At 58.9% G+C, this 57,671-nt stretch carries 47 protein-coding genes, 1 tRNA gene and 1 pseudogene (1 of these 49 running past the window's edge); 35 read left to right on the top strand and 14 right to left on the bottom strand.

Annotated features, from left to right (window positions below; genetic code table 11):
- The 9 genes from eno to rpoS all read left to right on the top strand — a co-directional run.
- Positions 1-1,228, top strand: partial view of a phosphopyruvate hydratase gene (gene eno, locus ABEA58_RS11195; protein ID WP_345551548.1) — the 3' portion only. 59 nt of this gene lie to the left of the window's left edge; the window shows 1,228 of its 1,287 coding nt (coding positions 60-1,287); its start codon lies beyond the left edge, outside the window; the stop codon is at positions 1,226-1,228.
- 95 nt (positions 1,229-1,323) lie between these two features.
- Positions 1,324-1,614 (top strand): septum formation initiator family protein, encoded by a 291-nt coding sequence (locus ABEA58_RS11190; RefSeq protein ID WP_345551546.1) that lies wholly within the window; start codon positions 1,324-1,326, stop codon positions 1,612-1,614.
- Complete coding sequence (ispD, locus tag ABEA58_RS11185) at positions 1,611-2,330, top strand: 2-C-methyl-D-erythritol 4-phosphate cytidylyltransferase (RefSeq protein ID WP_345551544.1); 720 nt, start codon at positions 1,611-1,613, stop codon at positions 2,328-2,330. Before ABEA58_RS11190 ends, ispD begins: the two co-directional genes overlap by 4 nt.
- Entirely contained in the window at positions 2,330-2,827 is a 498-nt protein-coding gene (gene ispF, locus ABEA58_RS11180; RefSeq protein WP_345551542.1) for a 2-C-methyl-D-erythritol 2,4-cyclodiphosphate synthase, read from the top strand. The genes ispD and ispF overlap by 1 nt, the downstream gene beginning before the upstream one ends.
- Positions 2,824-3,807, top strand: coding sequence for a tRNA pseudouridine(13) synthase TruD (gene truD, locus ABEA58_RS11175; protein WP_345551540.1), 984 nt, complete (start codon positions 2,824-2,826; stop codon positions 3,805-3,807). Before ispF ends, truD begins: the two co-directional genes overlap by 4 nt.
- 74 nt (positions 3,808-3,881) lie before the next feature.
- Positions 3,882-4,553, top strand: a complete 672-nt coding sequence (locus ABEA58_RS11170; protein WP_345551538.1) for a protein-L-isoaspartate(D-aspartate) O-methyltransferase — start codon at positions 3,882-3,884, stop codon at positions 4,551-4,553.
- Positions 4,550-5,491: a DUF368 domain-containing protein gene (locus ABEA58_RS11165; protein WP_345551536.1), complete on the top strand. Its 942-nt coding sequence runs from the start codon at positions 4,550-4,552 to the stop codon at positions 5,489-5,491. The genes ABEA58_RS11170 and ABEA58_RS11165 overlap by 4 nt, the downstream gene beginning before the upstream one ends.
- 134 nt (positions 5,492-5,625) lie before the next feature.
- Entirely contained in the window at positions 5,626-6,480 is an 855-nt protein-coding gene (locus tag ABEA58_RS11160; protein ID WP_345551534.1) for a peptidoglycan DD-metalloendopeptidase family protein, read from the top strand.
- Positions 6,481-6,769: 289 nt separating this feature from the next.
- On the top strand, positions 6,770-7,828 hold the full coding sequence (rpoS, locus tag ABEA58_RS11155) for an RNA polymerase sigma factor RpoS (RefSeq protein ID WP_345551532.1): 1,059 nt from the start codon (positions 6,770-6,772) through the stop codon (positions 7,826-7,828).
- A 380-nt stretch (positions 7,829-8,208) separates the two neighbouring features.
- On the opposite strand, the gene ABEA58_RS11150 is transcribed toward rpoS, so the two are convergent.
- The 3 genes from ABEA58_RS11150 to ABEA58_RS11140 form a co-directional block, all read right to left on the bottom strand.
- On the bottom strand, positions 8,209-8,538 hold the full coding sequence (locus tag ABEA58_RS11150) for a YdbL family probable chaperone protein (RefSeq protein WP_345551530.1): 330 nt from the start codon (positions 8,536-8,538) through the stop codon (positions 8,209-8,211).
- A gap of 9 nt (positions 8,539-8,547) precedes the next feature.
- Positions 8,548-8,742 carry a YnbE family lipoprotein gene (locus tag ABEA58_RS11145; RefSeq protein ID WP_345551529.1) on the bottom strand — a complete coding sequence of 65 codons (195 nt, stop codon included), beginning with the start codon at positions 8,740-8,742 and terminating at the stop codon, positions 8,548-8,550.
- 78 nt (positions 8,743-8,820) lie between these two features.
- Positions 8,821-11,901 (bottom strand): intermembrane phospholipid transport protein YdbH family protein, encoded by a 3,081-nt coding sequence (locus ABEA58_RS11140; RefSeq protein WP_345551527.1) that lies wholly within the window; start codon positions 11,899-11,901, stop codon positions 8,821-8,823.
- Between the two features lie 722 nt (positions 11,902-12,623).
- Between ABEA58_RS11140 and pepN the strand changes: the two genes are divergently transcribed.
- Positions 12,624-15,275, top strand: coding sequence for an aminopeptidase N (gene pepN, locus ABEA58_RS11135; RefSeq protein ID WP_345551525.1), 2,652 nt, complete (start codon positions 12,624-12,626; stop codon positions 15,273-15,275).
- A gap of 16 nt (positions 15,276-15,291) precedes the next feature.
- Here pepN and ABEA58_RS11130 read toward each other — a convergent pair whose 3' ends face one another.
- The gene (locus ABEA58_RS11130) at positions 15,292-15,840 is read right to left on the bottom strand and encodes a histidine phosphatase family protein (protein ID WP_345551523.1); all 549 of its coding nucleotides are present in this window, start codon (positions 15,838-15,840) and stop codon (positions 15,292-15,294) included.
- A 681-nt stretch (positions 15,841-16,521) separates the two neighbouring features.
- Here ABEA58_RS11130 and ABEA58_RS14410 point away from each other — a divergent pair.
- From ABEA58_RS14410 to ABEA58_RS11105, 6 genes and pseudogenes are all read left to right on the top strand, one after another.
- Positions 16,522-16,839, top strand: a pseudogene (locus ABEA58_RS14410) (BapA/Bap/LapF family prefix-like domain-containing protein); the annotation flags it as partial.
- A gap of 136 nt (positions 16,840-16,975) precedes the next feature.
- Positions 16,976-17,161, top strand: coding sequence for a hypothetical protein (locus ABEA58_RS11125; RefSeq protein WP_345551521.1), 186 nt, complete (start codon positions 16,976-16,978; stop codon positions 17,159-17,161).
- A 26-nt stretch (positions 17,162-17,187) separates the two neighbouring features.
- Complete coding sequence (locus ABEA58_RS11120) at positions 17,188-19,257, top strand: hypothetical protein (protein ID WP_345551519.1); 2,070 nt, start codon at positions 17,188-17,190, stop codon at positions 19,255-19,257.
- Positions 19,258-19,691: 434 nt separating this feature from the next.
- Positions 19,692-21,140, top strand: coding sequence for a TolC family outer membrane protein (locus ABEA58_RS11115; RefSeq protein ID WP_345551582.1), 1,449 nt, complete (start codon positions 19,692-19,694; stop codon positions 21,138-21,140).
- Complete coding sequence (locus ABEA58_RS11110) at positions 21,137-23,350, top strand: type I secretion system permease/ATPase (RefSeq protein ID WP_345551517.1); 2,214 nt, start codon at positions 21,137-21,139, stop codon at positions 23,348-23,350. The genes ABEA58_RS11115 and ABEA58_RS11110 overlap by 4 nt, the downstream gene beginning before the upstream one ends.
- A gap of 134 nt (positions 23,351-23,484) precedes the next feature.
- Positions 23,485-24,663 carry an HlyD family type I secretion periplasmic adaptor subunit gene (locus ABEA58_RS11105; protein WP_345551515.1) on the top strand — a complete coding sequence of 393 codons (1,179 nt, stop codon included), beginning with the start codon at positions 23,485-23,487 and terminating at the stop codon, positions 24,661-24,663.
- Positions 24,664-24,704: 41 nt separating this feature from the next.
- Here ABEA58_RS11105 and ABEA58_RS11100 read toward each other — a convergent pair whose 3' ends face one another.
- The 3 genes from ABEA58_RS11100 to ABEA58_RS11090 all read right to left on the bottom strand — a co-directional run bounded on the left by ABEA58_RS11100 (position 24,705) and on the right by ABEA58_RS11090 (position 31,555).
- Positions 24,705-28,040: a Mur ligase family protein gene (locus tag ABEA58_RS11100; protein ID WP_345551513.1), complete on the bottom strand. Its 3,336-nt coding sequence runs from the start codon at positions 28,038-28,040 to the stop codon at positions 24,705-24,707.
- A gap of 427 nt (positions 28,041-28,467) precedes the next feature.
- Positions 28,468-30,498: an NADPH-dependent 2,4-dienoyl-CoA reductase gene (locus ABEA58_RS11095; RefSeq protein ID WP_345551511.1), complete on the bottom strand. Its 2,031-nt coding sequence runs from the start codon at positions 30,496-30,498 to the stop codon at positions 28,468-28,470.
- A gap of 154 nt (positions 30,499-30,652) precedes the next feature.
- Positions 30,653-31,555 carry a LysR family transcriptional regulator gene (locus ABEA58_RS11090; RefSeq protein WP_345551509.1) on the bottom strand — a complete coding sequence of 301 codons (903 nt, stop codon included), beginning with the start codon at positions 31,553-31,555 and terminating at the stop codon, positions 30,653-30,655.
- 298 nt (positions 31,556-31,853) lie between these two features.
- On the opposite strand from ABEA58_RS11090, the gene ABEA58_RS11085 reads away from it, so the two are divergent.
- From ABEA58_RS11085 to ABEA58_RS11060, 6 genes are all read left to right on the top strand, one after another.
- Entirely contained in the window at positions 31,854-32,525 is a 672-nt protein-coding gene (locus ABEA58_RS11085) for a histidine phosphatase family protein (protein ID WP_345551507.1), read from the top strand.
- Between the two features lie 167 nt (positions 32,526-32,692).
- On the top strand, positions 32,693-33,901 hold the full coding sequence (locus ABEA58_RS11080; RefSeq protein ID WP_345551504.1) for an acyl-CoA dehydrogenase family protein: 1,209 nt from the start codon (positions 32,693-32,695) through the stop codon (positions 33,899-33,901).
- 80 nt (positions 33,902-33,981) lie between these two features.
- Positions 33,982-35,040 carry a phosphotransferase gene (locus ABEA58_RS11075; protein ID WP_345551502.1) on the top strand — a complete coding sequence of 353 codons (1,059 nt, stop codon included), beginning with the start codon at positions 33,982-33,984 and terminating at the stop codon, positions 35,038-35,040.
- Positions 35,041-35,094: 54 nt separating this feature from the next.
- Complete coding sequence (locus ABEA58_RS11070) at positions 35,095-35,871, top strand: SDR family oxidoreductase (protein WP_345551500.1); 777 nt, start codon at positions 35,095-35,097, stop codon at positions 35,869-35,871.
- Between the two features lies 1 nt (position 35,872).
- Positions 35,873-36,658, top strand: coding sequence for an SDR family NAD(P)-dependent oxidoreductase (locus tag ABEA58_RS11065; RefSeq protein ID WP_345551498.1), 786 nt, complete (start codon positions 35,873-35,875; stop codon positions 36,656-36,658).
- A gap of 122 nt (positions 36,659-36,780) precedes the next feature.
- The gene (locus ABEA58_RS11060) at positions 36,781-37,239 is read left to right on the top strand and encodes a MaoC family dehydratase (protein ID WP_345551496.1); all 459 of its coding nucleotides are present in this window, start codon (positions 36,781-36,783) and stop codon (positions 37,237-37,239) included.
- Positions 37,240-37,386: 147 nt separating this feature from the next.
- On the opposite strand, the gene ABEA58_RS11055 is transcribed toward ABEA58_RS11060, so the two are convergent.
- The 5 genes from ABEA58_RS11055 to dinB all read right to left on the bottom strand — a co-directional run bounded on the left by ABEA58_RS11055 (position 37,387) and on the right by dinB (position 41,546).
- On the bottom strand, positions 37,387-37,845 hold the full coding sequence (locus ABEA58_RS11055; RefSeq protein WP_345551494.1) for a hypothetical protein: 459 nt from the start codon (positions 37,843-37,845) through the stop codon (positions 37,387-37,389).
- Entirely contained in the window at positions 37,838-38,521 is a 684-nt protein-coding gene (locus ABEA58_RS11050) for a sigma-70 family RNA polymerase sigma factor (RefSeq protein ID WP_345551492.1), read from the bottom strand. The genes ABEA58_RS11055 and ABEA58_RS11050 overlap by 8 nt, the downstream gene beginning before the upstream one ends.
- Positions 38,522-38,852: 331 nt before the next feature.
- The gene (locus ABEA58_RS11045) at positions 38,853-39,098 is read right to left on the bottom strand and encodes a DUF6116 family protein (RefSeq protein ID WP_345551490.1); all 246 of its coding nucleotides are present in this window, start codon (positions 39,096-39,098) and stop codon (positions 38,853-38,855) included.
- 322 nt (positions 39,099-39,420) lie between these two features.
- Complete coding sequence (locus ABEA58_RS11040; protein ID WP_345551488.1) at positions 39,421-40,110, bottom strand: CDGSH iron-sulfur domain-containing protein; 690 nt, start codon at positions 40,108-40,110, stop codon at positions 39,421-39,423.
- 281 nt (positions 40,111-40,391) lie between these two features.
- The gene (dinB, locus tag ABEA58_RS11035) at positions 40,392-41,546 is read right to left on the bottom strand and encodes a DNA polymerase IV (protein ID WP_345551486.1); all 1,155 of its coding nucleotides are present in this window, start codon (positions 41,544-41,546) and stop codon (positions 40,392-40,394) included.
- An 82-nt stretch (positions 41,547-41,628) separates the two neighbouring features.
- Here dinB and ABEA58_RS11030 point away from each other — a divergent pair, with 82 nt between their 5' ends.
- Positions 41,629-42,153, top strand: a complete 525-nt coding sequence (locus ABEA58_RS11030; protein WP_345551484.1) for a carboxymuconolactone decarboxylase family protein — start codon at positions 41,629-41,631, stop codon at positions 42,151-42,153.
- Between the two features lie 194 nt (positions 42,154-42,347).
- On the opposite strand, the gene fdxA is transcribed toward ABEA58_RS11030, so the two are convergent.
- Together fdxA and mutS are read right to left on the bottom strand one after the other, a co-directional pair.
- The gene (gene fdxA / locus ABEA58_RS11025; protein WP_345551482.1) at positions 42,348-42,671 is read right to left on the bottom strand and encodes a ferredoxin FdxA; all 324 of its coding nucleotides are present in this window, start codon (positions 42,669-42,671) and stop codon (positions 42,348-42,350) included.
- Positions 42,672-42,796: 125 nt separating this feature from the next.
- A complete protein-coding gene (gene mutS, locus ABEA58_RS11020) occupies positions 42,797-45,493 on the bottom strand; it encodes a DNA mismatch repair protein MutS (protein WP_345551480.1) in 2,697 nt (898 codons plus the stop codon).
- A gap of 89 nt (positions 45,494-45,582) precedes the next feature.
- On the opposite strand from mutS, the gene ABEA58_RS11015 reads away from it, so the two are divergent.
- The 12 genes from ABEA58_RS11015 to ABEA58_RS10960 all read left to right on the top strand — a co-directional run bounded on the left by ABEA58_RS11015 (position 45,583) and on the right by ABEA58_RS10960 (position 57,017).
- Entirely contained in the window at positions 45,583-46,110 is a 528-nt protein-coding gene (locus ABEA58_RS11015; RefSeq protein WP_345551478.1) for a CinA family protein, read from the top strand.
- A 116-nt stretch (positions 46,111-46,226) separates the two neighbouring features.
- Positions 46,227-47,261, top strand: coding sequence for a recombinase RecA (gene recA / locus ABEA58_RS11010; RefSeq protein WP_345551476.1), 1,035 nt, complete (start codon positions 46,227-46,229; stop codon positions 47,259-47,261).
- Positions 47,262-47,756 (top strand): regulatory protein RecX, encoded by a 495-nt coding sequence (locus ABEA58_RS11005; RefSeq protein WP_345551474.1) that lies wholly within the window; start codon positions 47,262-47,264, stop codon positions 47,754-47,756.
- A 144-nt stretch (positions 47,757-47,900) separates the two neighbouring features.
- The gene (gene glpK, locus ABEA58_RS11000; protein ID WP_345551473.1) at positions 47,901-49,379 is read left to right on the top strand and encodes a glycerol kinase GlpK; all 1,479 of its coding nucleotides are present in this window, start codon (positions 47,901-47,903) and stop codon (positions 49,377-49,379) included.
- A 46-nt stretch (positions 49,380-49,425) separates the two neighbouring features.
- Positions 49,426-50,484: a class I fructose-bisphosphate aldolase gene (locus ABEA58_RS10995; RefSeq protein ID WP_345551471.1), complete on the top strand. Its 1,059-nt coding sequence runs from the start codon at positions 49,426-49,428 to the stop codon at positions 50,482-50,484.
- 84 nt (positions 50,485-50,568) lie between these two features.
- Positions 50,569-51,417: an alpha/beta hydrolase gene (locus ABEA58_RS10990; RefSeq protein ID WP_345551469.1), complete on the top strand. Its 849-nt coding sequence runs from the start codon at positions 50,569-50,571 to the stop codon at positions 51,415-51,417.
- Positions 51,418-51,515: 98 nt separating this feature from the next.
- Complete coding sequence (locus ABEA58_RS10985; protein WP_345551467.1) at positions 51,516-51,701, top strand: Trm112 family protein; 186 nt, start codon at positions 51,516-51,518, stop codon at positions 51,699-51,701.
- Between the two features lie 3 nt (positions 51,702-51,704).
- Positions 51,705-52,064 (top strand): histidine triad nucleotide-binding protein, encoded by a 360-nt coding sequence (locus tag ABEA58_RS10980; RefSeq protein WP_345551465.1) that lies wholly within the window; start codon positions 51,705-51,707, stop codon positions 52,062-52,064.
- A gap of 79 nt (positions 52,065-52,143) precedes the next feature.
- Entirely contained in the window at positions 52,144-54,756 is a 2,613-nt protein-coding gene (gene alaS / locus ABEA58_RS10975; RefSeq protein ID WP_345551463.1) for an alanine--tRNA ligase, read from the top strand.
- 263 nt (positions 54,757-55,019) lie between these two features.
- Positions 55,020-56,267 carry an aspartate kinase gene (locus tag ABEA58_RS10970; protein ID WP_345551461.1) on the top strand — a complete coding sequence of 416 codons (1,248 nt, stop codon included), beginning with the start codon at positions 55,020-55,022 and terminating at the stop codon, positions 56,265-56,267.
- Positions 56,268-56,486: 219 nt separating this feature from the next.
- A complete protein-coding gene (csrA, locus tag ABEA58_RS10965) occupies positions 56,487-56,681 on the top strand; it encodes a carbon storage regulator CsrA (RefSeq protein WP_345551459.1) in 195 nt (64 codons plus the stop codon).
- A gap of 246 nt (positions 56,682-56,927) precedes the next feature.
- Positions 56,928-57,017: transfer RNA gene (locus tag ABEA58_RS10960), tRNA-Ser, on the top strand.
- Positions 57,018-57,671 lie beyond the last annotated feature (654 nt).

Here is a 57,671-nt window from a genome sequence, read left to right as displayed (position 1 = left end):
GGTAGAAGCCGATGTAATTCTGGAGTGCGGTGCGGTTGGCTCCGCCTGTGCGCCCTCCGGTGCTTCCACAGGTTCCCGTGAAGCGCTGGAACTTCGCGACGGCGACAAGAGCCGCTATCTGGGCAAGGGTGTGTTGAAGGCGGTTGAAAATATCAATACCACCATCGCCGACCTGCTCAAAGGCATGGATGCGACGGACCAGCGCGCCCTCGACCAGGCCATGATTGATGCCGATGGCACCGAGAACAAATCCAAGCTTGGTGCCAATGCCATTCTGGCGGTATCACTGGCGGCGGCGAAAGCGGCTGCTGCGGCGAAGAATATTCCGCTTTACCAGCATATCGCTGAGGTAAACGGCACTCCCGGCCAGTACACCATGCCGGTACCGATGATGAATATCCTCAATGGCGGTGAGCACGCCGACAACAATGTGGATATTCAGGAGTTTATGATTCAGCCGGTCAAGGCCACGAGTTTCTCCGAGGCGCTGCGTCAGGGTGCGGAGATCTTTCACTCCCTGAAAAAAGTGCTCTCCTCCCAGGGACTGAACACAGCAGTCGGTGATGAGGGCGGATTCGCCCCCAACCTGCCTTCCAATGAGGCAGCTCTGCAGGTTATCGCCGAAGCGGTTGAAAGTGCCGGTTACAAGCTGGGTGAAGACATTACTTTGGCTCTGGACTGTGCCTCCTCCGAATTCTACAAAGATGGCAAGTACGACCTTGCCGGCGAAGGCAAAGCGTTCGACAGTGAAGGTTTTGCTTCCTACCTGGCCGAGCTGGCCGCGAACTATCCGATCCTCTCCATCGAAGATGGCATGGACGAGAGCGACTGGGATGGCTGGAAGATTCTTACCGACAAAATCGGCAGCAAGGTTCAGCTGGTTGGCGACGATCTCTTCGTAACCAACACCAAGATTCTCAAGGAAGGTATCGAGAAGGGCGTGGCCAATTCCATCCTGATCAAGTTCAACCAGATCGGCTCACTCTCCGAAACCCTGGATGCGATCAAGATGGCCAAGGATGCCGGCTACACCGCGGTGATTTCCCACCGTTCTGGTGAAACTGAAGACACCACCATTGCCGATCTGGCTGTGGCGACTGCCGCCGGCCAGATCAAGACTGGTTCCCTGTGCCGCTCCGACCGTGTGGCCAAGTACAACCGCCTGCTGCGTATCGAGGCGGAACTGAACGGTGCCGCTCCCTATCGCGGCCGCGCCGAATTCAAGTAAGCGCGTAGTCTGGGGTGGATACCGGCATATTTTCCTGAATGGCCGGTATCTACCCCTTCGCTGTTTATCAGTCGCGCACCAACCGGATAGTGCCAATGAAATGGCTGCTGGCAATACTGACCATCCTGCTTGTGACCTTTCAGTACCGTCTGTGGGTAGGGGAAGGCAGCCTCGCGGAGGTCTCGCGGCTCAAACGTGAACTGGCTGAGCAGCAGGAAAAGAATGCCGTACTGCGCCGGGCCAACCGGCAGCTGTTAAGGGAAGTGCGCAGCCTCAAGGAAGGCACCGATGGTGTCGAGGCGAAAGCCCGCTACGACCTCGGCATGGTCAAAGAAGGCGAAACCCTGTTCATTTTTATGCAACCGGAAAAGGACAGCAACGAGTGATCTCCGGTTACTGGGTCATCGTTCCCGCAGCGGGTGTTGGCCGGCGCATGGGGGCCGGCCGCCCCAAACAGTATCTGCCACTCCTTGGCCGCCCCCTGCTATCTGTGACCCTGCGCAATATTCTCACCTGGCCCGGTTTGGCCGGGGTGGTGGTGGCGATCTCTGCGGATGATGCGGATTTCCCCCACCTGCCGGAATCCCGGGATGCCCGGGTGCACCCTGTTCACGGTGGTGCAGAGCGGGCTGATTCGGTACTACAGGCTCTGAATTTCCTCGCTGAAAAAGTTTCTGCAGATACCCAGGTGCTGGTGCATGATGCCGCGCGTCCGTGTGTCGCGATTGAAGATATTGAGTCGCTGTTGGCGGCAGAGGCAGCCTGCGCGCTTTTGGCGCGTCCGGCCAGCGATACCGTCAAGCTGGCGCAGAAGTCCGGGGATACCCCGGCCCGGGTGGAAAAGACCCTGGAGCGCGCCCGCATCTGGCTCGCGCAGACACCGCAAAGGGCGCCTCTGGCACAGCTGCACAGTGCCCTGCGCGAGGCGCTGGAGCGGGGCGATCCGGTTACGGATGAAGCCAGTGCGCTCGAGTTCGCCGGCCAGTGTCCGGCGCTGGTGGCCGGCCGTGGCGACAACTTGAAAGTGACACACCCCGAAGATATTCCGCTGGCGGAGGCGCTGCTGCGCCTCCGGTTTGCGGCGCTAGAAGGTGCACGTTGATGAGTTTTCGAATAGGGCAGGGCTTTGATGTCCACGCATTTTGCGATGGCGACCATGTGATCCTCGGCGGTGTGCGTATCCCCTGCGATCAAGGACTGAAAGCGCACTCGGACGGGGATGTGCTGTTGCACGCGCTGGCCGATGCGCTCCTGGGCGCGCTGGCGCTAGGAGATATTGGCCACCATTTTCCCGATAATGATCCGAACTATGCCGGGGCCGACAGCCGCCGGCTACTGCGCCATGTGATGACCCTGGTGGCAGAGCGGGGCTACGCACTGGTCAACGCAGACTGCACCCTGATCGCCCAGGCGCCCAAAATGGCTCCATACATCCAGTCTATGCGGGCAAATATCGCCGAAGACTGCGGTGTCGATATCAGTGCCGCCAGCGTCAAGGCCACCACCACCGAGCGCCTCGGCTTTGCCGGGCGCGGTGAGGGTATCGCCGCACAGGCAACGGTTCTACTGGCGCTATCTGAAGCGAAGGGCGATTTGTGACTGCATCCTCCACCGACCCGCAATGGAACCTGAACTGGCCGTGCGCTCTTGGCGGCGCGGCGATCGAGGCGGATTTCCGCGCGACTCCTGAAGACTTTGTCGTCGAGGAGCTAGCGGCGCCCCCTGCAGATGACGGCGGCGAACATGTTTATCTGCAGGTGCGCAAGCGCGCTGCCAACACCAACTGGGTGGCCCAGCAGCTCGCCCGAGCGGCGGGGGTGCGGCCCAGCGACATCGGTTTTTATGGCCTGAAGGATCGGCATGCGGTCACCACCCAGTGGTTCAGTGTCTGGCTGGGGCAGAAAAGCGCACCGGACTGGAGCCGGCTGGATACCGATGAGTTTGTGATCCTGAAAAGCTACCGCGGGCCGCGCAAGCTGCGCCGCGGTGAGCATGTGGGCAATCGCTTTGTAATCACCCTGCGCAATGTTCGCGGTGATCGCGAGCGTGCCACAGCGATACTTGAGCGCCTTGGGCAGGGGGTTCCCAATTATTTCGGTGAACAGCGTTTTGGCCGCGATGGCGGTAACCTGGATCTGGCTATGCGCATAGCCGGGCAATCCGCGCGGGTTAAACGTACGGAGCGCGCTTTTGCCATGTCCGCCGCGCGCAGCTGGCTTTTCAATCAGGTGCTGGCGCAGCGGGTGACGCGCCACTGCTGGCTCCAAGCAATGCCGGGCGAGCCCGAGGCTGAGCCTAGCGGACCTCTGTGGGGGCGGGGGCGAAATCCGGCCACGGGTGAGCTGGCTGAGCTTGAATCTTCGGTCACGGATCAATGGACGCTAATCTGCGACTGGCTGGAACACTGTGGGCTGCAGCAGGAGCGGCGCCCTCTAGCACTGCGCCCGGAGGGTTACGAATTCCGGTGGCTGGAGGACGATCTGGAGCTGTCATTCGCGCTGCCGCCGGGCGCCTTTGCCACCGCGGTGTTGCGAGAACTCTCGGTGCTGGTCAATGAGAGTAGCGCCAACATAGAATAGAAACACAACAATAAACCGGCGTTTGCGCCGGCATTGAGGAGCCGCAAGCGGCTCCGGCATTGCATAGGGGTAATATGGATCGCTTGAAACGTGAGGGGCTGGGGATGACGTCCCAGCGGACCCGCAACCGGCTGATTCAGCGACTGCGGGAAGGGGGAATCAGCAACGAGGCGGTGCTGGATGTCATGGCCTCCACGCCGAGGCACCTCTTTCTTGACGAGGCCCTCGCCATCCGCGCCTATGAGGACACCTCCCTGCCGATTGGCTACGGCCAGACCATCTCCCAGCCCTATATCGTTGCCAAGATGACGGAATTATTACTGAGCAGGGCGAAGTCCCTGCATCGCGTGCTGGAAGTGGGCACTGGCTCCGGTTATCAGGCGGCCATTCTGGCGCGGCTGGTAGACAAGCTCTATTCCGTGGAGCGGATTGGGCCATTGCTGGAAAAGGCGCGGCAGCGATTGCGTGAGCTAGGGCTGCACAATGTCGAAACCAGTCTCAGCAGCGGAGGTTTCGGCTGGCCAGAGAAGGGCCCCTACGATGCCATTCTGGCTGCGGCCTCTCCCGCTTCTGTTCCCGCCGAACTCAAGGAGCAGCTGGGTCCTGACGGTGTGCTCGTCATGCCGGTGGGCAATGAGGAACAATTCCTGACTATTATCACCCGCCGTGGCGACAGCGAGCTGTTCGATGTGGAGCGCCTCGAGCCTGTGCGTTTTGTCCCCCTGCTTGGAGGTGTCGTCCGATGAGTTTACGCGGCAATCGCCTCTGGGGCGTGGCTGCCAGGGGCATGGCGATGGGGGCGGCTGACGTGGTGCCCGGGGTTTCCGGTGGCACTATTGCCTTTATTACCGGGATCTACCAGGAGCTGCTGGATTCCATCAGTCGTGTTGGGCCTCATGCCATCACCGTATTGCGCCGCCATGGCCCTTTGGTTGCCTGGCAATATATCAATGGCAGTTTCCTGCTGGCCCTGTTTGCCGGCATCCTGATCAGCATTGTGAGTCTGGCGCGCCTGATCGGCTATCTGCTCGATACTTATCCCGTCACCTTGTGGGGTTTCTTTTTTGGCCTGGTGCTGGCCTCGGTGATTCCCGTTCTCCGTCGGGTGCCGCGCTGGAATACCGGTGCCTTCTTCTATTTGCTTCTGGGTGTGCTCGTGGCCATCGGCGTCAGTGAGTTGCGGCCAGCGCAGATTCCGGCAACCCCCTTGATTCTGTTTCTATCCGGCGCGGTGGCGATCTGTGCAATGATCCTGCCCGGGATTTCCGGCTCCTTTATCCTGCTGATGATTGGTATTTATCCCCATGTGTTGGCGGCCGTGCATGAGTTGCAGGTAATGAAGTTGCTGTACTTTGCCGCCGGCGCGCTAACGGGGCTTATGTTATTCAGCCGCTTGCTGTCATGGTTGATGCACCACTATCTGGCCCGGACGCTGGCTTTTCTTGGCGGCATTCTTCTGGGAAGCCTGAATATCATCTGGCCGTGGAAGCTGGCGAGTGAACCGGTGGCCGGGGAACATTTGCCCCCTCTGCTGTCGAATACCTCGCCCTGGACTTATGCCGAGGTAAGCGGGGAGAGCAATTATCTGCTGGCCGCGCTGATAGCAGCCGCTGTTGCTGCCCTGATCGTTTTAGCGGTTGATTTCTATGGACACCGGCAGGGCGGCGCCAGTGAGGGGCGTTAAAAGCCCTTGTTCCCCCACATTTGGCTGTGCAAAATCGGATACAGGCTGTTTACAGCCGTTCAGGGGGCGTCGTTAAACGATTTTTTTTAGATACTTTTTCCATAAATATGACCCCCTGATGTAAAAAGAGAATAATGAATTGTCGCCCCAGTGAACGTAATAGTGCTGCCTCTTGGCGGGGCTTTGCTCTCTTTCCCGGTCACTACCGCCTCACGGTGTTAAAAATATTAACCACAGGCTTTATTGGCCTTTTTTTGGTTTCCTGCGCCAATTACATGGCGCCAACGCAAGCGCTCGAGCAACCGCCAAGCCAGAGGATCAAGCATCACACGGTCAGCAGTGGAGAGACGCTGTATTCCATTGCCTGGAGGTATGGCCAGGATTTCCGCGACCTGGCAGCCATTAATGGTATTGCGGCTCCCTACAGTATTTTCCCCGGTCAGCGTCTGCGCCTGAGCGGACAGGGGCTGGTCACCAGCCCCTCTCCAGCTATCACCCCCCTGCGAAAAACCGCGCCCGCTCCAGAGTCGGTGGCACAAAAAACACCGAGGCAAGTGCAAAAATCTTTACCGGCGAAGGCTGCCCGTAAGACGGTGTTATCGGCTCCCCACTCAAAAATTGTCTGGCGTTGGCCGGTGCGCGGTCCCCTGATCAGTACCTTCCGGGCCAAGGACCCGCTGCGCAAGGGTGTTGATATCGCAGGGCAAAAGGGGGACTCTGTACTGGCAGCAGCCAATGGCACCGTGATCTACGCGGGGAGTGCGCTGAGAGGATACGGGAAGCTGCTGATCGTAAAGCACAATGAGGAGTACCTCAGTGCGTACGCCCACAACCACAAGCTACTTGTGCAAGAGGGCAGCGAAGTGAAGGCGGGGCAGAGGATCGCGGAACTGGGTTCAAGTGGTACAGACCGCAACAAGCTCCACTTCGAAATTCGTCGCAACGGTCAGCCAGTCGACCCGCTTTCCTATCTGCCGCGCAATCCGTGAGGCGCTAAAGGCCCTGTAAATAAAAATGGACTTTTATTTTGTACCACTTGAGGTAGTCACCGGAATCGTGACCTTCCTAAGGTCGGCAGAGCAGGGTTGAAGCCTTCAGTCAGTCGTGAATTCGCCTGACTAGATATTACCTCCCTGTAACAAATTGCTCTGGCAGTTTGTGCTCCCTCCGCCGTTCTTGTCGGTCGTCGAAACTGGCGACTGTCGCTCTGACAGAAAGCCGCCCCGCGACTTGCTTTCAGCGCGACTGAGAATGGCAAATTTACAAGGAGTTGGGGAAATGGAAGCACATCGTCGCGAACAGCACAGCGCTGGACAGACAGACCTTCCTCCAGAGTTGGCAGCTAACGAGGCCAGTACTAGCGGAAAGAAATCAACAAGCTTACAGAAAGAGGCTAAACCCAGCGGTCGCACCCGGAAGACCGCCGCAAAAAAAAGTTCCGAACCTACCCCCCTGAAAACGCGAGCGCGCAGGTCAGACAGCGAAAACTACCTGCAGAAAAATCTCGATGCCACGCAACTTTATCTGAACGAAATAGGATTTTCACCACTCCTCACGGCTGAGGAGGAGGTTTACTACGCCCGCAAGGCCCTGCGAGGGGATGCGGCTGCGCGAAAACGCATGATAGAAAGCAACCTCCGGCTGGTGGTCAAGATCGCGCGGCGTTACGTAAGTCGCGGTCTGGCGCTGCTGGACCTTATCGAAGAGGGCAACCTGGGTCTGATCCGCGCGGTTGAGAAATTTGACCCGGAACGCGGCTTCCGGTTTTCCACCTACGCCACCTGGTGGATTCGCCAGACCATTGAGCGGGCCATCATGAACCAGACCCGCACCATCCGGCTGCCCATTCATGTCGTCAAAGAATTGAATGTGTACCTGCGGGCATCCCGTGAGCTGGCGCAGAAGCTGGATCACGAGCCCTCCGCGGAAGAGATCGCCACGTTGCTGGAAAAACCGGTGGAAGATGTGGAGCGCATGCTCGGGCTGAACGAGCGTGTAACGTCGGTGGACACGCCCATCGGCCCTTCCTCTGAGAAGACACTGGTAGACACTATCCCTGATCAACAGGAGTCCGATCCCGCCGAGCTGCTTCAGGACACCGATTTGTTTGAAAGTATCAATCGCTGGTTGGGCGAATTGCCCGACAAGCAGTGCGAGGTGGTGTCGCGACGCTTTGGACTGCGAGGCTACGAGGCCAGTACTCTGGAAGAGGTGGGTCGGGAAATCGGTCTGACGCGAGAACGTGTGAGACAGATACAGGTCGACGCGCTGAAACGGCTGCGCGAAGTGATGGAGAAACAGGGGCTGGATGGACATTCACTGTTCGCCAATCTTTAGCAGCATTCGCCAAACTTCGTACAGGTTCGATATTACCTGTACAGCGACAGGTTCTAGTGGTCACAAACGCTAACCTGTAAAAAAGCCGCGATATCTTAGATATCGCGGCTTTTGCTTGCTGGCGCTTTATCTTCTGTATTGCGGTACTGGTACGCTGCCTGGTGATTAACTCTTTCTACAGTCACACCATTTTTCAGTAATTTTCTTTAATTTCCCTCGTATTCCTCATCTCCTGCACACACGCTCTCCTGGCTCTTCTTTGCCTGCTCGGCGTGACCGCTTTTGAGTTGCCGGGGCTAGTGACTGGAAATCCTCGATACAGCGCTTGTTCCTTGGAGTCTGGCCGGCAGGGTGGTTAGAAATCTACACTGCGGACTGACTTACTTCCGAATCCACCGCCCCAGGTCGTCCTGGTAAAATTCTCCCGGTTTAACTCTTGTTTCCAACTTTTCCGCAGCGCGCGCAGCCACCTGGGCAATATCAATTCCATTGCGCTTGGCAATGGCGGCATACTCCTGTTTACGCTTGCTGTTGACCTCATTGACCAGTTTTTCGAGCTCTGCTGATGGCTGATCCACGATAGCGATGTAGCCGCTGTTGGCTTCGCCCACCAGACCCTGAGAGCGCGCATTATCCAGTGTGATTGCCAGTGCCGGCAGGGAAATAGCCAGACCTAAAATGAGTAACAGGTGTTTGCCGAGCTTCATCATGATGCCTCCTTAGAAAATTCCTTCTTTATCATCAAAGAGATTGTCCAGATCGCGGTCGACTTTGACGCGGATCTCATGCTCAATCTTGACGTTGAGGTTTACGGTAATGGGTTCGCTCGGGGCCTGCAGGGACACTGTTGGTGTGCAGGCTGCAGTGAATAGGCTGGCCGTCAGCAGCGGAAGGAGGAGTCTGTTGTGGGTCATTGGTCACTCCGGAGTGTCAACGCCATAGGATGGTAATGGCTCTAGCTTAACCCAAACTGAATTCGTGCGTGTGAAGCGTCACGGAAGTTTCTCCTGCAGTGCCTCACCGAGATCACGGCTCGCTTGCAGTGACTGCAGCATGGAGGGGATATTGTTTTCCAGATTGAGGTTGATGATAAGGTCACGATCTGCGGCTACTGAGTCACTGCGACCCACCAGTTTGAGCTGCAATTGCATGTCACCAATCGGGGGGTAATTCACGGTCCCGGTCAGCGTGCGAAAGCTGTAATCTTCCAGTGCGCCCGACAGCATTTTCAGCTGTGGGTTACCGGCCAATATCTGCGGAGAAAATGCCCCATAGTAGCGCAGTCGCCCGCCTGGCGGCCGCGCCTCTACCTCGCCGTTTTCCACGGTAACGCCCTCGGACCCTGTAACTACGGGTATCTGTAGGTCCAAAGTTCCTGATGCCGCGAAGTTGTCGCTTTTCATTGTGTTTTCCAATGCCTTTAACGACAGACCACTGAAGGAAACCATGCTCTGACGGGGTGTGCCGTCGAGGTTCCAGCGGAGGGAGTTGGAGGTGACTTCGCCACCCAGCATTTTTGCCGACAAGTGGGATAAAACAATATCCCGTTCCCCACTTACTGCCAGATCAAAATGGATATCGGTAATACCCATGCCCACATCCATGGAAGATATGGAAACTGGCTGGGGTTTCTCGGTTCGCCAGAACTCCCCTGAGTGGGACAGTTTGATGGCGGTGTTAATACCGGTGGCGAAACTTTCTTCATACACTGCGACAATGTTATGCAGGGATAACTGGATTCGATCTTTCTTTTCTGCTGGCCAGGAAAAGCGGGCCTCTGCAGATAGGCTGCCCGCAACAATATCCACTGGCGCTCCTCTTACGGATTGACGGAGAGACTGCGACTGGCTGAAAGATGACCCCTCCAATTGCAGCTCCGCTGTACCGACAGAAGTATCAAAATTGTGCATCCAGTTTCCGTTAAACGGAATATTCCCAATTGAGGCTTTACCCTCTCCCCGCAGCAGATTGTCTACCAGCGAAAGGTCTCCGCTACCGGTAAACCTGGCCTCCCCGTTATTTCCCCATTTGAGCACGCCATGGGTAAGCTGATAGGGCGCATTGAGTGTCAATCGCCCGGCTTGACGCTCGAATACCATGGCACTTACCGGCATGGATAGAGTGCCGCTGATATGAAGCTTGGGCGCGCTATCGTGGCCTCTGAATGCGATGCTTTCAAGGTGAGTTGTTACCGAGCCGTTACAGAGGCTGCGGTCAGGTCCACCATGGCAGACAAGGGAGGGTGAGGTAATGGAAAGTCCGGCTCCCTGAAGACTGCTCCCGCTCACTGTTCCAGCCTTCAGCAAAAATTCTCCAAACTCTATGTCACTTTCCAGTCTGCTGTAGCTGACCTGCAATTGAGATGAGACATTGATATCTTCCAGCGTTACTCCGGTTTGAGCGAGAGGCAGCTTTTCCGACTTGGCGGAGACTGCAGTGGAGCAGGTGGTTGTCCTCGAAAGAACGCAGGAGGCATCCCTTATAAGAAAGCCGATGCCGGCGTCTTCTTTTTCCGGGTCTTGTTGCACTGTTCCCTCAATCTCAGATGCTGACAGCACCAATTCTCCGGGCCATCTTTTACTGGATAGGTTGATGGGGTGATTCAATTTTATCCTGGTGAAAATTTTCTCCCAGCCGATTTTCTTTATTCCAGAGAACCTCGGCGCGGGAATGATTTTTGCGGAAATTTCACTGCCCGCTCTTAGACTCAGAAAACTTTCTTCGATGAGGGGGGGCGTATCAGAAGCCAGAAAATGAGTTTTTGCCATTGAGGGTAAGTGCGCCTCATAAGCAAACAGCAGAGTGCCGTCGACCTGCTCGATGTCAAAGGGCTCAAGAAATTTTGCTATTGTGGTTTTAGCCAACAGTCCGAGCAGTGGTGCGAGGTGAACCTTGCCTTCGCCAATTAGGCGCTGCTCCCCGGCGGAGCTTTGAGTCTTTATATTCGTGCTGAGGATTTTTGGGTAAAGGGTATTGTTGCCAGACAGCGGAGCGCCATTACTACTGTTCATTTCCGCATCGATCGCCGCCTCTCCAGAAAGCTGCTGTAGCTTGAGTGGGTACAGTGAACTGATTTGAGCCGAGAGCGGAGTCGGCGTCTGCAGTTGCACCGTCAGCGGCAGGAGTGCGCTGTGGAGGGTAACCTGCGCTTCTCTGCCGGAGACCTCGAGCCACAGGTTTTTATAGTCGGTAAGTGCATAAAGGTTGTCTGGCAGCAGCCCGCTGGCCTTCAATAGCAACTCTCCCTTGGCGTGCGCTATTGGCAGGGGTAACTCGTCGCTCTGCAGCCATTGCAGTCTGGAGAGGATGGACAGCGCAGCCAGCCAGCGTTGGTCTGCTTGCATTTCTGCTGAAACGGCAATAACCATGGAGGCGGGAGCCCCGCCAATGTTGAGTTTGGTTCGCAGCTGCAGTTTCTCATTAGCGGGCGTCAAGGTGGCATCAGCCAGCACGTTTTGTGTCTGGTATCGCGCAATGAATGAGGTTGAGTCCGGCTCACGTTGCAGCAAAAATCCCGCCTCGCCAGCTGGCCAGTCCTGGGTGACACCTTGCCATCGCAGCTGACGGATTTCGAAGCGGTTCGGCAGTCTCTTCACGGACTGGATCAGGTTGCTCAGGAGCAGGGCCTTTGTGGCCGCTCCGTTTTGGACTCCTTCAGTGGTGCTGGCGCTTTGCTGTTGCTCCAGTAGAGCTGAGGACTCATGTTCAGCCTTTGCACTACTGGGTGATTGGCCGGCCAAGCCATGCTTGCGGAAAGTGATCTGCGCCTGTTGGACTGACAGGGTGCTATTGTTGATTGTCCTCCAAAATCCCAACGGATGTGCCAGCTGCAGTTGGTGGAGATCTGCAATGATGCCGTTAGCAGTGTTGCCACTTTTATCGGACAAGCGAAGCTGTTCCAGATGCAGGCCCCTGCGGTTGAGATTCAACCCTCTGAGTTCCTCCACGGTTACAGCACCCTGAACCATATTCAGCAGTGCCATCGCCACCGCGTCGCGATCACGCCATACTCCCCAGACAACCGCCAGTATCACTAGTACTGAGGCAATAGCGGCTCGCGAGGATTTTGGCACAGGGTTCTCCGGGCAGATTGGCAGATTGTATGGATGTGTAAAAGTAGAAACTGAAGCATCTATAGAGCCTCGTACCCATTCATGCTGAGGTGCGGCGGAATTCAGCTGTCAGCTTCAGGCTTAGATTTCAGTGTAACTGCCTATGGCCGAAACCTTAATGGATGGCATGGCCGATAGCCTGTGTGGATATATGGGGATATATCAGATGCTGTCTGCGCAGACCTTCTCAATGTAAGATTCTGCGCCGGAACCTGTGTCTGCGATCGTGTCGGGAGGACTTATCTGCCCTCTCCTGCCATTGCCTGACCGCGGCTATGGAGATTGGGGTCCGCTCTCGTATCAGTACCCGTACCCGTACCCGTATCCGTTCCACTAAACGGGGCGCTTTCACTCGGGATAGGATTCCGCTGGAGTGACAGTCACCGGTGTGGGAAGGTGATACCGATGGCGGTTATATCCGCCCAGGGTGAGTCCTTCCCATAGTGACAGCACGTAAACTGTTGCTGATAAGGCTCTGCGCTGCCCTTCAGCCATGGCTTACCCGTCTATGGCTTACCGGTCTATGGCCTACCCGAGGTTAGCCGCCGATGGGTCACTCAGGGCCGGGACTCCCGGCAGCGGGCCATCATGACAGCCCTTGGCAGCGCCCATTAGATCTTTATAGTAATCACCCCGCCAGTTTGAGGCCGGGGGAATTCATTGTCGAAAGCGAGTTCAGAATCATGAGAGATGCCCAGCCCGGCACGGTCTATTTGAAAGACTACCGCCAGCCAGATTATCTGGTGGACAGTACACGACTGCGTTTCGAACTGGAGCCCAACGCCACCCTGGTGCAGTCCCGCCTGAAAGTGCGCCGCAATCCCGCCGCTGGGGAAGGGTTGCCGCCATTAAAGCTGGATGGGGTCAACCTGGAGCTGTTATCCGTGGCCATGGACGGAGCGCCACTAGCGGCGGCGGATTTTACATGCCACGACGAGGGACTCAGTATCCCGGTTGATCGCGCTGAGTTCACGCTGGAGATCTGCAACCGCATCGATCCTGAAGGCAACACCTCTCTCGAGGGACTCTATCTCTCCAACGGCATGTACTGCACTCAGTGTGAGGCGGAGGGGTTCCGCAAAATCACCTATTACCCGGACAGACCGGATGTGCTGTCGAAGTTCACCGCGACGATCATCGCACCCCGGGACTATCCCATACTGCTTTCTAACGGCAACGAGGTCGAGCGTGGCGAGATCGACGGTGACCGTCATTTCGTCACCTGGGAAGATCCTTTTGCCAAGCCGGCATACCTGTTCGCGCTGGTGGCTGGGCGCCTGGAAAAAGTGGAGGACCGCTTTACCACCATGAGTGGCCGCGAGGTGGTACTGCAGATATTTACCGAGCCCAAGAATATCCACAAATGCGCTCACGCCATGGCATCGCTCAAGGCCGCCATGCGCTGGGATGAGGAGGTGTACGGGCGGGAATACGACCTGGATATCTTTATGATCGTCGCCGTCGATCACTTCAACATGGGCGCCATGGAAAACAAGGGGCTCAATATCTTCAACTCCGCCTGTGTCCTGGCCAGCCCGGAAACGGCCACTGACGCAGCATTCCAGCGTATCGAGTCCATCGTCGCCCACGAATATTTCCACAACTGGTCCGGCAACCGGGTGACCTGCCGAGACTGGTTCCAGTTGAGCCTGAAAGAAGGCTTTACCGTATTTCGCGACGCGGAATTCTCCGCGGATATGAATTCCCGCGCGGTAAAACGCATCGAGGATGTGTCCATGCTGCGCACGGCGCAATTCGCCGAAGATGCCGGCCCCATGTCACACCCGGTGCGACCGGATTCCTACATGGAAATTTCCAACTTCTACACCCTGACGGTGTATGAAAAAGGTGCCGAGGTCGTGCGCATGATCCATACCCTGTTGGGCCCAGAGGGCTTCCGACGGGGCAGCGACCTCTATTTTGACCGCCATGATGGCAGTGCGGCGACCTGTGAAGACTTTATTGCTGCCATGGAGGATGCCAATGGGGTGGAGCTGCAACAGTTCCGGCGCTGGTACAGCCAGGCGGGTACCCCGATACTGGAGATTAGCGATGACTATGATGCGAAGCAGCAGCGCTATGTCCTCACGGTGCGCCAATCCTGCCCGCCAACACCGGGCCAGCCCGAGAAACAGCCATTCCACATCCCACTGAAAATGGGACTTCTTGGGGCGGACGGCAGTGCCCTGCCATTGGTTGCAGAAGGCAGCAGCGAGGGAGAAATCAACGAGAGAGTTCTGGAGATAACAGAGGCCGAGCAGAGCTTCACCTTCGAGAATATTGCCGAGCAGCCACTGCCGTCATTACTGCGCGGTTTTTCCGCGCCAGTGAAAGTCCGCTACGACTACACACCAGCGCAGTTGCGTTTGTTGATGCGTGCCGACCGCGACGCCTTTAATCGCTGGGATGCCAGCCAGCGCCTGGCATTTGGCGCCATGGCGCAATTACAGCGGGACTTCCGCGCAGGGATTGCGCTGCAATTATCCTCCGAGCTTGTGGAGGCCTATCGCAGCGTTCTGCAGCAGGAGGGGCTTGACCCCGCGCTCGTTGCGGAAATGCTGACGCTGCCCAGCGCGCAGACACTGGCCGAAGAGGCGGAGACAATTGATGCAGAGGCGATTATTGCCGCGCGCAAGTTCGCCGAGCACACTCTCGCTGAAGCACTCTATGACGAGTTACTGGCGACCTACCGGCGCTTAAATCATGACAAGCCATACCGCCCAGTTGCCGACGATATTGCCGAACGGAGACTGAAAAATACCGCTCTGGCCTACCTGTGCGTGACGGAGCGGAAGGATGCTCTGGCGCTCGCGGAGGCCCAGTTCGTGGCGGCTACCAATATGACGGACAGCTCCGCAGCGCTGGCCGCTCTTGTGAACCGTGCTGACGACCAGTGTGCCGAAGCGGCATTGCAAAGTTTCTATGAACGCTGGAAAGAGGATGACCAGGTAGTGGATCTGTGGCTCGGGTTGCAGAGTAGCAGTCCCCAGCGGGGTACCTTAGGCGCTGTGCGAGCCCTGATGCTCCATCCGGCCTTTGAGCTGACCAACCCCAATCGGGTGCGTGCGGTGCTCGGTACATTTGCCAACCGCAACTTCACCCAGTTCCATCAGCCGGATGGCAGCGGTTTTCACTTCCTCGCAGCGCAGGTGATTGCGCTGGACAAGTTGAACCCGCAGATCGCCGCGCGGCTGGTCACCCCCCTTACCCGCTGGAAAAAATATCGCACAGGCCCGAGGGAGGCCATGCACGCGGCCCTGCAGTCGGTGATGGCGTCGGGGCAGTTGTCTGCGGATCTGTATGAGGTGGTGAGCAAAAGTCTCAAAACGGACTAACGCTGCGGCGGCCGGGTCAGCGGATGTCACTGTCCCGGCTGCGGCCCAATTGCACCAGCCGCAGCCCCCTGTCATCCAGCGCCAGCTCGGTCATGGACGTGTAATCGGGTCGGAACTGCTTAATACGGGAATCACCACGGATTTGCGCTACCACGGAGTTGATCACCATGAAGTGGCAGAAGATGGCGGCGTCATCCTGCAGGCTATGCAGGAATGCCATAATTCCGGCGCGCCATTCCCGCTGGTGTGGCTCGAGTTGCGTCCATTCCTTATTCAGCAGGCTGCGAATCCATGGGCCGCGTTGATCCAGAGACTGGTTCAATGGGGAGGGGATCTCGGTCACGGCTGTCTCGATAGTAACTCCCCGCTGCCAGGTTTCAGCCAGTGGTTCCGCCGTCTGTCGTGCTCGCAGCATGGGGCTGCTGATAAGCGAAACCGGCACCTCTGCGGCTAAATTGTCCGCCAACAGCTGGGATTGCTGCTTACCGAGTGGCGTCAGCGCTGGATCAATGATGTGGGGGCCTTTCCGTGCCTCTCCATGACGAATCAAAAAAATGCGCGGCATTATTCTTGCTGCTCCTGTTAACCCTGCAGACCCTGCTAATGGACCCAGTAACCAAACCCAGACTGCTTGATTGTGCCGACCCCGGCTGCCTCGGTGTGCCCTACTTCCTGAACCAAGGGTAACACTGCAGTGGTTACCATATTGGGGAAGCGGGTTACTGCGCTAGATAGGAGGAGAACTCTACCACTTCTATCTTCGGCGGGGTTTTCTTCCGCGCTGGTGTCTGGGTATTTATACCGCATTCTATCCTTTCAGTAGTCGCTCGCGCGTTTCGTTTTCCGGTTCTCTTTTTCCAGTGTGATCAAAAATCGGAAATATCAGAAATGAAGTTATTTCCGAAGAGGATTGGTGGGCGACCTTGATCTCAAAGAACACCTTCTTCCAAGCCGATTATGATGGTTCTTGATCTTGAGGCTTTGCTCCAGCGTGAAAGGGTCAATAGAACAAGTGCTACAGGGTATTCCTGGCAAGCCAGTATAGCTGGCGTAATTCGCCTTCTTGCAAGTTTGTTGGGTATCGTCCATAAAGAAAAAAGTGCATTTTTTTGAGGTTCGGATTCGCCTCATCAGGAAAAGGATTCCCGGCATTTCAAACAGATGAACAAGCTTCCCCCTCTTCGCGCCAATGCGTCATTAAGTTGCAGGTGCACAGGGACTCGCGTAAGTAGTAGCAGGTGGTAGCATGAGCGCGACAGTGATCGTCAAGCGCAGTGGAGAAGCATTAGCAACTCCGCTGCAGTCCATCAGTCTTTCCTCCCCAAGTGCAGTGGTCCTTCCATTCGGACCAGAGGACATAGCCAGGTATTTGCGCGAGGGGCTAGATCTCGTCATTGTGCTCGAAAACGGCGAGCGCATAACCCTACACAACTTCTTCGAAGTCGATGACCTGGGAACCCAGAGCGAACTGCTTTTTCAGGGCGCAAAGGGTGACTTCTTGCGGGGAGAATATACCGGCGGTGAGCCGAACTTCCTGATCAGCACAGTTGATGCAGTACCCGAAGCCCTAGCGAAGGGCGTTCCAGTGGCTGCTACAGCAAAAACAATCCCCGCTTGGCTCCCGCCTCTGATTGGCTTAGGAGTCATGTCTCCCGCTATTGATAGCTACGACAGAGATGATGCCGACGGTGGCGCTAGAAGTGGTGCTAGTGGTAGTGCCGGTGCATCTACAGCCAGCACTTCAGGCGGAAGCACAGGTGGCGGCACAGGTGGTGGCACAGGTGGTGGCACAGGTGGTGGCACAGGCGGTGGCACAGGCGGTGGCACAGGCGGTGGCACAGGTGGTGGCACAGGTGGTGGCACAGGCGCCGATACGAACTTTTTAGATACTTCCTTTATCAGCACCCAGGGCTTGGATGATCCTGAGGATGGCCACACGCCCTTAGGCCCCCAGCCTTTCGACTTCTTCTTCACTGATTTCGAAGATACCGATGCGGATGCGGATGCGGACGCAGATGCGGATGCCGACACCGATGCCGATGCGGATGCAGACGCTGATACGGACGCCGACGCCGATGCCGATGCCGACACAGATGCCGATGCCGACGCGGATGCCGATGCAGACGCCGATGCAGACGCCGATGCGGATGCAGACGCCGATGCGGACGCCGACGCCGACGCTGATGCCGATGCCGATGCCGATGCCGATGCCGATGCCGACGCCGACGCCGACGCCGACGCCGATACCGACGCCGATGCGGACGCCGATGCAGACGCCGACGCCGACGCCGATGCCGACGCTGATGCCGACGCCGACGCCGACGCCGACGCCGACGCGGATGCCGATGCCGATGCCGATGCCGATGCCGATGCCGACGCCGACGCCGATACCGACGCCGATGCGGACGCCGACGCTGATGCAGACGCAGATGCCGACGCCGACGCCGACGCCGACGCGGATGCCGATACCGACGCCGATGCAGACGCCGACGCCGACGCCGACGCCGACGCCGACGCCGACGCCGACGCCGACGCGGATGCCGATGCGGACGCCGACGCGGATGCCGATGCGGACGCCGACGCGGATGCCGATGCGGACGCTGATGCGGACGCGGATGCCGACGCCGACGCCGACGCCGATGCGGATGCCGATGCCGATGCGGACGCCGATGCGGATGCCGATGCGGACGCCGATGCGGACGCCGATGCAGACGCCGACGCAGATGCCGACGCAGATGCCGACGCAGATGCCGACGCAGATGCCGATGCAGACGCCGATGCCGACGCAGATGCCGATGCAGACGCCGACACTGACGCCGATGCCGATGCCGATGCCGACGCTGATGCCGATGCCGACGCTGATGCCGACGCCGACGCCGATGCCGACGCCGACGCCGACGCCGACGCCGACGCAGATGCAGACGCCGATGCCGATGCCGATGCCGATGCCGATGCCGATGCAGACGCCGACGCGGATGCCGACGCGGACGCCGATGCTGACGCGGATGCCGATGCTGACGCCGATGCGGACGCGGACGCGGACGCGGATGCAGATTCTGACTGTGACGCCGATGCTGACGCGGATGCCGATGCCGACGCCGATGCCGACGCCGATGCCGACGCCGATGCCGATGCCGATGCCGATGCGGACGCCGATGCAGATTCTGACTGTGACGCCGATGCAGACGCCGATGCAGACGCCGATGCAGACGCCGACGCGGATGCGGATGCGGATGCGGATGCCGATTGCGATCTGCCGACGGAGATCAGCTATGCGGCCTTCCAGTTAAAGGATGGCCGGGTGATCAAGGTCGAATTCAATGACGCTGAAATCACTGATGGCAAGTTTCCAGGTACGCTGATCGACAGCATTGAGGAAACTTTTGGATGTGAGGTTGTGCCAGTTAACTGCAGCGACTACATCGCTAAGGCCGGTAAGAAGTTTTATGACGATGACTGTGAGCTGACATCAACCAAAGGCTGGCCGACCAATTGCAAAGGAGATATCGATGGGGCTGGGGTAATCGAGGTTGATCTGGAGAGCCTTTACGAGATCGTGAGTGATCCAGTTGGAGATGACTCGCCGGTAGAGCCAGGTGATGCCGGGTGCTGCTGCCCGAAATCAGATGAGCCGGGCAGTACAACCGGGCTCCAGATCGTGAATCTCATCAAGACACAGGGTGGTGACCTGGTAAACCTTTCCGGGCTGGAAACGGCGGGAGTGAGTGATCAAGACCCGGACGTTGACAGTGAAAATCCAGAAAGCGACGCCCCGGTTGAGCTGGCTGAGATTCTGGAGGCGAATAGTGGCATGGTTCCACTACCAGAATCTGAAGACGATGAACCTGCCGGACACTTTACTCTGTCGATGCTTAATTCGCCGGCACAAGGTTCAGCGGTTGCTCCAGACGAGTACCATAGTATTCAGGCTGAGCAAGAAATTCAGGACCCATGGCAGCAGTCTGGTCTGGACCCGGTCTGATAGAGGGCCAGTAGGGTAGAGAAAATCTGTGCGGGCCTTCTCTCTGGAGAAGGCCCTGCTGATAGTCTTTACTGGCCTAACAGCTCCATAACCTAGTGTTCTTTGCTGTGCCTTTGACTATGCCTCTGATTATGCCGGTGACATGCCGGTGCGATGCTTGGATAAGTTGTTAACGCTTTTCCAGCTGTGACGATTCTTGTGCCGAAACTGTTGATCTTGGCACCTAATGCAAGAGGGCGATTTCTCAACCACTGGCCATTAATCATCTGAAAGATTTCAACATCTGCTTGAGTATTGAACTCCAGAATGAACCGGGCCTCAGAGCCCGGTTTTTTTGTCTAGACTGAGTGCTGGAAAAAATCTAATGGACGATGCCGAGAGTTTTCACGCTAAACCGGCATCGCAGTCATTCTTCGCGAGTAACAATTGTGTATATGCGCGAGCGGCAATGGAAGGTCACACTGATTTTTATGTGTCAGTGCTGGATGCTCTTAGCTCCTGTTCAGCCCCAGGCTGAAGATGTCCGGGAGGGTAATCCCGTCTGGGAGGCCACTACATTGCTGATTGCCGGGCAATATTCCGGTGAGCCAGCCGGGAGGGGAGCGCAGCAGACCACAGGGGTTTATCAATCAAAGTATGCAGCGCCAACTCTGACGATGACAGAGTCTGTGCAACAGGCTGTAAGTTGGCATCCGCGGATTTCAGAATCGGTCAATGAACTTTTTCAGAGCCAGCAGAACATCCGCATTGCCCGCTCTGGGTACTTTCCGCAACTCAGTGCTGGCGTGCTGGCTGGCCATGACAGCCAGGTCGAGGGGGATGGCGATGGCCACGCTTTTCAACTGTCTGCATCACAGGTGATTTACGATTTTGGCAAAATTTCCAGCGGCGTTGATTTAGCCAATGCCGAAGCCACCCGTTCGCTGGCCAATGTACTACTCAGTGTCGATGAAATCGCCCGGCAGACGGCAAGTGCCGCGATTGAGGTACAGCGTTATCAGGCATTGTTGCTTATTGCGCAAGAACGAATTGACGGTGTCCAGTCTATTGCTTCGCTGGTGAAAATGCGCAGCGATAGTGGCGCCAGCTCTCGCTCTGACTTTCTCCAGGCGACCTCGAGGATTCAGGCGGCAAGTGCCGAGTTTCAGCAGACGGAGGCTCGCTTACAGCGTTGGAGGGCAGAGCTGCAGAGTCTTACCGGGACTGAGCAACAGCTGGTCTTATCGATGGACAGCCCCTCATCACTGGAATCCGCCTGTGAAAAACCTGTTGCAGAAATTGCGGCCTCACCACGAGTCCTGATTGCCGATGCCTCCCGGGAGGAAGCCATGGCCCGCCTAAAGGAGTCCAGGGCAAATGCATGGCCGACCCTCTCTCTGGAGGCCAGTTACAACCGCTATCTGGATCCCAGATATGTAGACGTCGCCGTGATAGATGAGAACGAAGCAGCGGTATTTCTCAATCTCTCTATGCCCATTTATCAAGGTGGGCGCATTTCAGCCAGCAAAGAATCCAATACTTTCGCTTTACAGGCGGCGGACTATGCCATGGACACCGCGATTGAGGTGGCAAAGCGTGATTATCGTTCGACACAGGAGCAAGAGCGAGGGCTTGCTAGAAGTCTGGATCTGCTCGAGGCGAGTGTTCGCTCTATTCAGGAGACCCGCGACCTCTATCGCAAGCAATACTCATCCCTTGGCACCCGCACGCTATTAGATTTACTCAACTCGGAACAGGAAGTGTACCGGGCTCGCCAGGATCTTCATGAAACACTCTTCAATCTGCAGAGGTTGAGGCTGGACTGTCTCTTTAATGTGGGAGCCATGCGCAGTGCGTTCGGCATTGAAGGGCAACAGGTGCAGGGAGTGGAGATATTGCCATGAGCCAGTTGGACAGCGAGGGTGTGGGTTCGGCAGGTAAAGTAATAGAGAAACCGACTGAAGATTTCTCTGCATGGCTGGAGGCAGTCCTGACGGTAGCGCGGCATTACCGGCTGGATTACTCGGAAGAAAATATCCGTGTTGCCAGTGCTTCGCCGCAGGAAAAGTCTTCGCGCAGTTTACTGGTGCAGATGGCCCGGCAGGCGGGTCTGACAGCCAAAACCGCAAAATTTGACAGCGCCAGGATAACTGCCTGGCGCCTGCCCCTGGTTATCCAGACTATTGATGGACAGGTGGGTGTGATTGAGACGGTGGACGGGTACGGGTCCGCCAGTGTGATCTTCAGCGGTGATCAGGGTTTGGCAACCCGGGTAAGTCTGCAGCAGTTGCGCGATCAGGTGCGCCTTCTGGTGATACTGAGGCCGCGTAAAAGCGTCAGCGATGTCAGAGTCGACGATTACATCAAGCCGGACAAAAAGCACTGGTTTCGCGCCATTATCCTGCGCGATCTGAAGCCTTATGCCCACGTCATGCTGGCCACCACCGTGGCCAATACGCTCGCGCTCACCGGCATCCTGTTTTCCAAGCAGGTCTACGACCGGGTGATCCCAGCGGAATCCATGGCGACGCTGTATGTGCTGTTTAGTGGCGTCATGCTGGCGCTGTTGTTCGACTTCATTATGCGGCTGATGCGCACGCGGATAACAGACCTGCTTGGTAAGCGCGCCGATATTCGTGTTTCCGATCTGGTCTACGGCCATGCGGTTCGACTGCGCACCTCGGCGCGGCCAAAATCCACCGGAACATTTATTGCCCAAATCCGTGAGCTGGAGCGGGTCCGGGAAATGGTGACATCGACGACGATATTGGCCATTGCCGATATGCCGTTTTTCTTTCTCTTCCTCGGCGTTCTCTGGGTGATCGCCGGCCCCCTGGTATGGGTGCCTCTGGCGGCGTTGCTGTTGCTGTTGATTCCCGGCTTACTGGCACAGGGCAAGCTTGCGCGGCTTTCCGCGGAGTCCATGCGTGAGTCCTCACTGCGCAATGCCATGCTGGTGGAGTCAGTGCAGGGCATGGAAGACATCAAGGTTCTCCAGGCTGAGCAGCGTTTTCAGCAGCAGTGGAATCACTACAATGCTGTAACGGCAGATTCCCACCTGGAGCTGCGTTATCTGGTCAGCAAACTGATGACATGGACCCACAATGTTCAATCATCGGTGTTTGCGGTGATTGTCCTTATCGGCGCGCCTATGGTGATGACAGGCGATCTGACCACCGGTGCTCTGGTTGCCGCATCCATTCTTGGATCCCGCATGATGTCTCCGATTGCGCAGGTCACTCAGATACTGAGTCGCTGGCAGCAGGCGCGGGTGGCCCTCAAGGGGCTCGACCAGATTATGCAGTTGCCGGTCGAACATGCCGAGGGCACCAAGCGCGTTCACAAGGCGGCTATTCACGGTGAATACGATTTTTCTCAGGCCGCTTTTCGCTATGATGCCAATGCGCCCGAACCGGCCCTGCTGATTGCCGGGCTGGTCATTCACCCCGGGGAAAAGGTGGCTGTGCTGGGCCGCAATGGCGCCGGTAAATCCACTCTGCTGCAGGCGATGGCGGGCCTGCTGGAAAACTCCGCTGGTCTGGCAACCATCGATGGGGTTGCCATCGATCATCTGGACCCGGGTGACCTGCGCCGGGACATCGGCTTGTTGAGCCAGAATGCCAGTCTCTTTCACGGCACTTTACGTGAAAATCTTACCCTGGGTGCGCCGCTGGCGACCGACGACGATATTCTCTGGGCGCTGCAAATGAGTGGTGCTCAGGACTTTGTCCGCCGGCTACCCATGGGGCTTGATCATGTGGTTCTGGAGGGAGGCAAGGGCTTGTCGGGAGGACAGCGCCAATCATTGCTGCTGTCCAGGTTGTTGTTGCGCCAGCCTCAGGTGCTGTTACTGGACGAGCCTTCGGCGTCATTGGATGAGACAACGGAGCGGCGGATGATCGCCAGCCTTGCCGAATGGATTGGTGACCGGACACTGGTGCTGGCGACCCATCGCACCAGCATGTTGCAGTTGGTTGACAGGATAGTGGTGGTCGATGCCGGCCGTGTTGTGATGGACGGCGGCAAGGAAGAAATACTGGCAAGACTGTCACAGGCCGGGAAACCGCCGCCGGACCAGTCAGCGGCAGGAAAGCACGCGCAGGTGTCGCCATGAGACGCAGAGTAAAACATTCGAAATCCTGCCCGCGCAAACGCCTTGGTTTCACCATCAAGCGTAAAAGAAAACATGCCAAATCCTGCTCACGGCACAGGAGTGGCCCGGCCCGGGCATCACTGGCAGATACAGGCTTGTATAGTGCCGCTACCGCTCTGGAAGAGGGAGGGGATGAATCGACACTGGTGCGCTCGACCCGGGTGGTTTGGTTTTTTTGCCTGCTTATCACGGTATTGATCCTCTGGTCTTACTTTGCGCGGGTGGATGAGGTTTCTTCCGGTAGCGGCAAGGTGGTGCCCACTACTCGTGCGCAGATGGTTCAGTCCCTGGAGGGGGGTATTCTTGCCGAACTCAAGGTGTCGGAAGGGGATATTGTCGAGCAGGGGCAGATACTGGCGCAGTTGGACCCGACAAAGGTCCGCTCCAATGTGGAGGAGAGTTCGGCCCGCTACCGGGCAGCCCTCGCCAGTGCCGCGCGTCTGTCCGCGGAAGTGAATGGCAGCGAGCTTTCATTCCCGGACGCTCTGCGTGGGTTCGATGAGCTGTTGGCGAAAGAGCGCAAGCTCTATAAAACGCGCCGCCATCAACTGGATGAGTCTCTCAAGGGATTGACGGAATCCCTTGATCTGGTGAAAAAAGAATTGGCCATCATCCGATCACTGGTGAGTTCCGGCGCGGCCAGTAATGTGGAGTTGCTGCGCTTGAAGCGGCAGCAGACTGAGCTGGAATTACAGATCAATGAGCGGCGATCTGAGTACATGGTAAGGGCAAGGGAAGAGCTGGCTGCGGTCAGCGCCGAGGTGGAGGCATTGTCCTCGGTGATTGAGGGGCGCGCGGATTCCCTGTCGAGATTGACGCTGCGATCCCCTGTGCGCGGTATTGTCAAAGATATTGAAGTTACCACCATCGGTGGGGTGTTGCCGCCCAACGGCAGGCTGATGGAAATAGTGCCCCTGGATGACCGGCTGCTGATCGAAGCGCGCATCTCTCCGCGGGATATCGCCTTTATTCACCCGGACCAGGCCGCCAAGGTGAAGATCACCGCCTATGACTATTCCGTCTATGGGGGCCTTGAAGGGCGGGTTAAAATGATCTCGCCGGATACCATTCAGGACGAATCCAATCCCGACCAATTCTACTATCGGGTATTTATCCTCACAGACTCCGATGCGCTGGTGAATGAAGCCGGGGAGCGTTTTCCCATCGTACCCGGCATGGTGGCGACGGTAGATGTTAAGACCGGCTCCAAAACGGTGTTTGACTATCTGCTGAAGCCTATCAACAGCGCCAGGGAGGCGCTGCGCGAGCGCTGATCCTTTTTGCGCGCTACTTTACTTTTCCATTCCCTGGCCACTTAACTGTTTAAATCCCTGATGATGCGGTGCAATCCGCTGCCATGTGAGCCTTTGAACAGCACCATATCCCCATTCTCAAGCAGGTCGTTGAGTTTTTCCCTGCAGCTGTCTGGGTCCTCGTGGCTCGAACAGGCGATGCCGCCGGCGCGCAGTGGGTGGCGGATTTTTGACATTTCCGTGCCCACCAGAAACACCGAGTCCGGTTTGCAGGCCAATATTTTCGGTACCAGATCCCGGTGGCACTGATCAGATTCGTGAGCAAGCTCCAGCATATCTCCCAGCACCAGAATTTTCCGGCCATTGTTCGCGGGCGCCATATCGTGCTGGATGCGATCCAGCGCCGCAGCCATTGAGCCGGGGTTGGCATTGTAGGCATCGTTGATGAGATGAATTTTCCTGTCGCCAAGGTTCATCTCCATAAGGTTTCCCCGCCCCGATGGCGGTTCGAAGAGTTCGACCAGCGGTAATGTCGCTTCGATATTCAGATTAAGCGCATCGATTACCGTCAGGCAGGCCAGCGCATTCAATGCCATATGCAAGCCCATGCCGCCTACCGAGAATGTCACGGTTCTGTTTTTGAGATTGACCCGTGTGAGACCTGTGGCTGGGTCATAGTCGACGAGTTGGACATGGCTGTCAGGATGGCGTCCAAAGGTGATGGTCCGCAGTCCTGCCTGTTCGGCGGCGGATTGGATAATCGGCCATTCGACAATATCCCGGTTGAAGATGGCGAGGCCACCGGGCTGCATGGCGGAAAAGATTCTGGATTTCTTGAGGGCGATTTCCTCGGTGGTATTGTGATATTTCAGGTGTGCCTTGTGGATATTGGTGATCACCGCCACATGGGGGCGGGCCAGCTCGGAATTCCGATCCATGCTGCCAATGGCCATTTCGATAATGGCATAGGGGGTTTGCCAGCTCATCGAGGCCAGGTTCCAGGCGATACCAACGGGCAGATTGGCATTGGCCTCGGATTTTTCTGCGTTGCCCCACGGCCGCAGCAGGTGCTGAAGCATGGCGACGGTAGTGGTTTTGCCGGCACTGCCGGTAATGCCGATCACCGTACCGGTAAACTGCTTGCGGGCGAAGCGCCCCATATCCAATACGGCTCTGCGGACATTGGCCACCTGCAGCAGGGGCAGCTGCGCTTTGGGCAAAGTGGCATCAGCGGCGCCGGTGATGGCTGCCTGGGGGGTGAATGGTAACTTATTCAGGTCTTCCGGGGGGACAAACCCCTTGTCTGCCGGGGGCCGCAGCGCCACGATGTATCCGGGTTTCATGCCGCTGGTATAGGTGCACAGTCCGCTGGCCTTCCATGTGAGTGGAGGTGCTTCCCCCAGCCATTTGCCTCTGGTGGCGAGAATCAGGTTCCGGCGGTCCCAGCAGACTTCCGGTCGCCGTTGCTCAGAATTTCTCTGGGGAATATTTCCCGGGGCTGCGCTTCCCGGTGTTGTGATACCGGTTTCTGGAGCTGGATTTTGTGCGGCCAGCGCCCTGACTTTCTTGCGCACGCCCACCCGCTCTTCTTCCTGTAAAAATGCGCGGTAGGCTACAAAGCCGGAAAGATAGTGCTCCACATCATCGATACGCACGCGAAAGGCGTGGTGGCGAATAAAAAAGCTGCCGGTGATTTTTCCCGGGTTCTGGAAGAACATTGCGGTTTCCGGCCAGAAGTAGCCATTCAGCAGGTGGTGTGCACGTTTTTCCAGCGCGCGATAGAAGTGTTCCAGGTCTAACAGATCGAGAAGGTGTCGATACTTTGTGCTCTGCCGCAAGCGGGTCACCATTTTCTCCGCGGCCATCATCAATTCGAGAAGGGTGGGGAAGGTGGTAATGCGTGTTTCGACAAAGTTCAGGTAGTCGCTGACGTTTTTAAGACCGAAACGGAAGTATTTTTCATCCTCGCGATAGAGGGTCAATTCGTTGACGCAGTAACTCAGCCAGTGATCGTGGGCCCGCCAGTGGTCGGCCACGATAAAGTAATTGAATGCTTTCTCCACCACTTGCAGCCAGCGTTCGTCCTTGGTCAGTCCGTACAGGCGCATCAGTGCAAACGCCGCTTCGCCATCGTAGTAGATGATGCGAAATGGCTGTTTGACATTCAGTTCAGGGAATTCCAGTACATGCGTGAATTGTCCGCTAGCGGGGTTCTGCATGTGCTGAATGCCGAGAGCGAGTTGCTCCATCAGTTCCAGGTATTGCTGGCTGCCGGTAAGCTGTGAGTACTTGACCAGAGCCAGAATCGCCACGGCATTGCCGCCCAGTTTGATCTCCTGATTACTCTCCACCAGAAAGGCCAGTTGCTGGCCGTTGGGGAGGGTAATGGGCTGGATGAGGGTTTTAGTCAGGTGGCGTATGGCGCGATCAATGGCGGACTTGAGCCTGGGGCTGCGAGTGACTTCCCAGGCTTCCAGCATGGCGTAAGTGCTGCTGGCGTGACGCAGAGTATTGTAGGTTTCAATTGGGCGATCAAAGCAGCTATGCCAACCGTAATGAAAGCGTCCATTGGCTCGTACCTGGCTGGCCAGATACTCGCTGCTGGCGCGCACGATTTTCGTTACCTGTATCGAGTCCAGCCTCTCGATCACTCTCCGTCCCGCGTTGCGGCCCGGGCCGTACAGATAAACCGGAGAGCCTTCAGCTTGTGGGGAGCCTTCAGCTTGTGGGGAGCTTTCAGCTTTTAGGGAGCCTTCAGCTTGGCGAGAGCCTTCAGCTTGACGAGAGCCTTCAGCCTGGGCTTGGCGAGAGCCCTCAGCTTTGATGCAACCCTTGGCGCTGACTGAGCCTTCAGTGCCAGCGGTTTCTCTGCTGCTGACAAAGAGTCCTCTGGTCGAGAGGATAAAGACCGGTTGTTCTTTTTTTTCGGGTATATCGGCAACCCGGCCGAAGCGGAGTTTTGCATACCTGGTAAAGTTTGCAGGGTTGAATACCGCATGCCCGATCTTATTACCGCCATACAGAATGGCATTGGCATTTAATTCCATCTCTATCAGGGCAAACCGCAGGTCCTCGTCAAAGGCAATGCCATAACGGAAATAGCCGCGCTTGGTCTTCGCCAGTTTCTCCTGTAGCCCTTCCCAGTTTGTGGCCTCGATAGTGGTTACCCAGTCCACTCGCAGCCACCGGGGTTTGATCTTGTGTTTCCTGGCCAGGCCGCGGATCTTCGCGGCCAGCTGTTGCCAGCTTTTCTCAAAGGTGTCCGCACGACAATGGCAGGTTCGGGCTCTATGCTGTCCATCGGACAGTGAGGCGAAGAGTACGAAATGCGCCCCCTCGCGGCTGAGTTGCTGTTCGGCCAGAGGGCGCAACTGGGTCAGAAGGTGTGAGAGCGACATGGCGGTAATCTGTAACCAATCCGTGGCATTGATTGCTCTGTGGCGGCTATTGGACGGCGTGGGCGGATGCCTCATCAGCCCAACCCGGGCAGAGACTGACAACAGTATAGCTATCGGTCTTTTCGGCCGCGCAGCCACGCGCGCTGACCCTGGTGAGATAAGCACACTGGTCAGCGGTGGGGCTTGGCAAATTTTTCGCGATGCGGAGGAGGGGGTGGGGTGAAGATGGCACTGAAAATATACATTCCCTGATGCGGTCGTTCACTGTAAAGCTATTGAAAGCAGAAAGCAGAAAGCAGAAAGCAGAAAGCAGAAAGCAGAAAACTGTGACAATCACGCCACAGAGTGGGTTTACATCTCGCACGAAAAAACCGGCCACCCCCGCCGCTCCTGAAACCGGGGGGTGGCTGGTTGCGGCGGCGCGTAGTTAGAGTTCCGCGGCCAGGCGCGATCCCTGATCGATGGCCCGCTTGGCGTCTAGCTCCGCCGCCTCGTCTGCGCCGCCAATCAGGTGGGAGCGAATGCCGAGGCTTTCCAGTTCCCCGTGCAGTGCCCGCTCAGGCTCCTGGCCGGCGCAGAGAATGATGTTGTCCACCTCCAGCAGGCGCGACTCTTCACCGACCTTGAGATGCAGGCCCTGGTCGTCGATCTTTTCGTACTGGGCACCGGCAATCATTTCCACGTGGCGGTGCTTGAGACTGGTGCGGTGAATCCAGCCGGTGGTTTTGCCGAGTCCGGCGCCCACTTTGCTGGCCTTGCGCTGCAACAGGTAGACCTGCCTTGGCGAGGAAACCGCTTGAGGCTGTTGCAGCCCGGCGCGGTGCTCAAGTGTGATATCCACGCCCCACTCGCGGAAAAATTCCTCCCGGTCCGAGGCCAGCAGCTGCTCGCGATGATCGTGTTCGTGGGTCAGGTATTCGGCCACATCAAAACCGATGCCACCGGCGCCAATAATCGCCACTCGCTGGCCTACCGGTTTTTTCTCTTTCAGCACGTCGAGATAGCCGAGCACTTTCCCGTTGTCGACGCCCTCGATGGGCGGGGTGCGGGGGCTGATGCCCGTGGCAAGAATCACCTCGTCGAAGTCCGTGAGTTCGGCGGCGCTGACGCGGTGGTTCAGCTGGACGCGCACACCGGTCAGCTCCAGCTTGCGGCTGAAGTAGCGCAGGGTTTCCTCGAATTCCGCTTTGCCGGGGATCTGTTTCGCCACATTAAACTGGCCGCCGACTTTGTCGCCGGCTTCAAACAGGGTCACGTGGTGTCCGCGTTCGGCGGCCACAGTGGCAGCGGCGAGGCCGGCGGGGCCGGCGCCGACCACGGCGATGTTCTTTTTCACCGCCGCAGGTGTGTAATTGAGTTCTGTTTCATGCGCCGCGCGGGGGTTGACCAGGCAGGAGGTCAGCTTCATCTGGAAGGTGTGATCGAGGCAGGCCTGGTTGCAGCCGATACAGGTGTTGATTTCGTCGCTGCGGTTTTGCGCCGCCTTGTTGACGAACTCCGCATCGGCGAGGAACGGCCGCGCCATGGACACCATATCCGCCTGACCGGCGGCCAGCACTTCTTCCGCGACTTCGGGCATGTTGATGCGGTTGCTGGTGATCACCGGCACGCGCAGGTGTTGTTTGACCTTGGCGGTGACGGCGGTAAAGGCGGCGCGCGGCACACTGGTGGCGATGGTGGGCACACGGGCCTCGTGCCAGCCGATCCCGGTGTTGATGATGTTGGCGCCGGCGTCCTCGATTGCCTTGCCCAGCGTGACAACCTCATCAAAGGTGCTGCCATCTTCAACCAGATCAAGCATGGACAGACGGTAGATGATGATGAAGTCCTGCCCGACGGCTTCGCGCACGCGGCGCACGATTTCAATCGGCAGGCGGATACGGTTTTCATAGCTGCCGCCCCACTCATCGCTACGCTGATTGGTGCGCGTGACGATGAACTGGTTGATGAAATAACCCTCGGAACCCATGATCTCCACGCCGTCATAGCCGGCCTCGCGGGCCAGGGTGGCACAGCGCACGTAGTCCTCGATCTGGCCATCGATCTCTTCGCTGGTCAGTTCGCGCGGGGTAAAGGGGTTGATCGGCGCCTGAATGGCCGAGGGGGCAACCAGGTTCGGGGTATAGGCGTAGCGGCCGGCATGAAGGATCTGCATACAGATCTTGCCGCCTTCGGCGTGTACCGCACGGGTGATTTCCCGGTGCTGCTGGGCCTCGTCCTGTGTCGTCAATTTGGCTGAGCCCATAAAGACACCGCCTTCCTCGTTGGGGGCGATACCACCGGTCACGATCAGCCCGACGCCACCGCGGGCGCGCTCGGCATAGAAGGCGGCGAGACGGGTAAAGCCGCCCGGGTGCTCTTCCAGGTTGGTGTGCATGGAACCCATGAGGACACGGTTCTTGAGCTGGGTGAAGCCCAGATCGAGTGGGGCAAGCATATTGGGGTATGACTGGGACATGACGGCTGTCTCTCTTTTTCTGGCTCGCTGCTGCGCTATCGCGGCGCGGGCGCATTTCCGGCAGTAATCGCTAGGCTGGGCAGAATAGCAGGGGCCGGGAAGGGCAGGCAGTGACCATAACGGTCGAATCCTTTGGCCTCGTTTGGCGATCCGCTCAGCGGGAGAAGAGCTCCAGCAGCAGTCTGCGCACCCATTGATTGGCGGGGTCCTTGTGCTGGTTGCGATGCCATAAAAGATGCCAGTCCATCTGCGGAATCTGGAAGGGCAGTTCGAACAGGCGCACCGGGTATTGCCCGGCGAGACTGGCGGGCACCGTCAGGGCCAGGTCAGTGCGCATGACTACAAGAGGCGCCACCCGGTAGTGCTGAACGCGCAGTTTGATGGCGCGGCGGCGCCCCAGCTTGTTGAGGGCGATATCCGCAACCCCGGGACCGGTCCGGCGGCTGGAAACATGCACATGCCCCAGAGCCAGATATTGGTCGAGGCTCAGCCGCTCTTCCGTCGCCAGTGGGTGGTCCTGCCGCAACATGCACAGATAGCGGTCGTTCAGAAGGCGCTGCTGATGCAGCTGGGTGGCGGTAGCGAGGGGAATATCGAGCCCGAAATCCAGTGTGTTGGTGGCCAGCTCGCGGGCCAGCTGGTCGCGGGGCACATAGAAGGATTCCACGCTGATGCCCGGCGCCCGCCGCTCCAGTTCCTCCAGCAGGGGCGGCAACAGCAGTGTTTCCGCCATGTCGTTCATGGACAGCCGCAGGGTCTTGCGCGCGGTGGCGGGGTCGAAGCTGGACTGGGCGCTGAGGCTGCCATCCAGCAGTGCCAGCGCCTGCTGTACCTGCGGTATGATGCTCTCGGTCAGCGGGGTGGGACTCATCCCGGAGGGTGTGCGGATGAACAGCGGGTCGGCCAGGCTGCGGCGCAGGCGGGCAAGCGCGTTGCTGACCGCGGGCTGGGTGATGTGGAGCTGTTCGGCAGCGCGGGTCAGGTTGCCCTGCCGGTAGATGGCGTCCATCACCAGAAACAGGTTCATGTCCATCTGCTGCAACTGTGTGCCTGCCACTTGTTGGTCTCCTGTCTCCCGGTCCCCATCTTTCTGCCCCCGCCACTCGCCACCCGCCACCCGGCTCTCCGTTGATCCCTGGAGCGCTTTTCTCAGCTTCTTCGCTCGGGGGCTTTCTTCGGGGGCTTTCCCCGGGACTTTCCTCGGGACTTTCCTTGGGGCTTTCCTGTTTGCGTCTTGTGTCTGCAGTCTTCTTATTAGTCTTTCATCACCAGTGTGAATGGCGGCATATTCGCATAATAAACTTGGATGATCTAATCGCAGCCGCTAGGGTCAGAACAATCTTGGAGGGAGTGCAGTGGCTGAATTCTTTACCGTCAGGCATGGACAGGCGTCCTTCGGCGCAGACGATTACGACAAACTCTCGGAGCTTGGCTGGCGCCAGGCGCGCTGGCTTGGCGAGCACTGGCGGGATCAGGGCCTGCACTTTGACCGGGTGCTGTGTGGAGACCTGCGGCGCCACTGGGAAACTGCCCGGGGCATCTGCGAGGGGCTGGGGCTGCCCGGCGACAGTGCCCAGCTGGTGCCGCAGCTCAACGAATTCGATTTTCACGCGGTGACCCGCTTCTACGGGCAGCATCAACCCGAGGAGGTGCCGGAACCGGGCAGCCCGCGCAGCCACTACTACCGTTTTCTGAAGAGCGCCATGCTGGCCTGGACGCGGGGCGAGATAACCCCGCAGGAAAGCTGGCAGGCTTTTGAAGCGCGTATCGCGGAGGCCCTGGCGGTGGTGGCGGATGCCCCGCGAGGCAGCAAAACGCTGGTGGTGAGCTCCGCCGGCGCCATCGCCATGATGATTCGTCAGGTACTCGGCGCAGCACCGGATACGGTCACACGGCTGAATCTGCAGATCCGCAATACGGCGGTAAGCCACTTCTTTGCCGGCAGCGGAGAACTCAGCCTGCACAGCTTCAATCACCTGCCGCACCTGGATACGCCGCAGCGCAGGGAATTTATCACTTACAGCTGATAAACCCTCGCTGGCAAAAATGAACGCAAACAACGAAAGCACCGTGGCACCACGGTAAAACCCAGTCTGACGGATTTGCACTTGGGTCTTAATGTAAAGCTGCGGTCTTATTTAAAAGCCTGCGGGGCCCGTTACGCGGCTCTGCAGATCAGGGGAGGAACTTCACGTTGAATTTTGAATATTCCGAGCGCGTCACAGAATTGCTGGAGCGCCTGCGTGCTTTTATGGCGGAGCATGTTTATCCGGCGGAAAAAACCTTTCATCAGCAGCTGCAGCAGGATCGCTGGGGTGAGCCGCCGGTGCTGCGCGAACTGAAGGCCAAAGCGCGGCAGGCGGAACTCTGGAATCTGTTTATGCCCGATGCGCGCTTTGGCGCCGGGCTGACAAACCTGGAATACGCTCCCCTTGCGGAAGAAATGGGGCGGGTGCTGTTCGCTCCCGAGGTGTTCAATTGCAGTGCCCCGGATACCGGCAATATGGAAGTGCTGGCCCAGTACGGCAGCCCGGAACAGCAGGAGCGCTGGCTGCAGCCGCTGCTGAAAGGGGAGATCCGCTCCGCATTTGCCATGACCGAGCCCGCGGTGGCCTCGTCGGATGCCACCAATATCGAGACCTCGATAGTTCGCGATGGCGAAGACTATGTGATCAATGGCCACAAGTTCTATATCAGTGGTGTGCTCAATCGCCGTTGCAAAGTTCTGATCCTGATGGGCAAGACCGATGCGGAAAACCCCGACCGCTACCGACAGCAGTCGCAGATACTGGTGCCGGTGGATACCCCCGGGGTGCGGATTATTCGCCCGATGACGGTGTTCGGATACGACGATGCACCGGAAGGCCATGGGGAGATTATTTTCGACAATGTGCGCGTGCCGGCGCAGAACCTGATCCTCGGCGAAGGGCGCGGTTTTGAAATCGCTCAGGGCCGCCTGGGCCCGGGGCGGATTCACCACTGTATGCGCCTCATTGGCCAGGCCCAGCGGGCTCTGGAAATGATGGCGCGCCGCTGCGAAGAGCGCATCGCCTTCGGTCGCCCGCTGAGCAAGCAGGGGTCGGTGCGCGAGGATATCGCCAAGTCTGCCTGCGAAATCGAGCAGGCCCGTCTGCTGACGTTGAAGGCGGCCGATCAGATGGATCGCCACGGCAACAAGGCGGCCAAGGAACTGATCGCCATGATCAAAATTGTCGCGCCGCAGATGGCCTGCAATGTGATTGACCGCGCCATACAGATTCACGGCGCGGCGGGCCTGGGGCAGGATTTTGCATTGGCTCATCAATATGCCTACGCCCGTGCCATTCGCCTCGCCGATGGTCCCGACCAGGTGCATATGATGCAACTGGGGCGCAACCTGGCAGCGCGCTATGGCGCAAACTGACAAAGCGGAATAGCAGCACTTCCAAGAAAACCGAACAAGAAAACCCAACAAGAAAACTGAATAAGAAAGGGGAGGGAACAATGACCGCCGATGTGATGATTTCCGACCAGAGCCAGGTTGAGCAGTTGCCACTGGAGAAGCTGACGGCTTACCTCGAACAGGCGATCCCCTCCTTCCGCGGGCCGCTCCAGGTGAGCAAGTTTTCCGGCGGGCAGTCCAATCCCACATTCCTGCTCAGGGCGTCTTCCGGTGTCTACGTGCTGCGCCGCCAGCCACCCGGCAAACTGCTGAAGTCGGCCCATGCGGTGGATAGGGAATTTCGTGTGATGCAGGCTCTGGCGGCCACTCCGGTGCCGGTACCGCAGGTGATGCACCTCTGTGAAGACCGGGATGTACTCGGCACACTCTTCTATGTGATGGAATACTGTGACGGCCGCATTTTCTGGAATGCCGCCCTGCCGGAGGTGGACAACTCCCAGCGCGCGGCCATTTACGACGAAATGAATCGGGTACTGGCGGCGCTGCACAGTATCGATGTGGATGCCGTGGGGCTTGCCGATTACGGCAAGCCGGGCAATTACTTCGAGCGTCAGTTCCAGCGCTGGAGCGGCCAGTACCGGGCCAGTGAGCTGGAACCTGTGGCGCCAATGGATGCATTGATCGCTTGGCTGGCGCAACACCTGCCGGAAGACGATGGCCGGGTGGCGCTTGTGCACGGGGATTACCGCCTCGACAACATCATTTTTCACCCCGTAGAACCCCGGGCCATTGCTCTGCTGGACTGGGAGCTGTCGACATTGGGGCATCCATTTGCCGATCTGGCTTACCAGTGTATGCAGCTGCGCATGCCTGAGAGTGGCGACAAAATGGCGGGGCTGATGGGCCTGGATCGCGCGTCTCTGGGCATACCATCGGAAAGTGAATACGTTGCCCGCTACTGCGCCCGTTGCGGCATCGAGCGTATCGACAACTGGGCTTTTTATCTGGCGTTCAGCTTTTTCCGACTGGCGGCCATTATTCAGGGGGTGGCCAAGCGGGCTAAAGAGGGCAATGCCTCAAGCCGCAGCGCGGCAAAGCTCGGCGCACTGGTGGACCCGGTGGCGCGCTTTGCGCTGGATGTCATCGAAAAAGAATATTAACCGGCCTTAACCGGGGCGCGATAATAAAAACGCAGACAATGATGAGAGGGTTTCATGGCAACAAAGCTGTTTGATCTATCCGGCAAGGTGGCGATGGTGACCGGTGCCAGCCGTGGTATCGGTGAGGCGATTGCCCGGTTGCTGGCGGAGCAGGGGGCGCGGGTGATTGTGTCCAGCCGCAGGATTGAGGGCTGCCAGGCAGTGGTTGATGCGATTGTGCATGCGGGCGGCCAGGCCGAGGCGCTGGCCTGTCACATTGGCAGCATGGAAGATATCCACAAGACGTTCACTCATATCCGCGAGCAGTACGGCCGGCTGGATATTCTCGTCAACAATGCCGCCGCCAACCCCTACTTTGGCCATATCCTCGATACGGATCTGAGCGCCTTTGAAAAAACGGTGGATGTCAATATTCGCGGATATTTTTATATGTCGGTTGAAGCCGGCAAGCTGATGCGCGAGCAGGGCGGTGGCTGTATTGTGAATACCGCCTCCATCAACGCCCTGCAGCCGGGGGTAGGGCAGGGGATTTACTCCATCACCAAGGCGGCGGTGGTGAATATGACCAAGGCTTTTGCCAAAGAGTGTGCGCCGTTCAATATCCGCGTGAATGCGCTGCTGCCGGGCTTGACCCGCACAAACTTTGCCGGTGCGCTGTTTGCCGATGAGGGCATCTATAAAACCGCCATCGACCATATTCCCATGCACCGACATGCGGAGCCGGAGGAGATGGCTGGAACCGTACTGTATCTGGTTTCCGATGCGTCCAGCTTTACCACAGGTGAGTGTGTGGTGGTGGATGGTGGCATGACCGCCTGTGGGGGGATCTGACATGAGCGCAGACCCCATGCTCAACTTCGAAGGCAAGGTGGCCCTGATTACCGGTGCCGCCAGCGGACTCGGCGCGGCTCTGGCACGGGAGCTCGGCAGTCGTGGCGCGCGGCTGGTGCTGGGTGATATCAACACATCCGCTCTGGGTCGCCTGGCAGACGACCTGGCTGGAGAGGGGGTGCAGGTGCTGGCGCAGCACTGCGACGTCTCCCGCGAGTCGGATTGTGAGTCCCTCGTGGCGCTCGCACGGGAGCGCTGTGGGGCTCTGGATATTGCGGTCAACAATGCCGGCGTGGCGCCACCGATGATGTCGCTGGAGGACACTGGCGAGGCGGAATTCGATCGCCAGTACCACATCAATCAGAGAGGCGTTTTTTTTGGTCTTCGCCACCAGCTGCCGGTGATGAAGGCGGCGCGCGCGGGCGTAATCCTCAATGTGTCGTCCATGGCCGGGCTTGGCGGCGCGCCCAAAATTGCCTCCTATGCGGCGGCCAAGCATGCGGTGATTGGCCTGACCAAAACGGCTGCCATAGAAGCGGCGGGTTACGGTGTGCGCGTCAATGCGATCTGCCCTTTCTTCACCCTGACGCCGATGGTCACAGGCATTGATACGCCCGCGGGGGTGAGCGCCGAGGAGTTTCAGGCGTTTCTGGCCTCCGGCTGCCCCATGAAGCGGCTGGCCGATACCAGTGAAGTGGTCGCCGCCATGCTGATGCTGCTATCGCCCGCACTGACTTACGTTACCGGGCAGGCGTTGGCGGTAGATGGCGGCTTGTCCGCCTATTGAGATTTCTGTCAGAGGAGACTTCTGTCAGAATCGATTCGTCGGCGATACGAGGTTTTGCGATAGCCGGTGAGATTTTCCGTCAGGATCTCCACAAAATAATCCATGGAAAGAGGATTTTAACGATGTCGACCGTAATTCCCCGGGACCAGTTAGCGGATTTTATCGGCACCGAGCTGGCGCCGACAGAATGGTTCAGCATCGATCAGGCCCGCATCGATGCCTTTGCCGACTGCACCCTCGATCATCAATTTATCCACGTCGACCCTGAGGCAGCGAAACTGACCCCATTGGGGGGGACTGTGGCGCATGGATTTCTCACCCTCTCGCTGTTGCCACATTTTGCCGAGCAACTGGATATCACCATCGAGGGCATCGAGATGGGCATGAACTACGGTCTCGATAGAGTCCGTTTTATTGCCCCGGTAAAAGTGAACAGCCGAGTGCGGGCGCTGGCGAAGGTGCTGGATATCCATGAGAAGAATCCCCGCCAATATCTGGTTAAGCTGCAGATCACCGTGGAGATTGAGGGGGAGGCCAAGCCCGCACTGGTCGCTGAGTGGCTTGTGATGCAGTTTCTGTAAGCGCAGCCTCCCATCCCGGCGCAGGCGACCCTGGCGAGAGGCGAATCGCGTTGACACGAGGTGAGTGGCGGCAAGTCGCAGTGAGCTGGGAGGAGCAGGAGTGAGTTGCGTGAACCGGGAGTCTTTATTGAGAGCCCCAGAGCTGATTCAGCGCAGCTCCAGCACCCGGCAGTGGCTGTTGGCTTCACGGGCCAGGTCCGCAGGCAGCGTTTTCCCGGCTTTGCCCCGCTGTTGCTCGCGCCAGTATGCGCACAGAGCCTGGTAGTCACCCGAGTGCACACTTGTACGCAGCTCATACCAGGGGCCGGCTCTGTGCAGGGCCTCTTGCACAGAGGTCTGCCAGCTGGCCAGAGCCCGATACTCAGCGGTGGTGGCAGCAGAGGCTGGCTTGCCGGGGGCTGTCAGTGCTCTTAGGTATTGCGTGGGATGTATCAGCAGGACCGCAATGGCGATAGCCGCGCATCCACTGGCTGCCCGGGATAGCCAGCGCTTTTGCTTGTGCGGCTTGCTGAAAGCGCGGGCCCGTTGCAACACCTTTTCATCCAGAGCGGCTGGTGATTCAATCGCCACGGCTGCCAACCGGTAATTGCGCTCGCAGTCACTCATGTGTCACCTCTTCAGCGGTGCTTTCGCTGACAGCGTTTTTTTCAACAGGGCTTTCTTCAGCGATGGTGTTTACAGCCTTGTCTTGTTTTGAGTTTTCTTTTTTAGAAGTTTCTTTTGCGGCAGCACCCTCGTCCACTTGCCAGGGCTGGCGCTCTGGTCCATGCACCATTGTCCGCAACCGGTCCTTGCCCTGCTGATAATATGCCCGGCACTGTTTCAGTGAGATGCGCTCTATGTCGGCAATGGTCACCAGCGGCAGCCGGCACTCCATATGTAACAACAGGATATTGCGTTCAATTCTCGGTAGCTGTTGCAGGGCCGCGAGCAGTGCGTCGTTCCTGCCCGGCGGGGGCAGCTCCGCCTCGGTTGTGTCGCCGCGCACCGTTTCCGGGTTGTGTTGTAGGTTTTCGTGGCGCTGGGTCAGCAGCTGGCTCGCGCGGATAAACAGCCAGTTGCGCAACAGGCGGCCGCAGAGTTCCGGTGGCCGTTCAAGCAGGCCGCGCCAGAGCTGTTCGACGATGTTGCCGGCAGCGGGAAAATTCATTTGTGCGCAGTAGCGGTAGAGACTGTCCTTGTGGCGCTGGTAGAGTTGCCGGAAGGCTCGAAGGTTGCGCGTCGAATGGTAGTGGTCGAGCAGTGCCTCGTCTGACAAATGCTGAAATGCGTTTCTGTTCACACTATCCCGCCTCCATGCGCAAAGGTTACTGCCGGGCTGCACTGGTCAGGTACCGCCTGTCATTCTGCCGCTTGCCCCACCACTTGATGCCTCCCCCAGAGGTGGAGCGAGTATTTCCGCCTCGGTAAAGACTCTCCGACTACTGCGTAAGTGAGAGGCTTCAGGCGGTGACTCAGTGAGGGTGCTTAAATGAGGGTGCTTAAATGAGGGTGCTTAAATTAAGTCCTTAAATAAGCCTTTTCACTTTTCTCACTCCCTTCGTTCCTTTCGCTCCCCTCACTTCTCTCACTTCTCTCACTTCTCTCACTTCTCTCACTTCTCTCTGGTCGTCTCACTTTTTTAAAGTTTGGCTTTGCTGCTCTTGCGCAGCATCAGCCGCTGCGGATTCTCTCTTGCAGCGGGCCAGATACAGCGTCAAAAGCATGAGCAGGATTTCGTCGATAAACGGTAGCGGGTCAATCACGAGGAGATCGACGAGAAAGAGGACGCAAATCCATTTGAAGAGGCGTGGGCGCTCCAGCTTTTCCGCATAACCGAGGAACCAGCCAACCAGGCTACTGGGTAGCGCTTTCTTCATCGGCCGGCTCTTGTCTTTGGTTAAACGAGTATAGTTAGGGGCTGATGGCAGCCTTGCTGGCTGAGTGTGGGCCGACGCCAGATTTCCTGACCGGTACGTTTATGCGGTTTCCACCCTTTGGCCAGGGTGCGGGCTCCTTTACTCCCGGGGCAACCAATGTGATGCGGCCACAAATGTTGTCCATCCGTCAGTGTTGTCCGCCTGCCAGTGTTGTTCACCTATCAGTGCTGCCCAGCCGGCAACGCGCGCCAAAATGGCAGGCCGGGTAGTTTGCCGGCTCTGCAGCCTGGCGTCGCTGTATCGCTAACAAGGAAGGCTGTTGCTACTTGGCCTTAAAGTGGGTGGCGGCGTGGCTGCCGTCGCAGAAGGGCTTGTTGGCTGAGGCCCCACAGCGGCAGAGCGTGACCCGGTTGCGTACCTCGTACTGCTCTCCGTCGGCGGAGACGACCAGGATTCCTCCTCGCACCCACAGCGGTCCACTGCACTGCTGGGTCGGGTCTTCCACCAGGCCGATTTCCATCGGCAGTTCCGGCTCCACCGCCTCACCACTGCTCTTATCCCAGGCCACCAGGCGACCAGCGGGGCAATCCGCCACCTCCTGCAGGAAGTAGTCCCGCTGCTGCTCGTCATCGGTCTCCTCCACCAGTCGCCACACCTGGCCATGGGGGTCGCAATAGCGGGCAAAGGCGCACAGGGATTCGGCATCGGTCAGGATCATGGTGGGGCCGTCATAGACCACCGCCTGATCCAAGTAAGGTTCGCGACTGGCGGTTTCCTCTCCGTCATATCCTATTTTGGTGTGGCTACCGTCGCAGAAGGGTTTGTTGGCCGAGGCGCCGCAGCGGCACAGGGCGTAGCGGGGCTGCAGCGGATACTCGGTACCCATTTCCCAGCGCACCGACTCCCGCGCTCCGTTGACACCGATGCTCATCTCCTTGAGCGGTACGGCGCCGGTGACGATATAGGGGCCGTTTTCCATGATTTCTATCTGGCAGGGTGGCTTATCGGTCATGGGGGGCTCCTTGGGGTGCGGCGCCGGTTGTTGCGATGAACGAGTCCAGCCGGCTACAGAGTTGGCGGTGCCTCTGAGTATAGGTGGCGTTCCGATACAGGGACGGGGACGGGGACGGGGACGGGGACGGGGGCGGGGAATGGAGAATGGGGAATGAACAGGGCGGATCGGGAGCCTGTCCGCCAGTGCATGGGCTTGGCTGAGAAGAGCGCATGAGCAGGTTGAAACGCGCAGAACACATGGGCTTTTGATAGGGTTGAGGTTGTGGATCGCGGAGGGATTCAGCCGGCGCCGCCCTCTGAGCCGGGTGAACTGCCCGGAGTGAGCGAGCTGGACGGCTGAGGCAGGCCCTCTATGGCGGAAGCTTTACGCTCCAATTCCAGTGGCAGCAACAGCTGCTCCGGCCCCTCACCGGTGCGCAGATCTTTGAGTTTGACCCCCAGTCCCAGCAGGCGAATGGCCCCCTGGCGCCTTTCCCAGCTCTGTCTCAGCAGTTGCTTGAAGTCAGAGATGCGGCTGGAGTGGCTGGCCCGCTCCTGAGTGCTGGTGGTGAAGTCGGCATATTTGACCTTCACGAAGGCGCCGCTGACCTGATAGCGGGCGCTGAGGCCTTCGAGCCGCTCCTGAAGGCGTCCATAAAGGAGGGGGAGCTGTTGCTCCCAGTCGGCAATGCCCGGCAGATCTTCGCTGAAGGTGCGCTCGACGCTGACGCTTTTGCGGGAACTGTCTACGCTGACGGGTCGATCATCCTGACCGCGGCACAACTGGTAGAGACGGTTGCCAAACTTGCCATAGCGCTGGGCCAGCTCGACTTGGGAGAGGTTGCGCAGGTCGGCGCAGGTGCGGATACCCTGGCGCTGCATTTTTTCCGCGGTTACGCGGCCGACGCCGTGAATCTTGGCCACCGGCAGGCGCAGTACGAATTCCTCAACCGCTGCCGGGGGGATGACGGTCAGGCCGTCCGGTTTGCGCCAGTCGCTGGCGATCTTGGCGAGAAACTTGTTCGGCGCCACGCCGGCAGAAATGGTGATGCCGAGCTGTTCGCGGACGCGGGCGCGGATCTGTTCGGCGATGCGGGTCGCGCTGCCATCGCAATGACCACTGTCCGTGACATCGATATAGGCTTCGTCCAGTGACAGGGGTTCTATCCTGTCGCTGTAGTCGAGAAAGATCTGGCGGATTTCTGCGCTGACCTCCCGGTATTTCTTCATGTTGCCGGGTACTACAATCAGGTCTGGGCAGAGCCTTTTGGCGTGCGCGGTGGGCATGGCTGAGCGGACCCCGTAACTGCGGGCTTCGTAGTTACAGGTGGAAATCACCCCGCGCCTGTCGCTGCTGCCTCCCACTGCCAGTGGCCGACCACGCAGGTTGGGGTCGTCACGCATTTCGACCGAGGCATAGAAGCAGTCGCAGTCGCAGTGGATGATCTTCCTCATGCTGGGATTATATACAGTGCTCCGGGTGCGGGAAACACTTTGCCCGCTCCCCTATGGCACAACAGGGAAAGGCAGGTGACTTATGAGTTGGATCTCTTTGGTGCAGAGCCCCGCAGACGCAATGTCGGAGGCGGTCTTTGCCGATATTGAGCAGGAGTTGGGAGTGGTGCCTAACTTGTTCCGCGCCTACGCCCATCACCCTTCGCTTCTTAAGGCAAACTGGGATAAATACAAGGCGCTGATGCTGCAGGGTTGCCTGTCTGCGCGCCTCAAAGTGGCCATCGCCCTGGTCGTCGCCACGGACAATCGCTGTGATTACTGTATCGCCCGCTACAGCCGGCTGCTGCAGGATCTGGGGCTGGACCCCAAGCAGGTGCTGGATATCCGCACCCACCCGGACCAGCCGCACTTTGCCCCGAGTGAACACGCCATTCTGGAGCTGGCCCGGCACGCCAATCTTGACCCCTATGACCATGGCGAGCGCCTGGTGGCTGCGGCGCGAGATCAGGGAGCACAGGATGACGAGATGCTGGAGGCGATTGGGGTGATGGAAATGATCACCGGCTTCAGCCGGTTTATTGCAGTGATGGCGATTCCAGCGGACTGACCGCTGCCTATGATCTGCCTATCGTCTGCCGGTGATAAACGCGGAGATTCCCTACGTCTGTTGTTAGCTGGGCGGCACTCGGCTCAGTAATCGCGAGGATTGATCGGGAGGTTTTGCGGCAGAAAACAAAACAGGCCGTCGAGTGACAGCCTGTCGGGAAAAGATCTGATAGAAACAGAAAGGCGGGGCGGAAATCAGCGTTCCAGCTGGTCCAGCTTGCCCGGCTTGCCATCCCACTCGGCTGCGTCCGGCAGCGGGTCTTTCTTCTCTGTGATGTTGGGCCAGACCTCGGCCAGCTCGGCGTTCAGTTCGATAAACTCCAGCTGGTCCTCGGGGACCTCGTCTTCGGAGAAGATGGCGTTGGCGGGGCATTCCGGTTCGCACAGGGCGCAGTCGATGCATTCGTCCGGATGAATCACGAGGAAGTTGGGGCCCTCATAGAAGCAATCGACCGGACATACTTCCACACAGTCGGTGTACTTGCACTTGATGCAGTTTTCCCCAATTACGAATGTCATGACTATCCCTCAGTGCTGCTTTAAAGGCCGGCGCACCGCGCTCCGGCCGGAAATTTATCAAGCTGCGGATTTTAGCAACTACTGGCGCGAATTGTAGTGGCTTTTCCGGGGAATCCGTCTTGCTGTTATAACAATTTTCGCAGAGCGTATAACTGTTCCAGTGCCTGGCGGGGCGTGAGGTTATCCGGGTCCAGATCCGCGAGGGCCTCGATGGCCGGGTGGGGCGCACTGCCGAACAGGTCCACCTGCATTGGCGAGCCGGCAGCTGCGGGCTGCCCGCCGCGGGTATTCGGCCCTGCGCCGGCATCGCTGGTTACCGGCGATGCTGCGGCCTCAGCGGAAGGCTCAACATGAGCTGATGGCTCTACAGCCTGGGCTGATGGCTCTAGAGTCTGAGCTGATGGCTCTGAGCCTGCTTCCAGCGCCCGCAGTCGCTGCCGTGCCTCTTCTAATACTTCTTTGGGAATGCCGGCGAGTTTGGCTACCTGCAGGCCGTAGCTTTTCGAGGCCGGGCCTTCTTCGATCCGGTGCAGGAAGACAATATCATCACCGTGTTCAGTGGCATTGAGGTGGATATTCGCCGCCTCACTGCAGCGCGTGGGCAGTTCGGTGAGCTCGAAGTAGTGGGTGGCAAACAGTGTGAAAGCCCGCACCTGCTGGGCCAGGAAGTGGGCGCACGCCCAGGCCAGTGAGAGACCGTCGTAGGTGCTGGTGCCGCGACCGATCTCGTCCATCAATACCAGGCTGTGGGCGCTGGCATTGCGCAGGATGTTGGCGGTCTCGGTCATTTCCACCATAAAGGTGGAGCGGCCGCCGGCCAGGTCGTCGGCGCTGCCGATGCGGGTGAAGATGCGGTCCAGCAGGCCAATGCGGGCGCTGTCCGCCGGTACGTAACTGCCCACATGGGCGAGCAGGGCAATCAGCGCGGTCTGGCGCATATAGGTGGACTTACCGCCCATATTTGGGCCGGTGATCACCAGCATGCGGCGGTCGTCACGCAGCGCCACATCGTTGGCCACAAACGGTTCGTCCAGTACCTGCTCAACCACCGGGTGGCGCCCGGCATGAATGTCGAGCCCGGGCTCTTCGCTGAGCGCCGGCCTGCACAGGCGCAGGTGGTCGGCGCGTTCGGCCAGGCCGGTCAGCACGTCCAGTTCGGCAACGCCTGCCGCGGCAGCCTGCAGTTGCGCCAGGGATTCGTTGAGCTGGTCGATCAGCGCCTCATAGAGTGCTTTCTCGCGGGTGAGGGCGCGGCTTTTGGCCGACAGTGCCTTGTCCTCGAATTCCTTCAGTTCCGGGGTGATAAAGCGTTCGGCGTTTTTCAGTGTCTGGCGGCGGATGTATTCGGCTGGAGCCTTGTCGCTCTGGCCGCGGCTGATCTCGATAAAATAGCCGTGCACGCGGTTGTAGCCGACCTTCAGGGTGGGAATACCGCTGCGCTCTTTTTCCCGCTGTTCCAGCTGCACGAGAAAATCACCGGCGTTCTCGCTGATGGCGCGCAGCTCGTCCAGCTCGCTGTCATAGCCCTCGGCAATGACCCCGCCATCGCGAATCACCACCGGCGGGTTGTCCACCAGTGCCCGCTGCAGGAGGGCGCTGGTTTCGGGCCACTCGCCGATCTGTTGGCCGAGATCCGTCAGCAGTTTCGCCTCTGTCTGGCCGAGCAATTGCTGGATCTGCGGGAATTGCGCCAAAGACTGCCCCAGGCGTGCCAGGTCCCGCGGTCGCGCGGAACGCAGGGCGAGGCGGCCCAGAATGCGCTCCATGTCGCCGACGGGTTTCAGCGCTTCGCGCAGGGGCTCGAATTGGTAGTCGCCGATCAGCGCGGCGATCGCATCCTGGCGTTTCTGCAGGGTGGCGAGGTTGCGCAGCGGATTATTGAGCCAGCGGCGCAGCAGGCGGCTGCCCATGGCGGTCTTGCAGGTATCCAGCACCGACAGCAGGGTATTGTCATCGCCGCCACCGAGATTGGTGTCGATTTCCAGGTTGCGCCGGCTGGCGCCGTCCAGCGCCACGGTCTCGTCACTGCTTTCGGTTTGCAGGCTGCGGATATGCGGCAGCTCGGTGCGCTGGGTGTCGCGGGCGTACTGCAGCAAGCAGCCGGCGGCGGTGATGGCCGCCGGCATATGGCTGCAGCCAAAGGCTTCCAGGTTGAGGGTGCCAAACTGCCGGTTCAGCAGGCTGTTGGCGGATTCGAGGTCGAACTCCCAGGGCGCGCGGCGGCGCAGCCCCGGGTGCCGTGCAACCGCAGCCGGCAGCTCGAAGTCCTCTGCCACCAGCAGCTCCGTCGGCGCATGGCGCTGTACCTGTTCCGCAAGGCCATCCAGGCTGCCCACCTCCTGTATCACAAAGCGGCCAGTGGCCAGGTCCAGCAGTGCCAGGCCGAGCTGTTCCCCGAATTGTGCGGTGGCGGCGAGCAGGTTGTCGCGGCGCTCATTCAGCAGCGCCTCGTCGGTTACCGTGCCCGGAGTCACGATGCGCACCACCTTGCGTTCAACCGGCCCCTTGCTGGTGGCGGGGTCGCCGATCTGCTCGCAGATGGCGACGGAAACACCGGCCTTGATCAGCCGTGCCAGATAGCCCTCGGCGGCGTGATAGGGAATACCGGCCATCGGGATCGGCTCGCCGCCGGACTTGCCCCGCGCCGTCAGCGTCACATCCAGCAGTTCCGCAGCCCGCCTGGCGTCATCGTAAAACAGCTCGTAGAAGTCACCCATGCGGTAGAAGACCAGCTCCTGGGGGTGCTGGGCTTTGATGCGCAGGTATTGCTGCATCATCGGGGTGTGCTGGGTATTGCTATCGGTCGTCGCGGTTGGCGGCATGGTTTACTTCTTGCTGTCAGTGGGAGGGGTTTTGCTGCGGTCTCGAAGAAGGCGCTATTCTAGCGATTCTTAGGGGAGAGATTAAGTTGATGAGCACAGAGCCGGCACTGACAGAGCAGATAGCGGAGCGGGCCTTGGCCCTTGGCGAGGAGCTGGAGGCGCGCCACTGGAAAGCCACCACCGCTGAGTCCTGCACCGGTGGCGCGATTGCGGCGGCGATTACTGCCGTGGCGGGGGCATCCAACTGGTTTGATGGCGCGGTGGTGAGCTATGCCAACCGTATTAAACGCAATCTGCTCTCGGTCTCCGAGGAAGATCTGCAAGCGCTGGGCGCGGTCAGCGAGCAGGTGGTGCGCCAGATGGCCAGCGGGGTGCTGGGTGTTATGGATGCCAATGTGGCCGTCGCCGTGAGCGGCATCGCCGGCCCCGATGGCGGCACCGAGGAAAAACCGGTGGGCACTGTCTGGATCGCGCTGGCCCATTCGGAGGGGCAGGAGCCGGTGGATATCGACGCGCGCTGTTTCCATTTTGACGGCGACAGGGCCCAGGTTCAGGGCCACACCGTACTCAAGGCCCTCGACATGATGTTGGCGCTGGTGCGCGAGCATCCGCTATAGCGCTGCAGCGATCGCGCCCAGTGGGTGCGGTGACTACTTGGTTACTGGTTGCTTATACAGTAATCCTTGGTTAAGCTTGCCCGCAATCAACAACGATCAAGTACACGGGAAGGGTCATGGATTCCAACAAAGACAAGGCACTACAGGCGGCGCTGTCACAGATCGAGCGTCAGTTCGGCAAGGGTACCGTCATGCGCATGGGGGACAAGGAGCGCGAGCGTATTCCCGCAATCTCCACCGGCTCCCTGGGTCTCGATGTGGCCCTCGGCATCGGCGGTCTGCCCCGTGGCCGTATTGTTGAAATCTATGGTCCGGAATCCTCCGGTAAAACCACCCTGACCCTGCAGGTGATTGCCGAGGCCCAGCGCAAGGGCGGCACCTGTGCCTTCGTTGACGCCGAACACGCGCTGGACCCGATCTATGCCGAAAAGCTCGGCGTCAATGTCGATGAACTGATTGTTTCCCAGCCGGATACCGGCGAGCAGGCCCTGGAAGTGGCCGACATGCTGGTGCGCTCCGGCGCCGTGGATGTGCTGGTTGTGGACTCGGTGGCGGCGTTGACCCCCCGTGCTGAGATCGAAGGCGAAATGGGCGACTCCCACGTGGGCCTGCAGGCGCGCCTGATGTCCCAGGCACTGCGCAAACTCACCGGCAATATCAAGAACACCAACACCCTCTGCGTGTTTATCAACCAGATCCGGATGAAGATCGGTGTCATGTTCGGTTCTCCCGAAACCACCACCGGCGGTAATGCCCTCAAATTCTACTCCTCCGTGCGCCTGGATATCCGCCGTATCGGCTCGGTGAAAGAGGGCGATGAAGTAGTGGGCAACGAGACCCGCGTGAAGGTGGTCAAGAACAAGGTGGCACCACCTTTCAAGCAGACCGAATTCCAGATTATGTATGGCCAGGGCATCAACCTGCTGGGCGAGATCGTCGACTACGGCGTCAAACTGGGCCTGATTGACAAGGCCGGTGCCTGGTATAGCTATAAGGGTGACAAAATTGGCCAGGGCAAGGCCAATGCGGTGAAGTTCCTCAAAGAGAACCAGGGCATACGCGATGAGATCGAAGGCCAGCTGCGCGCACAGCTGCTGGGCGATCTGGTCCCCCCCGCTCCCCAGCAGGTGGAAGAGATTTCGGAAGACTAAGTGTTTTCCGAAAACTCCCCGGCTCAGGCGCTCTTCGGTGCGGCGCTTGAGCTGCTTTCCCGCCGCGAGCACTCCCGCCGTGAACTGCGGGAGAAGCTCGGCGGCAAATTCCCCGACGCCGATTTCGATACCCTCTTCCTGCGCCTGCAGGAACTCAATTATCAGTCTGACCAGCGTTTTGCCGAAGTGTTTGCCCGCTCCCGCGTCCAACGGGGCCAGGGTCCGCTGCGCATTCGTCGTGAACTCCAGCAGCGGGGCGTTGGCGCCGACCTGATTGAAAACGCCCTGTGCGGACTCCACGAAGACTGGTTCCAGCTGGCAACAGAACTCCTGCAGCGCAAATTTCGCGCGCCGGTCAATCGCGCCTTGCCGCGGGAGCAGCAGTTGAAGGAGCGCGCCCGCCGTCAGCGCTACCTGGCCTATCGCGGCTTTCCCTCGGATGCCATTCACTGGGCGCTGGACGCCGCCGACTCCGACTTATACTCTCAGTCGTAACCAACTCTGTACCGGCAGCGGGGAAGAGTGTCATGGCCAGCCTGTGCACATCCCCGCCGTGGCCGTCAGCGATGCGCGCAACTCGCGCAACAGAAGAACAAACTCATACTGAACAAGAATAATGATGAGTAGCGAGAGGTCTCCATGATCCTGTCCATCGACCAGGGTACAACCGGCACTACGGCCTTTGTTTTTGATGGCGAGGGTAATCTTCTCGGCCGCAGTTATTCCGAATTCCCCCAGCACTACCCTCAGCCGGGCTGGGTGGAGCACTGCGCGGAGGAAATCTGGGCGGTGACACAGAAGGTGAGCGCGGCGGCCCTTGAGCGGGCTGCCGTCTCGCCGGCGGAGCTCGCGGCCATCGGCATCACCAATCAGCGCGAAACCACGGTGCTCTGGGACCGGCAGACCGGAGAGCCGGTCCACCCGGCCATCGTGTGGCAGTGCCGCCGTTCGGCGGATATCTGCAAGGCACACGAGCGCGCTGGCCACACCGACTGGCTGCGCCAGAAAAGCGGGCTGCTTCTGGATGCTTATTTTTCCGCCAGCAAACTCCAGTGGCTGTTTGAACAGTCCCCCCAGCTGGCAGCCCGCGCCCGCGCCGGCGAACTCTGTTTCGGCACCATCGACAGCTGGCTTATCTGGAAAATGAGTGGTGGCCGCGCCCATCTCACCGATCACACCAATGCCAGCCGCACGCTGTTATATGACCTGTCCACCGGGGATTGGGATCGTGAGCTTCTGGCGCTGTTTGGCTGCCCGGCGCAGATACTGCCGCAGATTCGCCCGTCAGCGGGCCACTTTACCGATACGGATCCGCTGGCTTTCCTGGGAATCTCCGCGCCAATTACCGGCGTGGCTGGCGATCAGCAGGCTGCGCTGTTCGGTCAGGGGTGCACACGGCCGGGGCTGATCAAAAATACCTACGGAACCGGCTGTTTTATGCTGGCCTATGCCGGTGACGAGCGCCCCGATGCGCCGCCGGGCCTCCTGACCACCGTGGCCTGCAGTCCCGATGGCTCCCCGGCTTTCGCCCTTGAGGGCGCAGTATTCAATGCCGGCTCGGCGGTACAGTGGCTGCGCGATGAGCTGGGCTTGATCCGCGACGCGGAGGAAACGGAAGTTATTGCCCGTCGTGTGCCGGATACCGGCGGTGTCTACCTGGTGCCCGCGTTCAGCGGCCTCGGCGCCCCTCACTGGGATCCCGCAGCCCGGGGAACCATCTGTGGACTCAGCCGCGGCAGCGGCAAAGCGGAACTGGTGCGCGCCACGCTGGAATCCATCGCCTACCAGAGCAACGAGCTGGCAGCGCTGATGGCTGAGGCATTGGGGGTTCCGCTCACCTGCCTGCGCGTCGATGGTGGTGCCAGTGCCAATAATTTCCTGATGCAGTTTCAGTCCGATATTTCCGCTGTACGCGTGGAGCGTCCGCGGCAGGTGGAGTCGACGGCCATTGGCGCAGCCCTGCTGGCGGGCATTGGTGCCGGGTTGTGGGCGCCGGGCAAGCGACCCGAATCCCTGCAGGAAATAGAGCGCGACTTTGTGCCGAGCATGACCACGGAGCGCAGAGACGAACTGATCGGTGGCTGGCAGCGCGCGGTGAGATCCTGCCGCGCTTTCTGAGTGATCGAGCCTATCCTCAGTTCAAGATTGAACCGGAGGCGAGAGTATGACGGTAGCGGAGGAGTTGCAGGCCACCATCGCAGACCTGGTGGATGGGCGCCGCGGCGTGTTGGCCGCGGACGAGAGCGCGGGCACCATCGCCAAACGCTTTCAGGCAGTGGGGGTGGATTCCACTGAGGAACATCGACGCTCCTACCGCAGCCTGCTGCTCGGCACCGAGGGGCTGGGACAATATATCAGCGGCGTCATCCTGTTTGAGGAAACCCTCGCGCAGCGGGATAACAGCGGCACGCCTTTGCCGGAGCTGGCGGCCCGTGCGGGCATGGTGCCGGGGATCAAAGTCGACAAGGGCAAGGGACCGCTGCCCGGTGCACCGGGAGATATGATCACCTACGGGCTGGATGGCCTGGCGGAGCGGTTGCGAGGCTATAAGGAGCAGGGGGCGAGGTTCGCCAAGTGGCGTGAAGTGTATCCAGTCAGCCCTGTGAACCCCACGCCGCTGGGGTTGACCGCCAATGCGGAAATGCTTGCCCGCTATGCGGCGGTTTGCCAGTCCTGTGGTGTTGTGCCGATTGTAGAGCCGGAAGTGCTGATGGATGGCAACCAAGGCATCGAGCGCAGTGCCCAAGTCAATGAGCAGGTGTGGGAGACTGTGTTCCACGCGCTGCACCGTCATGGCGTGGTGCTGGAATACATACTGCTGAAGCCGAGTATGGTGACTCCGGGCAGTGAGTGTGCCAAGGCGCCTCCCCAGCAGGTGGCTGAGTACACTTTGCGCTCGCTGTGCCGGGCGGTGCCTGCAGCGGTGCCCAGCATTAATTTTCTGTCGGGCGGGCAGGGTCCGGAGGAGGCCACAGCCAATCTCAACGCTCTCAACCAGCTCTGGCAAGCACCCTGGCAGTTGAGCTTTTCCTATGGCCGTGCATTGCAGCAGCCGGTGCTGCACTGCTGGGCCGGTGATGACAGCCGGGCAACCCTGGCCCAGGCAGCCCTGCGCAAGCGTGCGCGCTTGAATCACCTGGCAATGCTGGGTGAATACAGCGAGGGACTGGAGTCGATGGAGGCTGGGGATCTGCCGGGAGGGGATGCAGGCGGCGCGGATTAGAGCCAGCTGTCGCTAGACGATAACGAAATAACAAGACAGCAACATAACAACAATACAACAGCAACGATGAGGGAGGGGGTAGAAATGCAGTTTCTTTCCCGCGGAGATCAGCTGCACTTCCGCCGCTGGTGGGTGGAAGGTGCCAGAGGCACACTGGTAATCTCACATGGACTGGGTGAGCACAGCGGCCGCTATCGCCGGCTGGCACAGGCGCTCAACCGCTGTGGCTTCAGTGTGTACGCGCTCGATCATCTGGGGCACGGCCTTTCGGTCGGCCAGCGCGGTCATGTGGATGACTTTGCCCGCTACAGTACCCACCTGCACGATTTTGTGCGCCTAGTGCGCCGCGATAACCCGGGGCCTGTGCATCTGCTCGGTCACAGTATGGGCGGACTTATTGCCTGTGGCTGTGTCTACCGCTTCGGAGATGTGGATAGCCTGCTGCTGTCGGCGCCGGCCTTTCGCGGCAGTGCCGAACCCTCCGGGCTTGAGCTGGGGCTGATCAAGACGCTGGGGCGCTGGCTGCCGGCGCTGCCTCTGCCCAATCGGGTAAAACCCCCGCTGCTCAGCCACGATAGCCGCGCCGTCGATGCTTATCTGCAAGACCCGCTGGTGCACCGGCGCATAACCCCTTCCTGGTTTCTGGCGTTCCTGCGCGAGCGGGAGGAGCTTCTGGCCGCCGCGGCGGAGATCCACACTCCATGCCTGCTTCTACTGCCAATGGGGGACCGGATTGTGGACAGTACAGCCTCGGAGCAGTTTTTCAAGGCGCTGGCAAGCCGGGATAAAAGTCTTCTTGCCTATGCCGACGCCTACCACGAGCTGCTCAATGAACCCGGTGACGGCGATGAGGCTCTTAGCCAGATTCTGCAGCATTTGCAGCGCTTCGACGCCAGTGCTTCTGCACACCCGCAGGCGATTGGCGAGGCCTGACTCGCCGCGGGTGCTGCTTGTCGTGAAACCGGCGCATATCCGTTGTAACATACGCGGTCATTTTGGGCCGCTGTGGCCATTTTGTGGAGTTGTGGTGCATGGACAAGAAACTGCTCAGCCTGCTGGTCTGTCCGGTCAGCAAGGCGCCGCTGGAGTATAAGGAAGAAGCCCAGGAGCTGGTGTGCCGGGCCAGTGGCCTCGCCTATCCCATTCGGGATGGCATCCCCGTGATGCTGGAATCCGAAGCCCGACAGTTGACCGCCGAGGAAAAACTGGAGAAATAAGCCGTGTCCGAGCCCAGTGTCTTTAGCCGTATCATTGCGGGAGAAATAGAGGCCGACAGGGTGTTCGAGGATGACCATTGCATCGTGATCCGGGACCGGGCGCCGCAGGCGCCGACCCACCTGCTGATCATCCCCCGCAAGCCGCTGGTCAACCTTCTCGATGCCGGGGCGGAGGACAAGCCTCTTCTCGGCCACCTGCTATGGGTGGCCGCGGAACTTGGACGCGAGCTGGGACTCGATGGCTATCGCCTGGTCATGAACAATGGCCGCGATGCCGGGCAGACAGTTTTCCATATGCATATCCACCTGCTCGCCAATCGCGAGATGCGCGAGCAGGAGCTGGCTGATACAGGGCCGGGCTGATTCGGAATCGGCCGGTTACGTCCCCGTCCGCCGGCTATTACTTTTCAACGATTCAATTAACGAGCTGGAATTACGCTGGATGAAAAGCGCAGAGATACGCGAAGCCTTCTTGAATTACTTTGCCGAGCAGGGTCACACCGTGGTGCCCTCCAGTTCGCTGGTGCCTGGCAACGACCCCACGCTGTTATTCACCAATGCCGGGATGGTGCAGTTCAAAGAGGCCTTCCTGGGGCAGGAAGAGCGCCCCTACTCGCGGGCGACAAGTTCCCAGCGCTGTGTGCGGGCGGGTGGCAAGCACAACGATCTGGAGAACGTGGGCTATACCGCGCGCCACCACACCTTTTTTGAAATGCTGGGCAATTTCAGCTTTGGCGACTATTTCAAGCGTGAAGCCATTCAGTTTGCCTGGACTTTTCTCACCAAGGTGCTGAACCTGCCGGAAGAGCGCCTGTGGGTGACGGTCCATATCAGCGATGACGAGGCGGCGGATATCTGGCTGAAGGAGATGGGGGTGAGCGCCGAGCGCTTCTCCCGCTTGGATGAAGACAACTTCTGGCAGATGGGCGACACCGGGCCCTGTGGCCCCAGCTCCGAGATCTTTTACGATCACGGCGCCGACGTGCCCGGTGGGCCGCCCGGTTCCGACAATGACGATCTGGATCGTTACATCGAAATCTGGAACCTGGTGTTTATGCAGTTTGAGCGCTCCGCCGATGGTGAGCTGCATCCGCTGCCCAAGCCCTCGGTGGATACCGGCATGGGGCTCGAGCGTATTGCCGCGGTCATGCAGGGGGTGCACTCCAACTATGAAATCGACCTGTTTCAGGCGCTGCTGAAGGCGGCCGGGAACGTGGTCGGCTGCGCGGATCTCGAGAATAAATCCCTGCGGGTGATCGCCGATCATATCCGCTCCTGTTCCTTCCTGATTGCCGACGGCGTTATGCCGTCCAACGAGGGGCGGGGCTTTGTGCTGCGCCGTATCATTCGCCGCGCTGTGCGCCATGGTCACAAACTCGGACACAAGGAGATTTTCTTCTATCGCCTGGTCGAGGCACTGGTGGCGCAGATGGGCGCAGCCTACCCGGAATTGCGGGAGAAGCAGTCCGTGATCGAGACGGCCCTGCGCAAGGAAGAAGAGCAGTTTGCCAAGACCCTCGACAAGGGAATGGCACTGCTTGAAGACGCGCTCCAGTCCCTGCAGGGCAGCGAGATTCCCGGTGAGCTGGTATTCACCCTGCACGATACCTATGGCTTCCCCACCGACCTGACGCAGGATATTGCCCGTGAGCGCGGTTTGTCTCTTGATATGGGCGGCTACGAGGCGGCCATGGAAGCCCAGCGCCAGCGCGCCCGGGCCGCCGGCAAGTTCAAGCAGGATTACAGTGGCGCTCTCGACCTGGTGGGCAGTACTGAATTTCTCGGCTATGAGGCCACCAAATCCAGCGGCAAAGTGCTCGCCATCGTTAAGGACGGTGAGCAGGTTGACCGCCTCGAAGAAGGGGAAGAGGGCGCTGTGGTACTGGACCGCACGCCTTTCTATGCCGAGTCCGGTGGCCAGGTCGGCGACTGTGGCTATCTGCAGCAGGACGGCGGCCGTTTCGAGGTGGCGGATTGTACCAAGCAGGGTGGTCACCACCTGCACAGCGGCAAAATGCTGCAAGGTGCCCTGGCGGTGGGTGACACCGTCGAGGCGGAAGTGGCGGCGGAGGTTAGGCAGTCCACGGCCCTCAACCACTCGGCCACCCACCTGCTGCACGCGGCCCTGCGCAAGGTTTTGGGCGAGCATGTGAGCCAGAAGGGCTCGCTGGTGGACTCCGAGCGGCTGCGCTTCGACTTCTCTCACCCTGAAGCGGTGACCACCAAGCAGCTGCACGCGATCGAAGCCCTGGTTAATGGACAGATACGCGCCAACACACCGGTACAGACCGAAGAAACCGATATCGAGACCGCCAAGCGCAAGGGCGCCATGGCCCTGTTTGGCGAGAAATATGGCGACACAGTGCGAGTGTTGTCCATGGGCCGTGAGGAGGATGGTGATGCCTTCTCCGTTGAATTGTGCGGCGGCACTCACGTGGCTCGCACCGGCGATATCGGCCTTCTGCGCATTGTCGGCGAGAGCGGTATCGCCTCCGGTCAGCGCCGAATAGAAGCGGTAACCGGCGCTCACGCGCTGGCAATGTTTGACGAGGCGCAGCAGCGCCTGGAGCATGTGTCCGCACTGCTGAAAACGCGCCCGGATATCCTCGCGGACAAGGTTGAGCAGCTGATCGCCAACAACCGCAAACTGGAAAAAGAAATCGCCCAGATCAAAACCAAGCTGGCCAGTGGCGCAGGTGGAGATCTGTCGGCGCAGGCGGTGGATGTGGCGGGGGTTAAACTCCTGGCGGTTTCAGTGGAAGGCGCTGATGCCAAATCCCTGCGTGATCTGGCGGATCAAATGAAAAACAAGCTGGGTTCTGGTGTGGTCCTGCTCGCCGCTCCCGCCGACGAGAAAGTGGCTCTGGTGGCGGCGGTCACCAAGGATCTCACCGGCCGTGTCGCCGCCGGCGACCTGATGCGTTTTGCAGCGGGCAAGTTGGGCGGCAAAGGCGGTGGCCGGGCAGACATGGCCCAGGGTGGCGGCACCGACGTGGCTGCCCTGCCTGCGATGCTTGCCGAAGTGCCTGCCTGGGTTGAGAGTCAGCTTAACTAGTTAATTTGGGTCAAATTGGCAGATAATGCTGTGCGCTAAGTTGATTTCACCGGATTTTGGTGATTTAGTGCGCGGCTTGCGCCGATCAGGCCGTCGCAGAAGCTGCCCTGGCTTCAGCTTTTGCGGCAGGCCGGCCTGCATCCAGTCCAGCCCCATTGTTGTACCTCGGCGGTGGCGGGCTGGTTCTCGCCGATTTTTCGGCAATCTGGATTCATTGCGGCGCGGCATCCGACCGTGTTGGCAGTAAGGAAACACATAATTCCATGAGTTTGTTCGTTCAGAAATACGGCGGTACCTCCGTGGGTTCCATCGAGCGAATCGAGGCCGTCGCAGACAAGGTGGCCTCGTTTCGGGCCAAGGGCCACGATATGGTGGTTGTACTCTCCGCCATGAGTGGTGAGACCAATCGCCTCATTGAGCTCGCCCATCAGATCCAGGAGCGCCCGGACCCTCGCGAGATGGATGTTCTGGTTTCCACGGGAGAGCAGGTGACCATCGCGCTGCTGAGCATGGCGCTGAAGAAGCGCGGCTATGATGCCTGCTCGTACACCGGTGGCCAGGTCAGGATTCTTACCGACAACGCCCATACCAAGGCGCGTATCCAGCAGATTGATGTTGAGCGCATGCGTCGGGATCTGGATGCTGGCCGAGTTGTCGTCGTGGCTGGATTTCAGGGGGTGGATGAACAGGGCAACATCACTACTCTGGGCCGTGGCGGTTCCGACACCACCGGCGTCGCCCTGGCGGCGGCACTGGATGCCACCGAATGCCAGATCTACACCGACGTGGATGGCGTCTACACCACCGACCCCCGGGTGGTCGACAGCGCTCGCCGGCTTGACCGGATTACTTTCGAAGAGATGCTGGAGATGGCCAGCCTCGGTTCCAAAGTGCTGCAGATTCGTGCGGTCGAGTTTGCCGGTAAATACAAAGTACCCCTGCGGGTGCTCTCTACCTTCGAGGATGGTGAGGGCACACTGATCAGTCTGGATGAGGAAGACAACGAGATGGAGCAACCAGTCGTTTCCGGTATCGCATTCAACCGCGATGAGGCAAAGCTGACTATTCGTGGCGTGCCAGACAACCCCGGGGTGGCGTGCCGGATTCTTGCGCCGGTTGGTGCTGAAAATATCGAAGTGGATGTGATCGTGCAGAATATCAGCGCGGTGGATGGCACCACGGACTTTACCTTTACCGTACATCGCAATGATCTCAACAAGGCCCGTGAAGTGCTGCAGCGGGTTGCCGACGAGCTGGGCGCGCGGGAAGTCATCGCTGATGACAAGATCGCTAAAGTCTCTATTGTCGGCGTGGGCATGCGCTCTCATGCCAATGTAGCGAGCCGCATGTTCAACGCGCTGGGTGAGGACAACATCAATATTCAGATGATCACCACTTCTGAAATCAAGATTTCAGTAATCATTGATGAGCGATATCTGGAGCTTGCTGTGCGCGCTTTGCACAGTGAGTTCGAGCTATCCGAAGCGGGACGGGCAGAGCCCACACAGTAGAATCTATAACCAGAAACAAGGTAAGCGCGGTCCGGTCATAGCGATTTGGTCATTTGGCGTAGAGTCCGACCTATTGAGATTTTGATCCACTGGGCAATAATGAATAGGGAGAAGGGCAGTTTCGACCTTTTTGCGCCGCCATCCGGTTATGATGACAAATAGCGCAGTCATGGGATTGCTCCACTGCGCTCTCACAGGATGACCAAGGAGAAGTAGCCAATGTTGATTTTGACCCGCCGGATTGGCGAGACGCTGATGGTAGGTGACAACGTCACTGTGACCGTGCTCGGCGTTAAGGGCAATCAGGTTCGAATCGGCGTCAATGCGCCCAAGGAAGTTGCGGTGCATCGGGAGGAAATCTACCAGCGTATTCAGCGCGAAAAGCAATCTACCGATGGCAGCGAGGGCGAATAGCCGCCGCTAACCAGAGGTGACTGTAGAAAAGGCCGGCTTGTCCGGCCTTTTCTGGTTTTAAGCGGAGCAAAAAGGATCGCTCTGGCCTTGAGCAAGATTTGAGCGGCGGCTTAGAAAAAGCCAAAAAGTTATTGATTCCCCATTGATTTTTGTCTGGCCGTTGGTATGATGCCGCTCACTTTCGGAGGCGCCAATACAGCTTTCCCGGAAGTGCGGCAGCAGAAATCCTGTTGCTTAGCAGAACAAGGTGAGATGGCCGAGTGGCTGAAGGCGCGCCCCTGCTAAGGGCGTATGGGTTAACACTCATCGAGGGTTCGAATCCCTCTCTCACCGCCATATCAAAACACCCTCTCTCGAGAGGGTGTTTTTTTGCCCGCAAGCCAGCATCGCTGGCCAGGGCGGGCAATGCAAGCGCTTGGTAATTTAATTACAGAAAGTGCTTGTCAGTGTCGAAGAGGTCGATATAATGCGCGCCACTTCGAAGGAGTCCCAACCGGCTCCGCCCGGTCTCCCGCGAGGCCGTATCATGCTGCTAAGCGGCGTGAATCAGTATCGGAAGGCGCGCCTTGTAGCATCGCCTCCGGCACTGAAAAAAGCCTCAAAAAAAGGCTTGTCGCGGAGAGGCGGTTCGCTATAATGCGCGCCCCTCACGAGCTACCGGAAGCGGTGGTTCGGGGTTTCGGAAAGCTCTTTAGTAGAGTGCTCCGAAAGCCAAAAAGGCTGCAAAAAAGCACTTGCTTCAGCAGCCCGGATGTGTAGAATACGCGTCCCGCAGTTAGGGCCTAGCGCTCAACTGAGTTGTTTAAAAAATCGATCAAGCAATGCGTGTGGGTGCTTACGGAGCGATGAATCGATACACCTGACTTCGGTCAGGAAATGATTTATCGGAAGTAAGTAACTCGACAATTCAAATCGAATTACGTTTTATTCCGAGCAAGACTTAAGTCTGGTGGGAAGCTTAGCTTCCGTGAGCACCGGGCGACTCTTTAA

The sequence above is a fragment of the Microbulbifer aestuariivivens genome (assembly GCF_039545115.1).
In the GTDB taxonomy this organism is placed as follows: Bacteria; Pseudomonadota; Gammaproteobacteria; order Pseudomonadales; family Cellvibrionaceae; genus Microbulbifer; species Microbulbifer aestuariivivens.
The sequence above is the reverse complement of the archived record's forward strand: the minus strand, read 5'-3'. Positions and strand labels throughout refer to the sequence as shown.

Coding starts and splice junctions, on each gene's coding strand:
- ABEA58_RS11075 (WP_345551502.1), top strand. CDS start 33,982: ATGACCGCCGATGTGATGATTTCCGACCAGAGCCAGGTTGAGCAGTTG.
- ABEA58_RS11015 (WP_345551478.1), top strand. CDS start 45,583: ATGAGCACAGAGCCGGCACTGACAGAGCAGATAGCGGAGCGGGCCTTG.
- fdxA (WP_345551482.1), bottom strand. CDS start 42,671: ATGACATTCGTAATTGGGGAAAACTGCATCAAGTGCAAGTACACCGAC.
- ABEA58_RS10985 (WP_345551467.1), top strand. CDS start 51,516: ATGGACAAGAAACTGCTCAGCCTGCTGGTCTGTCCGGTCAGCAAGGCG.
- ABEA58_RS11130 (WP_345551523.1), bottom strand. CDS start 15,840: ATGCCGCGCATTTTTTTGATTCGTCATGGAGAGGCACGGAAAGGCCCC.
- glpK (WP_345551473.1), top strand. CDS start 47,901: ATGATCCTGTCCATCGACCAGGGTACAACCGGCACTACGGCCTTTGTT.
- ABEA58_RS11115 (WP_345551582.1), top strand. CDS start 19,692: ATGCGCGAGCGGCAATGGAAGGTCACACTGATTTTTATGTGTCAGTGC.
- ABEA58_RS11145 (WP_345551529.1), bottom strand. CDS start 8,742: ATGACCCACAACAGACTCCTCCTTCCGCTGCTGACGGCCAGCCTATTC.
- alaS (WP_345551463.1), top strand. CDS start 52,144: ATGAAAAGCGCAGAGATACGCGAAGCCTTCTTGAATTACTTTGCCGAG.
- ABEA58_RS11040 (WP_345551488.1), bottom strand. CDS start 40,110: ATGACCGATAAGCCACCCTGCCAGATAGAAATCATGGAAAACGGCCCC.
- ABEA58_RS11150 (WP_345551530.1), bottom strand. CDS start 8,538: ATGATGAAGCTCGGCAAACACCTGTTACTCATTTTAGGTCTGGCTATT.
- mutS (WP_345551480.1), bottom strand. CDS start 45,493: ATGCCGCCAACCGCGACGACCGATAGCAATACCCAGCACACCCCGATG.
- ABEA58_RS11110 (WP_345551517.1), top strand. CDS start 21,137: ATGAGCCAGTTGGACAGCGAGGGTGTGGGTTCGGCAGGTAAAGTAATA.
- ABEA58_RS11190 (WP_345551546.1), top strand. CDS start 1,324: ATGAAATGGCTGCTGGCAATACTGACCATCCTGCTTGTGACCTTTCAG.
- ABEA58_RS11100 (WP_345551513.1), bottom strand. CDS start 28,040: ATGTCGCTCTCACACCTTCTGACCCAGTTGCGCCCTCTGGCCGAACAG.
- ABEA58_RS11170 (WP_345551538.1), top strand. CDS start 3,882: ATGGATCGCTTGAAACGTGAGGGGCTGGGGATGACGTCCCAGCGGACC.
- ABEA58_RS11030 (WP_345551484.1), top strand. CDS start 41,629: ATGAGTTGGATCTCTTTGGTGCAGAGCCCCGCAGACGCAATGTCGGAG.
- ABEA58_RS11095 (WP_345551511.1), bottom strand. CDS start 30,498: ATGTCCCAGTCATACCCCAATATGCTTGCCCCACTCGATCTGGGCTTC.
- ABEA58_RS11070 (WP_345551500.1), top strand. CDS start 35,095: ATGGCAACAAAGCTGTTTGATCTATCCGGCAAGGTGGCGATGGTGACC.
- ABEA58_RS11045 (WP_345551490.1), bottom strand. CDS start 39,098: ATGAAGAAAGCGCTACCCAGTAGCCTGGTTGGCTGGTTCCTCGGTTAT.
- dinB (WP_345551486.1), bottom strand. CDS start 41,546: ATGAGGAAGATCATCCACTGCGACTGCGACTGCTTCTATGCCTCGGTC.
- pepN (WP_345551525.1), top strand. CDS start 12,624: ATGAGAGATGCCCAGCCCGGCACGGTCTATTTGAAAGACTACCGCCAG.
- ABEA58_RS10995 (WP_345551471.1), top strand. CDS start 49,426: ATGACGGTAGCGGAGGAGTTGCAGGCCACCATCGCAGACCTGGTGGAT.
- recA (WP_345551476.1), top strand. CDS start 46,227: ATGGATTCCAACAAAGACAAGGCACTACAGGCGGCGCTGTCACAGATC.
- ABEA58_RS11065 (WP_345551498.1), top strand. CDS start 35,873: ATGAGCGCAGACCCCATGCTCAACTTCGAAGGCAAGGTGGCCCTGATT.
- csrA (WP_345551459.1), top strand. CDS start 56,487: ATGTTGATTTTGACCCGCCGGATTGGCGAGACGCTGATGGTAGGTGAC.
- ABEA58_RS11055 (WP_345551494.1), bottom strand. CDS start 37,845: ATGAGTGACTGCGAGCGCAATTACCGGTTGGCAGCCGTGGCGATTGAA.
- ABEA58_RS10990 (WP_345551469.1), top strand. CDS start 50,569: ATGCAGTTTCTTTCCCGCGGAGATCAGCTGCACTTCCGCCGCTGGTGG.
- ispF (WP_345551542.1), top strand. CDS start 2,330: ATGAGTTTTCGAATAGGGCAGGGCTTTGATGTCCACGCATTTTGCGAT.
- ABEA58_RS11165 (WP_345551536.1), top strand. CDS start 4,550: ATGAGTTTACGCGGCAATCGCCTCTGGGGCGTGGCTGCCAGGGGCATG.
- ABEA58_RS11160 (WP_345551534.1), top strand. CDS start 5,626: ATGAATTGTCGCCCCAGTGAACGTAATAGTGCTGCCTCTTGGCGGGGC.
- rpoS (WP_345551532.1), top strand. CDS start 6,770: ATGGAAGCACATCGTCGCGAACAGCACAGCGCTGGACAGACAGACCTT.
- ABEA58_RS10970 (WP_345551461.1), top strand. CDS start 55,020: ATGAGTTTGTTCGTTCAGAAATACGGCGGTACCTCCGTGGGTTCCATC.
- ABEA58_RS11060 (WP_345551496.1), top strand. CDS start 36,781: ATGTCGACCGTAATTCCCCGGGACCAGTTAGCGGATTTTATCGGCACC.